Raw genomic sequence first — 47,498 nt, forward strand, 5'->3', positions numbered from 1 at the left:
TCTGGCCGACGCCGAAGCAGGAACCGGCGTCGAGGGCGAAGCCTCCGACGTGCCCGCGGGCGTGCTCGAAGCGGCGGACACTGCAGGCGATCGCGGGGCGGCAGGCGCGCCAGAAGCCCCACCCGCTGCCGGAGCGGCAGGAGAAGCTTGTCCGCCACCAGAAACTCTACCCGCTGCCGGAGCGGCAGGAGAAACGGGTACTGCTGCCGGGGCAGGGGCCGGATGTGCCCCCGCTTGAGGCGTGGGGGAATCGTCCGCCGCGGTGCGGGGCGCACCTGGGGCGGCGGGAGCACCGACGTCGTTCCCGGCGTAGTTCAGCCGGCGTTCCACACGGTCTATCCGTGCGGCCATGCCGCGCTCGTTCTGCTCAGAGCTGGGCAGCAGGATCCTGGCGCACAGCAGCTCGAGGTGCAGCCGCGGGGAGGTGGCACCGGTCATCTCGGTCAGTGCCGTGTTGGTGACGTCTGCGGCCCGCGACAGCTCGGCGGCACCCAGGTTGTGGGCCTGGTTCTTCAGCCGGGCAATCTGGTCCGCGGGCATGCCGCGAAGTATGGTCTGGGCGCTTTCCGGCATGGCCTGGACAATGATGAGGTCCCGGAAGCGTTCCAGCAGGTCCTCCACGAAGCGGCGGGGATCATGGCCGGTTTGGATGACCCGGTCCACGGCCCGGAAAACGGTGGCGGCATCGGATGCGGCCACGGCTTCAACCACGTCATCGAGCAGCGAAGCGTGGGTGTAGCCCAGGAGGGCGACGGCAAGTTCGTAGTCCAGGCCGTTCGGGCCTGCACCGGCCATCAGCTGGTCCAGGACAGAAAGCGAGTCTCGGACGGAACCGCCGCCGGCGCGGATTACCAATGACAGGACCCCCGGGGCCACAGGAACGTTCTCCTGGTTGCACAGCAGCTCAAGGTAGGCCATCAGCGGCTCCGGCGGCACCAGCCGGAAAGGGTAGTGGTGGGTGCGGGAGCGGATGGTCCCGATGACCTTGTCCGGTTCCGTGGTGGCAAAGATGAACTTGATGTGTTCCGGTGGTTCTTCAACGATCTTCAGCAGGGCGTTGAAGCCGGCTGACGTGACCATGTGGGCCTCGTCAATGATGAAGATCTTGTAGCGGTCACGCACCGGGGCGTAGGTAGCGCGCTCGCGGAGGTCCCGGGCATCGTCCACGCCGCCGTGGCTTGCGGCGTCGATCTCGATGACATCCAGGGAGCCTGAGCCGCCGCGGGCAAGCTCAACGCAGCTGGGGCACGTCCCGCAAGGGGTGTCAGTGGGGCCCTGGGCGCAGTTGAGGCAGCGCGCCAGGATCCGTGCGGAGGTGGTTTTGCCGCAGCCCCTTGGCCCCGAGAAAAGATAGGCGTGGTTGACCCGGTTTTTCCGCAAAGCGGTCATCAACGGCTCGGTGACATGTTCCTGCCCGATAACGTCTGCAAAGGAGTCTGGACGGTACCTGCGGTAGAGGGCGGTAGTAACTGTCACAGAGAAAACCCTACCAATCCGGGCCGACATCCTGCCGCCCTGTGGGGGAATAGTAAAGACCCCCCATGCACCCGCCAGAGCCCATTTACCCTTGCTACCTTCCGGTCCTGGGGGAGTTCAACAGGATGACGCCACATGAGGGGCCGTCAGACACTTTACCCGAACTTGCTGCCCGACTCGAATCGGCCGTCCGCCGTTCGCCAGCTTTCCACCGGCCAGCTCATGAAGGCAGGCTCCTCGTACGGATGCGTTGCCCGCACGGCGGCGATGACCCCTTCCAGCAGAGGCTCTTCAACCACGCATTCGATTCTGTCCTCGGCGGCTTCTTCCGGCTCGCCGACCCGTCCAAGGTACGGTTCTGCGCCGTCCAGGGGAGTAAAGCGGCCCGTCCCCGGCGTGACGAAGGAACAGTGCGAATACTTGCCGATCCTGCCCGCTCCGGCGCCGCCGATGGCTGTGAGGAGCGCCTCAGTGTGAGTATGCGGGACATAGATCACCAGTGCGTGCAGCTCGCTCATAGCTTCATCCTGCCGGAACCGGGTGGGCGTGGTGGACGAAAGTCGTTGCTTATCCTGCCGGTGCCCTTGATCATGGGTATATACACCGATTGGGGCAATCTCAAGGTTGTGAGCTGCGTGGCCTGGCTGAACGGGGCCGGACCCGGCAGCTCAACGGTGTCCGGGGAATGGACGCGTTGGGGGCGTCCATTTCGTGGTTAAAAGAGCATCCGCGCAGGCGTGAAGCCGCCCGGCCGGCAGCGCCTTCGGCTGTACTTCCGGCCGCGCACCCGGGGGCCAATTGGGCGATGCGGAAAAGATCAGGTAATCTAGTATCTGCTTTTGATTCAGAAGCAGTTGGAGAATTCGCCTAGCGGCCTATGGCGCACGCCTGGAACGCGTGTTGGGTTAACGCCCTCGGGGGTTCAAATCCCCCATTCTCCGCCGGTTAAGAACCCGGCTTCGGCATCCGCCGGGGCCGGGTTCTTTCGTTTCTCAGCTTGTGGCAGAGGCGAGTACGCCGTCACGCGTCAGCGCCCGGCACGCCCAGCCGGCGAAGGCGCTCCCTGGCGGCCAGTTCGCTGGGGCCCCTGCGCCCCAACGCCAGGCGTACGACGCCGAGAACCAGCTTGGTTGCGAGCCTCACCGGCAGCGTCACGGGTCCCAGCCGTGGTACAGCCAGTCCGAGCATCTGGCGGTACCTTGGCTCCAGGCTGTACACCGCACCGGCAAACAGGATCCGGTAGCCCGGCCGGAGCACCCGGTTCAAAGGCGGGTTGCGGATGAACTCCACCGTCTCCGCCACCCGGCTGTCGACGCGGAGCTCATCGCTCTGGTACCAGCGGTCCAGTTGCCTGTGCATCTCCGCCTCGCTCAGCGGCGGTTCCTCCACTCCCATCAGTCGGCCCGCCTGGGACCACTCGCGGACATAGGCGTCGGGGCCGCCGGGTATGGCGCCACCCCAGATTTTGTGGGCTGTCAGGAACGCGTCCGTGAAAGCAAGGTGGATCCAGCTGGCCAGTTCCGGGTCGTTGGCACTGTAGTCGCGCTGCGTTCCGAGGTTGTCGCTGTAACTGCCCTGGACTGCCTCGTGCAGGCGGCGCACCCGGCGTGAGGCGTTCTCCGCGGCTTCGGTGGAACCGTATGTCACCGTGAAGATCCAGCGGATAGTGTTTGCCAGCCTGCCCAGCGGATCCTCGCGGAAGTTTGAATGTTCGTGGACGCCGGCAAGAGCTCCGGGGTGGAGGGACTGCATCAGCAGTGTGCGGATCCCGGCGACGATGGGCGACATGGAACCATGCACCGCCCACACCGCGGAACCGGGCAGGTGGTAGCCAGGGTCGTCCCCCTTCGCCAGATCGAGCTGCCACTGCGGAACGCCCTCGGAGCCGTTGCTGAACGTGTGGACAAGGCGTTTCTTGATGGGACTCAGGATGTTCTTCATTACGCACGCCCTCCTGCGGCAAACCCCGCTCTTGGGCTAATCGTAAGCACAACCCGGGCTGTCCAGGTTCGTGAACGGACTACCCGGTGGCAGCAACCGGACAGCGGTCATCCACAAAAAAACCGCAGTGTCCCGCTGCAGGGTTCCCAGGGTCCCGGCCCGTATGTTCCCATGGGAGATACCGTCAAGACAGGGGCGGCCAGTCACGTCCTGGAGTCAGTCTCATGGGCAATCACGCGGTATCCGGGAAGGACGCCACAAGCCCCAAAGGGTTGTGCCTGCCCGTTGTGCGAGCTGTGGCGGCCAGCGGGGTGCTGGCCATGGCCGTCTGGGCCGTGAACCCTTCCGGCCCCGCACCTGAAGCGGGGACCGTTGCGGCCTCCGTTATCCGTCCCGGCGCAGGCATGGGTGCCGTGGGGATTCCGGCTGGCTCCAGTACCGGCACCAGTCCAGACCGGCACGGCAGCACGGAGACGGGCGCCCCGACGTTGGACGGCCTTGTTGCAGGCCCCCTGACCGCGGCCATCCTGAGCGACCCAGATGTTGACATCGCCTTCCCGCGTCCGCTGGTAAGTGGCCACGGAGATGAGACCCCGTCTTCCCTGGCCGTGGAGCTGACAGGGGTGGGCAGGCCGCCGGCGGGGTACCTGATGGCTCCCCTCAAGCAGTTGGCCCCCTCGTCGCCCTTCGGACTCCGGGTAAGTCCGCTGTCCGGAACAGCGGGCGATTTCCACCTTGGCCAGGACTATGCGGCTCCCTGCGGCACCCAGGTCTACGCGGCTGACTCGGGAAAGGTGCGCGCCGCGGGCTGGCATCCCTGGGGCGGCGGCAACCGGGTTGAGATTGACCACGGCAACGGGCTTATCACCACCTACAACCACCTGGAGTCCATCGCCGTCCGCAGCGGGGATTCCGTCAACGCCGGGGAAGCCATTGCGCGGGTGGGCTCCACCGGATGGTCGACGGGATGCCACCTGCACTTCGAAACAATCCTCGACGGGCACCACGTGAGCCCCCAGAAGTGGCGCCTGATCCCGGTCCGGGCTTTCGGCGGCGGACCGGCTGACCTGCGGTCATACCTGCCGGGCACCGACGCTCCGTCCACCGGGCCCATACGCTGGACCATCCCGGTGGGCCAGGGCAACGAGCCTCCTCCGGCTCCCCGCTGGGTCAAGGCCCCGACGACGGCGGCTGGGTCTCCTTCTGGGCCGGCATCCTGGCTGTCGACCCTGAGGCCCGCGGACTCCGGAACGCCGTCGCCGACTGCGTGGGCCGGGTATGGCACGCCGACGCCGTCCGCGACGGAGACCGGGACGGGCACGCCGACGCCGTCCCCGACGGAGACGGAGACGGGCACGCCGACGCCGTCCCCGACTGAGACGGAGACGGGTACGCCAACACCGTCGGAGACGGGCACGCCAACACCGACGCCGACGCCGACGCCGTCGCCGGCGCCGTCGGATCCGGAGACGGGCACACCGACCCCGACGGAGCCGGGCACTCCGACCCCGACGGATCCGGGAACGGTAACACCGACACCGGTTGAGCCACCGCCTGCACCGGTTGAGCCGGAGCCTGCGCCCGTGGTTCCTGCACCGGTTGAACCCCCGCCTGCGCCGATTGAGCCCGCACCCACACCGGTCCCGCCTGTGCCGATTGAGCCCGCACCCACACCGGTCCAGCCTGCGCCGGTTGAGCCCGCGCCTACACCGGTTCAGCCTGCGCCGGTTGAGCCCGCGCCCACACCGGTTGAGCCTGCGCCGATTGAGCCCGCACCGGCGCCCACTGCGACCTTTTCAGTCGAGCCGATTCCGGCACCGATTGAGACCACAGAGCCAGAGCCGCTGCCAACAGGCACGTACGCGACCCCGGAACCCTAAGATCCAGCCGGAAGTTCACCCAGGAAACTCCAAGCCCGGACCAGTACAGTGGTTCGCCGGTAACGAATTCCAGGCATGAACAACTTTCCGAGGACGCAACCTGTGACATCCCTGTACCCGATCCCATTGACCCTGAACGACGGCACCGCCACCGACTTCGGCATGTTCAAGGGAAAAGTGGTGATGGTGGTGAACGTAGCCTCCAACTGTGGGTTCACGCCCCAGTACGCCGGCCTGGAGACGCTCTACGAAAAGTTCAGGGACCGCGGGTTCGAGATCCTCGGCGTCCCGTGCAACCAGTTCGCCGGGCAGGAACCTGGCAGTGACAGCGAGATCGCCGAGTTCTGCCAGCGGAACTTCGGGGTGACATTCCCTCTGACCGTGAAGGCGGACGTCCGCGGCAGGGGCCAGCACCCGCTCTACACGGAGCTCACCAAGTTCAAGACAGGACTGTTGCCCGGATTGGTTAAGTGGAACTTCGAGAAGTTCCTTGTCAGCCGGGAAGGGGAAGTGATGGGACGCTTTGCGCCCACAGTGGAACCTGACTCGGCGGAGGTGATCGACGCCGTCGAGAACGCCCTCGGATAAAAATGCGCCGCTGCGCCGAACGCAGCCACGCAAAAGCGCAGTTCTTGCAACTTTTTCCACATCAGCCACGGCGATTTACCCAAAGTTTGCCAAATGTCTGATTGGATAAACCTTACTGAAGGGTACAAGGGAAGCGCCGTTTCCCACCGACCACAGAGGCAGCAATGGAGCACATCGAGGCCGAACATCCCCGGCCACGCCACTTCCTTCTCCACCTGAGCGATCCCCACTTGATGGGAGGTCCGGACCCCCTTTACGGCGTCGTTGACAGCGAAGCCCGGCTCATTCAGCTCTTCGAAGAGGTCAAGGCCTCCGGTGCGCGGCCCGAGGCCGTCATCTTCACGGGGGACCTTGCCGACAAGGGCGATCCCGAGGCCTACGTCAAGCTCCGGGCCATCGTTGATCCAGCCTGCGAGGAGCTCGGGGCCAAGGTCATTTGGGCGATGGGCAACCACGACAACCGTGCCAACTTCAGGACGGGCCTGCTGGATGAGCCCGCCGACGACGGGCCCGTGGACAAGAGCTACTTCATCAACGGGCTCCGCGTCATCACAATGGACACCACCGTGCCCGGATACCACCACGGTGAACTGAGCACCTCCCAGCTTGAGTGGCTCACACGGCAACTGGACACTCCGGCCCCCGACGGCACCATCCTGGCGCTGCACCACCCGCCCGTTCCGTCAGTCCTGGATCTTTCGGTCCTGGTGGAGCTGCGGGACCAGGCCTCGCTGGAGGCTGTGGTACGGAACTCGGATGTCCGCACCATCCTTGCCGGCCACCTGCATTACTCGACGACGGCGAGCTTTGCCGGTATCCCCGTTTCCGTGGCCTCAGCCAGCTGCTACACCCAGGACCTGAACGTCCCCATCGGAGGCACCAGGGGGCAGGACGGCGGCCAGTCCTTCAACCTGGTCCACGTCTACGAGCACACAATCGTGCACTCGGTGGTTCCCATGGGACGTTCGACGACGGTGGGCGAGTACGTCTCCCCGGAAGAGACAAAGCGGCGCCTGGACGCCGCCGGGGTCCGGATTCCGGAAAGCGCCAAGCAGCGGAGCAGCGCGAAGCTCGGGCTGCCCACCAGCCGCTAGGAGCATAAAGCAAAGGTCCGTGCCGCCAGCGGCACGGACCTTTGTTTTAAGCCCTATTTTTCCCAGGGCGCCTTGATGGGGAAGTACTTGTCCAGGAAATCGGTGACCAGTGCAGCGCGCTCGTCGGCCGGCACTTCCGGGAAACTGCCGTCGTTCAGGCAGAAGAAGTCCATGTTCCGCTTGGCCAGGAGCTTGGGCAGGTACTTCAGCCCCGATTTCATGGTGGTGTCGATGTAGCGGACCTTCGCCGCCGTCTGGGTTACCGCCCGGCCGGTGAGCAGTGCGTAGTAGTGGTAGAACGAGTTGGTGACGGAGATGTTGTCCGCCGCCCGGAAACGGCTGGCAGCCGTCTTCCGGAACTCTTCCGGGAACTCGCGCTCCATCTTTGACACCACGCTGCGGCGCAGCGGTGCCGCACAGTGCTCCAGGTGGCGGGTGGTGATCCGCCCGAACCGGTTCCACAGCAGCTTGCGGTTAACGCGGGCTGCGTTCTCGAACCCGCTCCGCTCAACGGCGTTCTCACCCAGGCCGATCCGGGTTTCCGCCTCGACGAACTTGGTGATGCCGCCGGGCGTGAAAAACAGGTCCGGGCTGACCGGCCGGCCGAAGAACATGTCGTCGTTCGAATACAGGAAGTGCTCCGAGAGTCCTTCGATGTTGTGGAGTTGGCACTCCACCGCCTGCGAATTATGCGTGGGAAGCACCGAGGGGTCCGAGAAGAACTCTTCACTGCGGACAATGGTCACCGAGGGATGGTCCGCCAGCCACTCAGGAGCCGGTGAGTCCGTGGCGATGAAGATGCGGCGGATCCACGGGGCGAACATGTACACGGACCGGAGTGCGTATTTGAGTTCGTTGATTTGCCGGAAACGGGCCTCGTGGTCGTCGCCTTCGCCCAGGACAACGTCCTTCTGCTGGGCACGCCGGGCGGCAATGTACTCGGGGGAGCTTCCGTCCACCCAGGAGAACACCAGGTCGATGTCGAAGCTGATGTCGCTGGCGTGGTCGGCGAACATGTTCTCGATGGTGGGCCAGGTGTGGCCGTACCGCTCCACGGTGCCGCGGACGGCATCCTGGCGGAGCAGGGTCCTGCGCGTGAGGGAGTTCTCGATCGGCAGGATGATCTCATTGGCCTTGAAGGACCAAAGCTCAATCTGCACACCCGCGGAAGAGCCGAACTCGAAGCCGCCGTTGGGTTCCACACGGGGCCGGTACAGGCGGAAGATGCGCGCCTGCCGGTTGGTGGAAAGCTCGCCGTCCGCAACCAGCAGCGAGGTCTTCTTCTTGGCATCCACCGTCATGGAGTAGAACGGCTCGTCCCGGCAGGCTTCCACCAGGGCCACCCGCAGCTTCTTCCGGTCTTTCCAGTCCAGGGCAATGACCGGCCGGTCGTTGTTGCCCCTGACCAGCAGGTACGCAAGGTCCGCATTGGCCAGCACGTTGCGCACGAACAGGAGGTCCTCCACCATGGCCTGGTAAGGGGTCCTGGTCTGGTTGATCAGCGCGATGCGGCCCTTATGCGTGATGACATCAGGGCGGGGGTTAAGCCGCTGCTCAGCTTCGGGGGAAGTGATCTCCGCGTGGAATTGTTCCTCTACGGATGCCTGGCCTCCGTAGTAGACCTCGTCTTGAACCGGTGCTTCTGTAATGGTCGTCTCCGTGCTCGTCAAAGTAAGCGTTCTTACCTGCATGATAGCCGGGCGGCTTAAACAGCAGGTTTCGGGCAGGTTCCCGGGGCCGGGGAACCGGCTTAGGCGCCCAGCGCCTCCCGCCAGCTGCGCAGGAAAGCCCCGCCGGCGTCGTCGTGGATAACGGACGCCTCAAGCCCCAGGTCCCCGGCCGTCAGGACCGGGTACGGTTTCTCCGGGATGCCGTCGGCCGGGCGGACGTCCACATGCTTAACCGCGTGATCGTTGTGGTGAAGCCAGTCGGCCATGGCGTAGTCGGTGCGCGAATCGCCCACTGTCCGCCAGGCCGCCGGGGTGATGCCCTGCGCGGCGAGCAGTTCCACTGCCCGGCTGGCGCCCAGGTCCTTCCCAAGCCGCACCGACTCGATGTCCGTGGAGATGATGGTGGGGTCCACCCGGTAGTCCACCTCGTCGTCGGAATTGGGGGCGTGGTGGTCCAGCCGGACCACGCCAAGCCCGTGCCGGGCCATCAGTTCCATGGCGTCGGCGTCGAAGAGTTTCTGCTCTGCGAGGTAATCGGCGCTGGGTACCTCGATGTGCTGCTCCACGGACACCATGGCGCGCTTGGTCTCATCAAAGAACATGTGCTCGGCATAGTCCTCCGCCACCATGCGCCGGATGTCGTCCCCGTAAGCCGCGGGCACGGCGAGCTCCCGGTCCACGTGGACGGGGCCGGGTCCGGCTGCGGTGTAGCTGAACCACACGGCGCCCTTTTCGCAGATGGCGTGGATGATGGTCCCTGCCGGGATGCCGGCGGCGATCATGGGCTCCATCACCTGTTCCCGGATGAAAGCGTCGGAACGCCCTGTGTTGAAAACAACGGGAATCCCCGCAGCCGCGAGGGCCACCAGGTCATCGATGATCTCCCGCTTCACGTCCCGGGTCACCGGGCTTGCCACAGGCCCGTCCACATCGAGCAGGAGTGCCAGCGGCGGCATGGCAGGCGCGTGGATTCCGGGTGCGGACACGGCAGGGGACTCGGAGGCTGTCATGCCTCCATTCTGTCAGCTGAACCTTCCACAGCGCCCACGGCGGCCGGTACCGGCGGTGGCTGCAGGCAGGCCATGGTTACTGTTTGGCCACAACCTGCGGAAGGAACCGCCGGGTACTTTCGCTGGGCCCGCAGGATGCCTAGTGTGGCAAGGTGATATTCAAAGCTGTGGGCGAGGGCCGCCCTTACCCCGACCATGGTTACACGACGCCCAAGGAGTGGGCGTCGCTCCCGCCGCGTCCTGTCCGGCTGGACGAGCTGGTGACCACCAAGCGCACCCTTGACCTGGAAGCGCTGCTGGCTGAAGATTCCACTTTTTTCGGTGACCTGTTCCCGCATGTGGTGCAGTACCAGGGAACCCTCTACCTGGAGGACGGGCTGCACCGTGCCGTCCGCACCGCCCTGCACCAGCGCACCGCAATCCACGCCCGTGTCCTGGTGATAGATGGCTAGGAAGAAGCAGCAGGACGTCAGCGTCCTCCACGGCCACCACGTCGTCACCGGCCCGGAACTGCGTGCCACTTTTGGGGCCGCCCGGGCCGACGAAACAGCTCGCGTGCGCCGGCGCGTGCTGCACGGGGTTGTCCTGGTCCTGCTTGTGGGCCTCATCGCAGCGGCCATCATCACGGCGTTGGCGATCATCAACGGGCAGCTGAAGATCCCCGCAGCGGCGCCCGCGGAACAATCCGTCTCCACCTGCCCGGCCGCAACGTTCGACTACACCCCGAACGACCAGATCAACCTGAACGTGTACAACTCCACCAGCCGGCCCGGGCTGGCACGTTCAGTGGCGGATGAGTTCCTGGCCAGGAAGTTCGTGGTGGGCGCCGTGTCCAACGTTGATGCGGGCTACCGTGGGGCTGCCGCCGTGATTTCGGGAGCGGCCGGGCAGTCTGCGGCGTTCAGCGTCCAGCGGAACCTGCCGGGCTCGGACTACTTCCAGGACAGCAGGACGGACGGGAGCGTGGACGTGATCCTTGCCCAGGACTACTCGGCGCTCACGCCGCCGGACCTCGTTGACCAGACGCCGGGAACCCTCAGCTGTCCGCGGGAAAGCCGCCGAGTTGCGGACGACGACAAGTGGCCAGTCTTCCCGTCGGCGGCGCCCACACCGTGAACTTCGGCGGGTACGTCAGCCGGCCACAGCCGGAAGGGGGCTTACCCTGATGGGGCGGCCGTCGTCGTCGAACCTGGCGCCGGCACCGAGCTGGATGAAGCGGACGGTCCGGGCCACGCGTGCTTCCAGTTCGGCGGGCTCGTCACTGCCCCTGGCTGCGCTGGAGGACAACGTGCCCAGGATGAGCTGTGCCTGCTGGTTGATGTCGGCCGCCGGCAGGTAGCCCTGCTCCATTCCGTCCCGCAGGATGCCCTGCAGCAGGACGCTGAGCTCGCCAACGTGGTCAGCGAGCTTGGCAAAGGACGACGGCGACAGCACGGCTCCCATGGCGGGTCCCGGCGGCAGGTGGCGGCGGCTGAGGTCGACCACCTGGGCGCGGACGTACAGGGCGAGCCGGTCCACGGGGTTGTCCAGCTGCCCCAGGGAGTCCCGCAGTTCGGAGAGGAACTTCTCGGTCTCATCGAGGGCGTAGGAGATCAGCAGCTCCTCGATGTCCGCGTAGTAGTTGTACACGGCGGTCCGGCCCACGCCCGCATGCCGGGCCACGTCCGTCATGGTCAGGCCGGGCAGGCCGTGGGAGAAGAGGAGTTCGCCGAAGGCGGTGAGGATGCGGCGCTGGGTGTCCGCTCGCTGCTCGGCGTTGCTGGCCGCTGAAATCCTGGGCATACAGACACTTTACCGCGATGTGTCAGTAAACGCCCTGACATTTCCTTGGCGCTCTTTAGGCGGGGCAGCCGTCCGGCCCGCAGGCTCCGCCCTCCGCGGAATTGACCAGCACCAGCGGGTTGGCGTCCTGCCATGCCTGGTCCAGGGCTGCCGAGAACGTCTCCGTAGGCTGGGCCCCGGAAAGGCCGAACTTCCGGTCGATGACAAAGAACGGGACACCGCTGATACCCAGGGACCGCCCCTCTTCGACGTCGAATCGGACGTCATCCGCATACTTGTCCGTGGTGAACAGCTCGTCCACCTCGGCCACGCCGATGCCCAGGCCCACCGCCAGCGACGTCAGGTACTCGCGGCTGCCGATGTCCTTGCCATGCTCGAAGTGGTCACTGAGCAGGCGCTCCTTGGCGGCGTCCTGCTTGCCGTGCGCGGCAGCGAGGTGGATCAGTCGGTGTGTCGTGAAGCTGTTGGCCACAACCACGGAATCGAAGCGGTAGTTCAGCCCTTCGCCCCTCGCTTCCTGGGCTACGTGGTCGAACATCTGTGAAACCTGCTGCGGCGGCATGCCCTTGCGGGTGCTCAGGTAGTCCAGCTCGGTTCCGTCGTAGTGTTCGGGAAGGGCGGGGTCGAGCTGGTAGCTCCGCCAGGTCACCTCCACCGCATCCCGGTGCGGAAACGCTGCCAGGGCGGCTTCAAAGCGGCGCTTGCCGATGTAGCACCACGGGCACGCGACGTCGGACCAGATTTCAATCTTCATGGTCCCAACAACCCCGCCGATGCTGCGGTCATTCCTTGGCCCCGTGTTAGATACCTCTCAGTAGGCCTTGTCCCCGTACAGTTCGTGGGCAATAGTCAGATTGTGGGTTATGCAGACGCCCTCGGGGTATCGCACTCCAACAGCGCCGCGGGCCTGGCCAGGTTCCGCGGAGGCGCCCGGCCCACTGGGGAGCCCGGCCTGTCATTTTTCCTGGAGGTCAGGGATGCGGATAGGACTCGTTGCTGGACCCTGGATACCGGTTCCACCATCTACTTACGGCGGAACTGAGCGGGTTGTGGACAGCCTGGCCAGGGGCTTTGCCGCTGCCGGGCACGAGGTGTTGCTGGCGGCGCCGTCGGACAGCTCCTGCCCGGTGCCCCTGGCTCCTGGCATGAGGACCTCGGTCCCGCACCAGCTGAACCGGACACTCTCCGAACTCAGCCAGGTAGCACGCGCCTATGCGGGAATGGGTGGCGTGGACATCATCCATGACCACACTCTGGCCGGGCCTTTGTATCTGCACAGGCCAGAGGGGATCCCCGTGGTGACGACGATCCACTGCAGGCTCGACGCCGGCGCGGCTGACATCTACGGTGCAATTGCCCGTAGGGCCGCGGTGATTGCGATTTCCCGTGACCAGGCTTCGCACGCTCCGGACGTGCCCGTGACCCGGGTGATCCATCATGGGATGGATATCGCCTCGGTGCCTGTAGGGTCCGGCCGCGGTGGGTACCTCTGCTTCGTAGGGAGGGCTTCCCGGGACAAGGGGCTGTTGGAAGCCGTGAGGATCGCCCGGGAGGCAGGAATACCGCTGAGGATCGCGGTCAAAGTGCGCGAGCAGGATGAGGTCACCTATTTCCGCGACGTCATCGAACCCATTCTGGGGCCGAACGAAGACTTTATGGGGGAAATGGATGACGCGGCGAAGTACCGGCTGATGGGGGAGGCAATCGCGTTCCTGAACCCGATTCAGTGGCCCGAACCATTCGGCCTGGTCATGATTGAGGCACTGGCCACCGGCACGCCGGTCATCGGCACCCCAGCAGGCTCAGCGCCCGAAATCATCGATCACGGGCGGACCGGATTCCTGGGGTCCACCGACCAGCTGGCCGGCCTTGTCCATAAGGCAGCGGGCCTGGACCGCGCGCTGTGCCGGCGGACGGTGGAGCAACGGTTCAGTGAAGAACGCATGGTGAACGATTACTTGCGGCTGTTCGGGGATCTCCTTGGGGGCAAGATGCCCGCAGGGGTTCCGCATGCCGCCGGCTTGCACCAGAATCTTTAAGGGGCGGGCAGTCTTCGGATCCCCGGCAGGAGCCCGCCCCTAACCGAAGGAGCCCCTTCATGACTGCATGGAACGCCGACACCGAAGCCGCTGCCTCAGAGTCAGGTTCGGTCACGGTGGTGGAGGGGTCCTCATTCTGCATTTCTTCCGGAACGGGGGACATCAGCGCTGACAGCGGTACCTACGGAGCCTTTTTCCAGGACACGCGCATTGTTTCCCACTGGATCCTGAGAATCAATGGCTCCCTCCGCGAGCCTCTGGGCGCGCAGCGGCCCAAACCCTTCGAAGCTGTGTTCGTTGGCAGGGCAAAAGGGTCCCGACGCCAGTTTGATGGCCCCCTGGTGGTGCGGCAGCACCGCCACGTCGGCCCTGGCCTGCAGGATGACATCACGCTGGAAAACTACTCGGCGGAGCCTGTGGAGTGCGAGGTTGAGCTTTTTGTGGACGCAGACCAGTCCGACCTTTTTGATGTCAAGGTCGGGCGGAGCTCCCGGCACCCGGACTCTGTCCGCACGGTCCGCGACGGCCAGCTTGTGATCGAAAGCGCCCGCAACGGGCAGCGGCGCGGCACCGCTGTCCGCGCCCGCGGTGCCGACGTAACTACAGACGGGCTCCGCTTCCACGTGACCGTCCCGCCCCGCGGCAAGTGGGCCACCAGCGTCATCGTGGTTCCCCTGATCAACGGCGAGGCTCCGGCCGGAGCCTTCTCCGAGGCCGGGCCCCCACACCACCGGGAAGGCGTCCGCCGGCACCGCAACTGGGAGCAGAAGGTCCCGGTGATCACCGTGGCGGACGCCAACCTGCAGAACGTCCTGAACCGCAGCCAGAGCGACCTGGGTTCACTCCGCATTTTTGATCCGCACCACCCCGAGCGTGCAGCTGTGGCGGCCGGCGCACCCTGGTTCATGGCTCTGTTCGGGCGTGACTCCATCCTGGCCTCCTACATGAGCCTCATGGTTGATCCCACGTTGGCGGCAGGGACGCTGCAGACTTTGGCCGGTCTCCAGGGGACGAAGGTGGACCAGGATTCAGAGGAGGAACCGGGGCGCATCCCGCACGAAGTCCGGCTGGGCGTCACCGCAGGCCTGGCATTGGGAGGTACAGCCTATTACGGAACCGCGGATGCAACCCCGCTGTTCGCGGCCCTCGTCGGGGAACTCAGCAGATGGGGCCTGTCACGGGACATCGTTGAACCATTGCTTCCCCATGTGGACCGTGCACTGGACTGGATCGAGCATTACGGCGACCGCGACGGTGACGGGTTCGTGGAGTACATCCGGCCCAATGACCACGGGCTCGTCAACCAGGGTTGGAAAGACTCCTGGGACGGCATCAACTTCGCTGATGGCACCATGGCAGAGGCGCCCATTGCCCTCTGCGAAGTCCAGGCCTACGTCTACGGCGCCTACGTGGGCCGGTCCCTGCTGGCCCGCTGGAGCGGCGACCGCGCCCTGGAACAGCACTGGGAGGCGCGCGCCGCCGAGTTGAAGGCTGCTTTCAACGAGAAGTTCTGGCTGCCGGACAAGGGCTATTTCGCCGTGGCATTGGATAAGGACAAGCGGCCCGTGGACGCCTGTACTTCAAACATGGGGCACTGCCTGTGGATGGGCATCGTGGATGAGGATAAGGCGGCATCCGTCGTTGAGCACCTGATGTCGCCGCAGATGTTTACCGGCTGGGGGATCCGCACCCTGGGTTCCGACATGGGCGCCTACAACCCCGTCAGTTACCACAACGGTTCAGTGTGGCCCCATGATTCCGCCCTGGTTGCCACCGGGCTGATGCGCTACGGGTTCGTAGAGGAGGCCCGGCAGCTGGCCACCGGTCTCTTCGACGCCGCCGAACACTTCGATGGCAGGCTGCCCGAACTCTTCTGCGGCTTTGACCGCGGCGAGTTCGAAGCTCCTGTGCCGTACCCAACCGCATGCTCGCCGCAGGCCTGGGCTGCTGCTGCGCCGGTGCAGCTGATCCGCGCGCTCCTCCGGTTCGACCCCGTGTTCACCCGCGGAGTGGTGCACCTCGCGCCCATCCTGCCGGAGGCCCTGGGCGACTTCCAGGCCGCGAACGTCCTGCTGGACACCTCCCGGATCACCATCAGGGCCCACGGAACGGGCGGCAGCATTGATGGGCTGCCGCCCGGCCTTAAACTCCTCGCCGAGCCACGTCCGCCCCTGGCCTACCCGCCCCAGGTCTATCCGGCCCAGGGCGCCTGACAGGAGCAGTGCGGACCAGTCAGGGAACCTCCCGCTCAAGCACGAAGTCGTGTTCAACCGCGCTGCCCAGCCGGAATGACTTGGTTCCCACCTTGCGGAACCCGGACTTCCCATAAAACCGGATGGCCCGGGCGTTCTGGCTGTTGACTCCCAGCCAGACGCCCCGGCCGCCGGCTTCCGCCGCCGCCTGGAGGCTGGCGTGCATCAGTTCGGCGGCGGCCCCGAGCCCGTGGTGTTCCGGGTGGACGTAGCACTTGCTCAGCTCCACTGACGGAACGATTCCCAGCGCCGCAACGACGTCCGGGTCTTCGGGCGGCCGGTTCACCAGCAGGCTGTAGCCACGCAGCCCCCCGCGGTCGATCACCAGGATGGTGGTGTCCGGATCGGCCAGGTAGTCCTGAAAGTGGCGTTCACTGAGCGTGTTCGCAAGGTGCGCTGCGATGTCATCAGGTGACGCCGACGGCGGGCACGCCAGCGGAAAGGTGACAGCCGCCAGCGCAGCCAGCGCGCCGGCGTCGTCCGCTGCCGCCTTTCGGATGGAAGAGGTCATGCAGGGATTTTACGTCCCTGCCGTCGGAGTTTTTGTCCAGATATGCAGGCTTCAAGGCCTCACAACCCTGCATATCTGGACAAAAACTCTTGGGGTTACTGTTTGAAAGCGGCGTCGAAGGAAGTGTTCGACGGCGGGAAGTCGAACTTCTTGAGGGCAGCGAGGGCTTCGGGGGCGCCGTGCAGGCGGTCCATGCCGGCGTCTTCCCATTCGACCGAGATGGGGCCGTCGTAGCCGATCGCGGACAGCGCGCGGAAGGACGCTTCCCAGGGGACGTCGCCGCGTCCGGCGGAGACGAAGTCCCAGCCGCGGCGGGGGTCGCCCCAGGGGAGGTGGGAACCCATGACGGTGTTCCGGCCTGTCTGGCGGACCTTGGTGTCCTTGCAGTCCACGTGGTAGATCCGGTCCTTGAAGTCCCAGATGAAGGAGACGGGATCGATGCCCTGCCACATCATGTGCGAGGGGTCCCAGTTCAGGCCGAACGCTTCGCGGTGGCCAATCGCTTCGAGGGTGCGGACGGTGGTCCAGTAGTCGTAGGCGATTTCGGAGGGGTGGACCTCGTGGGCGAACCGGACGCCGCATTCGTCGAAGACGTCCAGGATGGGGTTCCAGCGGTCGGCAAAATCCTGGTAGCCGGCGTCGATGACCTTTTCGGGGACGGGCGGGAACATGGCGACGTACTGCCAGATGGAAGAGCCTGTGAAGCCGACGACGGTGTCCACGCCGAGTGCCTTGGCGAGCCGGGCGGTGTGCTGCATTTCCTCGGCGGCACGCTGGCGGACGCCTTCGGGGTCGCCGTCGCCCCAGACCTTGGCCCCCACGATGGCCTGGTGGCGGAAGTCGATGGGGTCATCGCAGACAGCCTGGCCTTTGAGGTGGTTGGAGATGGCCCAGACTTTGAGGTTGTACTTCTCCAGCAGGGCGAGCTTGGACTCGACGTAGCCGGGCTCGTCCCAGCGCCAGGCGTCCAGGTGGTCTCCGGAGACGGCGATTTCCAGGCCGTCGTAGCCCCAGCCGGAGGCGAGCCTGGCGACTTCCTCGAGCGGCAGGTCGGCCCACTGGCCGGTGAACAGGGTAAACGGGCGGGGCATGTCAGGCTCCTTCGGTGGCGGGGGAGAGCTGGACCAGGGTGCTGTTGGAGGCGGCTGATTGCTCCACGGCGTCCAGGATGCGCTGGACTTCCAGTCCGTCCTCGAACGACGGCGACGGCGCGGTTCCGGAGCTGACGGCCAGCAGGAAGTCGCGGACCTCGTGCGTGAACGTGTGCTCCCAGCCGATGATGTGGCCCTGCGGCCACCACGCGTCAAGGTAGGGGTGCTCGGGTTCGCTGACCAGGATCCTGCGGAACCCCTGCTCCCGGGCGGGTGCGGTTGCGTCGAGGAACTGGAGTTCGTTGAGGTTTTCCAGGTCGAAGCGCAGGGCCCCCTTGTCGCCGAAAACCTCGAGCTGCAGGGAGTTCTTCCGGCCGGTGGCCACCCGGGATGCCTCCACTGAGGCGATGGCCCCGGAGGCGAGGGACAGCGTTGCCCAGGCGGCATCGTCGACCGTTACGTCCTCGAGCCCGCCCGCGGGACCGCCCGTGCCGGGGCGGCGGTTGACGAACGTGTGGGTCCGGCCCGAGACTTCCGTGACCTGGTCCCCGAGCAGGAACAGGACCTGGTCGATGGCGTGCGACGCGATGTCGCCGAGGGCCCCTGACCCGGCGGTTTCCTTGCGGAGGCGCCAGGTCATGGGTGCCTGGTCATCCGCGAGCCAATCCTGCAGGTAGGCGGCGCGGACGTGCCTGACCGTTCCTATCCTGCCCTCGCCGATGAGCTCCCTGGCCAGGGCGAGGGCCGGAACCCTGCGGTAGTTGAACCCCACCATCGACTGCACGCCCCGGGCCCTGGCGGCGCCGGCGGCAGCGGTCATGGCCTCAGCCTCCGCCATTGTGTTGGCCAGCGGCTTTTCCAGCAGTACGTGCTTGCCGGCAGCCAGGGCGGCGATGGCGATTTCGGCGTGCATCCAGCCGGGTGCGCAGACGTCGATGATGTGGATGTCGTCCCGGTCCAGGACAGTCCGCCAGTCCGTGGCGGTTTCTGCCCACCCGTATTTGGCGGCGGCCTCCGCAACGGCTTCGGCGTCCCGTCCCACCAGGACTTTCTGCTCGAACGCGGGGACGTCGAAGTAGCTGGCGACGTTCCGCCACGCGTTGGAGTGTGCCTTGCCCATAAAGGCGTAGCCGATCATGGCCACGCCCAGCGGCGCGGTGGTGCCTGCGCCCGGGCTCATGCGGAGTCTCCGAGGGTCAGGGTTTCCGGTGCCCAGTCTTCGGGGAGGGGTGCCGACGCCGGCGCGGAGCTTGCCACGTCCACGAACGTTCCCGAATCCATGGACTCCGAGATGGAGACCATCGCATCCAGCACGTGGTAGGCCAGGTCGCCGGTGGCACGGTGCGCGACACCGGCGCGGAGCGAGCGCGCCATGTCCAGGACGCCCATGCCGCGGCCGTTCGCGGGCCCCGTGGCCGGGACGGTGGTCCAGTCCTCGTCGCCTGCCCGCCAGAGCTTGACGTCGCCGTCGAAGTTGTTGGGATCCGGCAGGGAAAGGGTGGCCTCGGTTCCGGTGATCTCCACGAAGCCCATCCGGGTACGCGGGGACTCGAAGGAGAAGACGCTGTGGGAGGATGCTCCGCTCTCGAACTGGGCCATCGCTGAGACGTGGGTGGGGACTTCCACCGTGAATTCCTCGCCAGCCTTGGGGCCGGAACCGATCACGCGGACTTCTTTGGATTTAGAGCCGACGGCGGCCACCTTGCGGATGGAGCCGAAGGCCTGCACCAGGGTGGTGAGGTAGTACGGGCCCATGTCGAACAGCGGGCCCGCCCCGTACTGGAACAGGAAGGCCGGGTTGGGGTGCCAGGACTCCGGTCCGGGCGTCTGGAACGTGGTCATGGCCGTCAGCGGGGTGCCGATGTCGCCGCGCTGGATCAGGCGCAGCGCGGTCTGGAGGCCGGCGCCAAGGAAGGTGTCGGGAGCGCAGCCCAGGCGGATGCCTGCGGAGTCGGCCGTCTTGAGCAGGCCCAGCCCGGATTCCCGGTCCAGGGAGAACGGCTTTTCCGTCCAGACGTGCTTGCCGGCGTTGACGGCTGCGGTGGCCACCTCCACGTGGGCTGCCGGGATGGTCAGGTTGACGATGATTTCGACGTCGGGATGGTGCAGTGCCTTCTCCACCCCGCCCCACTCGGCGATTCCGTATTCCTTGGCCCGGGCCTCGGCGGCCTCCTCGAAGAGGTCCGCAATGACGTGGACCTTGAGGTCAGGGAACGTGGTGAGGTTGTCCAGGTACTGCTTGCTGATGTTGCCCGCGCCGATGACGCCGACGCCAACCGGGCCCTTGGCCATGGAGGGGATGCTCATGCCTGGGCTCCTTCGGTGTTGGCGGCGGCGTTCTTTGCGGTGCTCCCGGCGGCATTGAGGAACGCAAGGCTCTCCTCGATGCCCTCGAAGATGTCCCCGGCGTAGTCGTCGAATTCCACCACGCCCACCTCCAGGGAGGTGGCGGCGGCGATGACGTCCAGGACCGGAACCCGGCCCTTGCCTGCAGGCTGCTGCGCCTTGGTGTCCGTAGTGAGGGGCCCGTCCTTGATGTGGATCAGCTTCACCCGGTCGCCGAGCTTGGCGAGGATGTCCACGGGGTCCTGCCCGCCGACAGCCACCCAGTAGGTGTCCACTTCAAGGACCAGCTCCGGATCGAGCAGGCCGGCGAAGTATTCCAAAGCAGTCCGGCCCTCAATGGTGGACTCCAGCTCCCATTGGTGGTTGTGGTAGCCAACCCGGATGCCGTATTCGGCGCCCTTCTTGGCGGCTTCATTCAATGCCGCTGCCGTGGCCTGGATGTCCTCTGCCGTCTGCCAGCGGTCGGCGGGGATGAACGGGTCGATTACCGTGCTGATGCCCAGGTTTTTGGCCGCCGCGAAGATCTGGTCCTGGTCCTGGCTGAGCAGCGGTGCGTGGCCGGACGGTGCCGTCAGTCCGTTCTCTTTCAGGGCAGCGCCCAGTTCCTTTGCGGTGGCCACGAAGTTGTAGGGCTCCACCTGGGTAAAGCCGATGTCCGCGACCCTGCGGATGGTTCCTTCGAGGTCCTCCTGGATGGCGTCACGCAGGGTGTAGAGCTGAATTGAGTAGGACAAGGTGTCTCCCGGTTGCTTGGCCGCGATGGCAAGTGCTGTGATGCAGGTCTACCTGCAAAGCTAGGATCACTTTTGCCGAACGTCAAGCAAAAGTTGCTGCCGTGACATAAATAAGTAGATCTGCTATCCATGTCCTATGAACAAGACCACCGCCCGGCAGGCTCCCGCTGAGCCCCAGGCGTTGCCCGGCCGCGCCGGCGACATCTTCCAGCTGCTGCGGGACGGCAGGGCCCGCACCCGCGCCGAGCTGGCCGGCACCACAGGCCTGGCCAGGTCAACCGTTGCCGCCCGGATTGACGCCCTGATCTCTTCCGGACTCGTTGGCCCGGCCGGTGAGGCAATCTCCAGCGGCGGGAGGCCGCCGTCGCGTTTTGCCTTCAACCCGGCCGCCCGGGTGGTGCTGGCGGTGGACGTCGGAGCAACGCACGTGGCGCTCGCCGTGACGGACCTGGGCGGCTCTGTGCTTGCTGAACGGCGGGTGGACCAGCAGGTGGCGGACGGGCCGGAGAAAGTCCTGGGGCTGGTGGTCCGCGAGGCAGTGAAACTGCTGACGGCGGCCTCGCGGGGCGTGGCGGATCTTGCGGGTGTGGGGATCGGGCTGCCCGGACCCGTGGAGCATGACACGGGGCGCCCCGTAAAGCCGCCCATCATGCCCGGCTGGGACGGGTTCGATGTGGTCCGGTTTGTCCAGCGCTCGCTGCCGGTCCCCGTGCTGGTGGACAATGACGTCAACATCATGGCACTGGGTGAGCGAACCGCCCATTGGCCCGACCATGACAACTTCATCTTCGTGAAAGTGGCCACGGGCATCGGCGCGGGCATCATCAGCAGCGGCGAGCTGCAGCGCGGAGCCAACGGCACAGCCGGCGACCTGGGCCATGTCCGCGTCCCCCGCGGAGACGACGTCCTGTGCCGCTGCGGAAACCACGGCTGCCTTGAAGCCCTCGCCTCAGGACCGGCGATCGCCGCAGCCCTGCGCGGTGAAGGGCTGGAGGCGGCGAAGGGGGCGGACGTGGTCAGCCTGGTGGCCCAGGGAAACCAGCAGGCAATCCAGGCCCTGCGCCAGGCAGGCCGGGACGTGGGCGATGTGCTTGCCACCGTGGTGAACCTCCTGAACCCCTCCGTCATCGTGATCGGAGGAAGCATCGGAGACTCGGGTGAGCACCTCGTGGCCGGCGTCCGGGAGGTTGTCTACCGGCGCTCGCTGCCCCTTGCCACGTCGCAGCTCCGGATCGGGCTGTCCCATGCGGGCGACAAGGCCGCCATCCTCGGCGCCAGCCAGCTGGTGACCCAGCATGTCCTTTCCCCGGCGGTTATCGAGGCAACTCTGGCCGGAAACGCCATGGCCGGCTGAGACCCGGCTACGGTGTGATGGTCCGGACGGGCGCGCCGGCCAGCCAGGCGGTGATGTCCTCAAATGCCCCGCCGTAGAACTGGCGGTAGCTTTCCCGCGTGACGTAACCGAGGTGCGGCGAGAGCACCGTATTGGGCGCGGTGAGGAGCGGATGCCCTGCCTGCAGCGGTTCCTGGTCGAACACGTCCAGCGCCGCCCCCCGGATCCAGCCCTCGCTGAGGGCCTTCAGCAGTGCGTCCTGGCTGACCAGCGGGCCCCGGGCGGTGTTGACCAGGATGCCTTCGGGTCCCAGCAGGCGCAGCTCCGGTTCGCCCACGATGTTTTCCGAGCGTGCGGAGAGCCTCAGGTGGAGTGTGGCGACGTCGGACTGGCGGAACAGCTCTTCCTTGGACACCAGCCGCGCACCGGCCTCCTCCGCCGCCCCGGCCGTCAGGTTCTGGCTCCACGCCAGCACCTCCATCCCGAAGGCCTGCCCGTAGGCTGCAATGCGGCGCCCGATCTTGCCAAGCCCCACAACGCCGAGCGTTTTTCCTGCCAGCTCGAACCCCACCGAGGTCTGCCAGTTACCCGCCCGCAGGGAGTTTTCCTCGGCCGTCAGGTTCCGGGCGATGGCCAGCAGGAGTGCCCACGTCAGCTCGGGAGCGGCGGTGGGAGAACCCGGAGTGCCGCAGACAGTGATGCCCTGCTCGGCAGCGGCGGCAACATCAATGGAGGCATTCGCCATCCCGGTGGTCACCAGGAGCTGGAGGCCGGGAAGTTTTTCGAGCACTTCGCGCGGAAAAGCGGTCCGCTCGCGCATGGCCACCACCATGGTGGCATCCGCCAGCGCTGCCACCAAGGACTCGGGTGAGGCGAAAGGTTCGCGGTAGGTAACAACACTTACCCCTTCCGCTTCCAGGGCTGCCCAGTCGGCAAAACCATGGGCCACATTCTGGTAGTCATCAAGGATGGCGAGGCGGTGCTGCATGGCGTTGTCCTTCGTCCCGGATCTCTCTGGCGTGAAGTTCATCGTAAGCCCGCGGGTCCTGCGGGGACGCCTGGAACCGCTGAACCGCCGGCCGTGATAGCAATGGGAGTGATGAAACCACCCCCAGACCGGTCCCTGGCCCTGTGAGCGGCCGGATCCTCGCCCGGATTCCCTACAGCTGGATCCTGCTGGCCTGCATAGGCCTGTTGGCACTTAACCTTCGGGGCCCGTTCATAGCCGTTGCCCCGGTGGTGGACCTGATGCAGGCCGAGCTCAACTTCTCGCCGGTGATGTTGGGGCTGCTGACCAGCATCCCGGTCCTCTGCTTCTCCCTGGCCGCGCCCCTGGCATCCTTGGCAGCCAGGAAGTTCGGCGCCGAGTTCGCAGTGACGCTGACCATCCTTGGGGTGCTGGCCGGCGTCCTGGTCCGTTCCTCGGGAGGTCCGGTCCTGGTGATGGCCGGCACGGTTGTGATCGGCCTGGCCATTACAGTGGGCAACATCGCGGTGCCCCTGATTATCCGCCGCGACTTTGCGCCGGCCCGGCAGGGGACCGCGATGGGCATCTACACGGCAGCCCTCAACATCGGCTCGTTCCTGACGTCGGTGATCACGGCGCCACTGGCCAGCGTGGCGGGGTGGAGGTTCGCACTGGGATCCGTGGCGGTCCTGGCGGTGGTAGCGGTGGCGTTCTGGATCCTGGCGGTGGGTCCGCGAAGCGCATTCCTGGTCTCGCCCGAAAGCACAGCGAACAGCAGCCTGGCGCCGGTCCGGGGCTCGCGCTGGATCACTGCGGGGCTGACAGCGGGCTTCGCCGGGCAGGCGTTCTCCTACTACGGGGTGACAGCCTGGCTGCCAAGTTACCTCAACGACGAGCTGGGAATGTCCGCAACCGAGGCCGGCGCTGCTTCCTCCATCTTCCAGATCCTCGCCATCGTGGGCGGTCTTGGAGTGCCGTTTGCCGCCAAATACATGAGCATGGCGTCCCTGGCGGTCACCTTGGGTGTCCTGTGGATTACCGTGCCCGCCGGGCTGCTGCTGGCTCCCGGGGCCTGGTGGCTGTGGTCCACCGCCGGCGGTATCGCCCAGGGCGGCGGCATCACCGTCATCTTCATCGCCATCATCCGGCTGGCCAGGGACCAGGCGTCGGCTGGACGCATGTCCGCCGTGGTGCAGGGCGCCGGCTACGCAATCGGAGCTTCCGCCCCGCCGCTGGTGGGCTACATCCACGACGTCTCGGGCTCCTGGACCCCGGCACTGCTGGTGATCCTGGCGTCCGTGCTGACGTTTTTTGCCAGCACTGCCCTCTCCGTGCGGCAGGTGCCAAAGGGCCGCTGAGCCAGGCGCCGCCGTCGTATGTCCTTCCCTACCTGGGGACGCTCTCTCACTTAACGCAGCCTAACGAGAAACGCTCTCTCACTTTCCGGGGGAAAGTGAGAGAGCGATCGGAAATTCCCTGCGTTAAGTGAGAGAGCGTCCGGGGTGGGGATGCTCCGTCGCCGGGCCGGCCCTCCGGATTTCGGAGGTGCCTGTTGCGAAGGGCGTGCCGGCCCGGCGAACGGAATTCTGGTTATGCGGCGGCGAGTTCCTCGACCGTGGCCTTCTCGCGGGCTTCGGTCAGGTACCGCGCATAGGCGGGGAGGGTGAGGAAGGACGGGAAGTCCTGGGCCATGGTGACCTCCTCGAAGATGTCGCGGGCGTCTTCGAAACGGTCACCGTCGAAGCGTTCCAGCCGCGCGAATTCCTCGTCCAGGAGTTCCTCGATCCAGTGGTGGGTGACGATTTCTCCACGATCCGTGATGGCGCTGGAGAACATCCACTGCCAGAGCTGCGAGCGGGAGATTTCCGCGGTGGCGGCGTCCTCCATGAGGTTGTGGATGGCCACCGCGCCGTTGCCGCGGAGCCAGGATTCGATGTAGCGGATGCCCACTTCGATGTTGTTGCGGATGCCCTGCTCGGTGATGGTGCCGGTGGTGGCAGCAACGTTGATGAGGGCGCGGTCGTCCGGGACCACGTCCTCGCGGGTGCGGTCCAGCTGGTTGGGCTTGCTGCCCAGGATGCTGTCGAACACCTCGCGGCAGACCGGCACCAGGTCCGGGTGGGCCACCCACGAGCCGTCGAAGCCGTCGTTGGCCTCGCGGGTCTTGTCCGCACGGACCTTCTCCAGGGCGTTGGCGTTGGCGGCCTCGTCCTTGCGGTTGGGGACAGCTGCGGCCATGCCGCCAATGGCCATGGCGCCGCGCTTGTGGCAGGCACGGACCAGCTGTTCGGTGTAGGCACGCATGAAGGGCTGCGTCATGGTCACCTGGCTGCGGTCCGGCAGGACGAAACGGGGGCCGCGGGTGCGGAAGTTCTTGATCAGCGAGAAGATGTAGTCCCAGCGGCCGGCGTTAAGTCCGGCGGCGTGGTCCCGCAGTTCGTAGAGGATCTCCTCCATTTCGAAGGCCGCGGTGATGGTTTCGATCAGCACGGTGGCGCGGATAGTGCCCTGCGGGATGCCGAGCAGGTCCTGGGCCAGGATGAAGATGTTGTTCCACAGGCGGGCTTCGAGGTGGTTCTCAATTTTCGGCAGGTAGAAGTACGGGCCCTTGCCCTGGGCCAGGAGGCGGCGGGCGTTGTGGAAGAAGAACAGGCCGAAGTCCACGATGCCGCCGGCGATGGGTTCGCCGTCGATCAGCATGTGCTTTTCGGGCAGGTGCCAGCCGCGGGGGCGGACCACGATGGTGGGCAGGTCACCGGCGGGGCGGAGCTTGTACTCCTTGCCCTCGGGGGAGGTGAAGTCGATGCGCCGCTCCAGGGCGTCGGTGAGGTTCAACTGGCCCTTGATGACATTCCGCCAGGTAGGGGTGGAGGAGTCCTCCATGTCAGCGAGCCACACTTTGGCCCCGGAGTTTAGGGCATTGATGGTCATCTTCTTGTCCACCGGTCCGGTGATTTCCACGCGGCGGTCCTCCAGCCCCGGGGCCGGGGGAGCGACGCGCCAGGACGGGTCGTTGCGGATTTCCTCGGTTTCGCGGAGGAACCGCGGGTCCTGCCCGGCAGCGATCTCAGCTCGCCGCGTCCGGCGTGCCTGCAGCAGTTCCTGCCGCCGGGCCGCCGTCGACCGGTGCAGCTTTGCTATGAAAGCCAAGGCATCCGGGGTGAGCACCTCGTCCTGCCGGCAAATCGGCTGCGCGGTCATGGTGATTCCATTGATGGTGAAACTGTCAGTGAAGCTGTTCATTTCGGTCTCCTGGTGCAGGGCCCAACTGGGTAGCAGTAAGTGCCGTTTTGAGCCTTCAAAACGACACTTACTGCTACTTGCTTGGGAAAGATTTAGTGGAACTGGCCCTCTTCGGTCGATCCGACCAGTGCGAGGGTGGATGCGTTCGGGTTGAGCGCAGTGGCGATGTCGTCGAAGTAGCCGGTGCCGACTTCGCGCTGGTGCTTGGTTGCGGTGTAGCCGCGGGATTCGGAGGCGAATTCCTTCTCCTGCAGTTCGACGTAGGCGCTCATGCCTTCCCGGGCGTAGCCGTGGGCGAGATCGAACATCGAGTAGTTCAGGGCGTGGAAGCCGGCCAGGGTGATGAACTGGAACGTGAAGCCCATGGCGCCAAGTTCACGCTGGAACTTCGCGATGGTGGCGTCGTCCAGGTGCTTGCGCCAGTTGAACGACGGCGAGCAGTTGTAGGAGAGCATCTGGTCCGGGAACTCGGCCTTTACCGCTTCGGCGAACTTGCGGGCCAGCTCGAGGTCCGGGGTGCCCGTTTCCATCCAGATGAGGTCGGAGTACGGGGCGTAGGCCTTGGCGCGGGCGATGCAGGGTTCGATGCCGTTGCGGACCTTGTAGAAGCCTTCTGCGGTGCGCTCGCCAGTGATGAACTCCTGGTCCCGCTCGTCGACGTCGGAGGTGATCAGGGTGGCTGCCTCTGCGTCGGTACGGGCGATGACCACGGACGGGGTGCCGGCGACGTCGGCGGCCAGGCGGGCGGCGTTCAGAGTGCGGACGTGCTGTTGGGTTGGGATGAGCACCTTGCCGCCGAGGTGGCCGCACTTCTTCTCCGAGGCGAGCTGGTCCTCCCAGTGAACGCCTGAGGCGCCGGCCTGGATCATGGACTTCATCAGTTCGTACGCGTTGAGCGGTCCGCCGAAGCCTGCCTCGGCATCGGCGATGATCGGGACCATCCAGTCCTCGACCGTCTGGACGCCTTCGGAGAACTCGATCTGGTCTGCCCGGAGGAGGGCGTTGTTGATGCGGCGGACCACCGTCGGGACCGAGTTGGCCGGGTAGAGCGACTGGTCCGGGTACGTGTGGCCGGAGTTGTTGGCATCCGCGGCGACCTGCCAGCCGGAAAGGTAGATGGCACGGAGTCCGGCTTTGACCTGCTGCACGGCCTGGTTGCCGGTCAGGGCGCCCAGGGCGTTGGTGTAACCGCCGGTCTTGTGCTCTTCGGTCAGCTGCTTCCACAGCTTCTCCGCACCACGGCGGGCCAGGGTGTGTTCTTCGGAGACGCGGCCGCGGAGGCGGACGACGTCGGAAGCCTTGTAGTCCCGGGTCACACCTTCCCAGCGCGGGTTGGCGGCCCACTCGAGCTCCAGGGCGGCGGCCTGCTCTGCGGGCGTCTGCTGGGTGGGCTCAAATGCTGCAGTCATCGTTGATCTCCTTGATTGAGCTCCGGAATCGGTAGGCGGGAACTGCGCCTTTGCAGTTCCCGCCGGCTTCCCGGTGCGGTGTTTCTTTCCGTGATCACTACTTTTCAGCACTTTCAAGCACCTTTCTAGAGAAAAAGTATGGAAAGAAATGCATTTCTTCACGTATCCTTCAGAAATGACGCCTGGAAGCTGGAACAGAGAAGTCTCGCCGCAAACACCCTCCGCCGCGCCCGCTGGCCTGGACGTCATCAGCCTGGGCCGGCGGGTCAGGCATCTGCGCAAGCAGGCTGGACTGACCCTCGATGACCTCAGCGCCGCCGTCGGTACGGCGCCCAGCCAGCTGAGCCTGATCGAGAACGGAAAGCGGGAACCCAAGCTGGGGCTGCTCCAGCACCTGGCCTCCGCGCTCAACGTCAGCATGGACCAACTTCTTGGTGCTGAACCGCCCAGCCGACGCGCCGCCCTGGAGATCGAGCTGGAACGCTACCAGCGCAGCCCGCTGTACGAGACGCTGAACCTGCCGAAAATCCGCATCAGTTCGCGGCTTCCGCTGGATGTGCTGGAGGCCCAGGTGGGCCTGCTGCATGAGCTGGAACGCAAGATGAACGATCAGGTGGCCACCCCTGAGGAAGCCCGCCGGGCGAATGGTGAACTGCGGGCCATGATGCGCGAGCGCGGCAACTATTTCCCGGAGTACGAGGCCGAGGCGCAGAAGGTCCTCAAGGCCGTGGGCTACACCACCGGTCCGCTCAGCCAGCACGTCATCGCGGACATCGCCGAGAACCTTGGATTCACGCTCCACCACGTGGGTGACCTGCCGCATTCAACGCGGTCCGTAACCGACCTGAAGAACCGCAGAATTTACCTCACCCAGAACCAGCGGACGGACCATGACCCCCGGTCGGTGCTGCTGCAGGCGCTGGGCCACTACGTCCTGGGCCATGAAACCCCCAAGAATTACGGCGACTTCCTGGCCCAGCGCGTGGCAACGAACTATTTTGCCGCCGCGCTCCTGCTCCCCGAGCAGGCCACCATGGAATTCCTGCACAAGGCCAAGGCCGCCAAGGAGATCGCGGTGGAGGACATCCGCGATGCTTTTGCCGTGTCCTACGAAACGGCCGCCCACCGGTTTACCAACCTCGCCACCCAGCACCTGGGCATCACCACGCACTTCCAGAAGACCCACCAGAGCGGGATCATCTACAAGGCCTACGAGAACGACGGCGTGGCGTTCCCCCAGGACCACACCGGCGCCATCGAGGGCCAGCCGTCGTGCAAGGCGTGGACGTCCCGTGCAGTGTTCGACGTGCCGGACAAATTCAGTGCTTACAGCCAGTACACCGACACGCCCTCGGGGACTTACTGGTGCACCGCCCGCACCGAACGCTCCGCCACCGGGGAGTTTTCGCTGAGCATCGGGGTTCCGTACCAGCACGTGAAATGGTTCCGGGGGCGGGAGACGACGGCAAGGGCCAAGTCCACCTGCCCGGATCCAAACTGCTGCAAGCGACCGCCGGCCGAACTTGCGTCGCACTGGGCCGGCAATGCGTGGCCTTCCGCGCGGGCCCACTCGCACCTGCTGGCTGCAATGCCGCCCGGGGCCTTCCCCGGCGTGGACGAGACCGAGGTGTACAGCTTCCTTGAGGCGCACTCGGGGAGTTAGCCAGCGGGGGCAGCCGTGACGACGTTAGCCGTCTCCGCGCCGCCGGGTGCCGAGCGCATGTCCAGGCAGATGATGTCCGTCAGGATGCCGTTTACTGCCCGGTACGATTCCGGCTTGCCGGACCACCGGCCGGAATCGTGGAGAAAGCGCAGGAACGTCGTCAGCGAATAGGTGGCCACGATGCCTTCATAGACGGTATGGATGATGAGGGACGCCAATCTTGCTGCGACCTCGGCCGGGTCGAGGGCAGTGATGGAACGCTTTTCACCAAACTCAGGGTAGAAGCGGAAGAAGAGCTTCAGGCTCGCCAGCACCTCTTCCACGTCTGTGCTGAAGGGGCGCTGGACGTACCAGCAGATGAAGGCCGGGGCCAGGGTTTCCAACTCCCGGACGTTGCCCGATGAAGGGGTGGCCACTTGCGGTGCGGAGGCTTTGAAAGGGTCTCCTGGTTGGTTCCGCACATGGTTCGTTCGTCCCGCCCGTCGGCGCTGGTTCCTGCCCACAGTGATCCTCGCTTCCTTCCTGCTCTCCTGGTCCTCCAAACAGTAGGGAGGAAACCCTCAGCCCTGCGACAGCCTGAAGCGCGTATGTGGATAAGAAGCCGAAACCTGACCCAATGCCTGCCCGCTTGTGGTGGGCATGGGGCGTTGGCGGATACGCGGCGGGAAGTGATGGGGCTTGGGTCAGCCCTGCAGCGCCCGGTACGCGTCCGCTGCCGCCGGGTGCAGGGGGACTCCGACGGTATTCATGAGGCTTTCCGCGCTGAGGAACTGCGCGCCCGAACCTGCGGCAGGACAGTTGACGTACGACGGCGGGTGCCCACCCGCCGTCGTCCGCCCACCACGCCAGGACGCTCTATCAGTTCCTGCAGGAAATACCTGAACGCTCTATCACTCTCTTCAGGAAAGTGAAAGAGCGCCGCAGGTTTTCTTGCGCTAAGTGGGAGAGCGTGCCGGGGTGAGACCAAATCGAGCGCAAAGCGTGACCCTGCCGGCATCGTCCCGCGCCGTCGTCGCTGTTTCACTGGGAGGAGGCGGATTCCCGCCCGCGGCATGCCGGGGAGGCAACAGAGATGTTTCGTTTTCAGCGGATGATCGCGTGGGGTGCCTTGATGGGACTGGCAGGGTGCGCGGCGCCGGGCCCGTCCCCGGCCCCGGAGCTCCTCACGGCTGACGGCGTCGAGCGGGTCTATGTGGACCGGGAGGAGTACGCCGCTGAATTGCGCTCCTTCCGGGCTTCGGCGCTCTTCCTCGGCGAAGCATTGCTGGCCGACGGCGGCGACGGCGCAAACGGGAACGTGGTGTCCTCGCCCGGGAGCCTCCTAATTGCCCTCGCCATGCTCCGTGCAGGTGCCACCGGTAAGACCGCGGCCGAGATGGACAGCATCCTGCAATTTCCTCCCGAGACGCGCGATGAGGCCATGAACGCGGTCCTCCGCTCGCTCGAAAGGTTCGACGGTGACCCCGGTGCGGTGGATGAGGAGAACCCGCCGCAGAAGCCGGTCATGCACACGGCCAACGGGCTGTTTGTAGATACGGACGTGCCTACCGGGCAGCCCTTCCTGGATACCCTGGCCCGGCACTATGGGACAGGCGTTTATCCCGTGGATTTCAGTGATGAGGGTGCAACGAAGCCCGCCATTGATGCCTGGGTGAACAGGAACACCGGCGGCAGGATCAAGGAAGCCCCGGCGGAGTACGACCCCAACAACACTTTCAGCCTGCTCAACTCGTTGTACTTCGCCTCTGCCTGGAGCACACCGTTCGATCCGAACGCCACCTCTGACCTGCCCTTCACAACAGCGGTGGGCGAGGAAATCGACGTGCCAGCCATGCACAACGAACTCACGATGAAATATGCGGAAGGTGCCGGCTGGCAGGGTGTGGATCTTCCCTATGCCGACGGTTTCGTCATGCGGCTGGTCCTGCCCGCAGGGAAAACCGCTCCCGACGGCACGGCCGCCCCTGTGGCGTTCGACGCGGAGAAACTTGCGGAAGTCGCGGACACGTTTGATACCGCCCGGCCCGCGTCAGTCCAGATCCAGCTGCCCCGCTGGGACCACAAGTCCAGTTTTGATCTCCGCAAGGTCTTCGATGCGCTGGGCCTGGAGAACATGCTCGGTACCACGGAGGACTTCAACAACATCCAGCCGCAGATGATGATTACCCAAGCCGCCCAGGCTGCCAACATCACGGTGGCCGAAAAGGGCACCATTGCCGCCGCTGTAACCCAGATCAACGGAGAGGCCACCAGCGCTCCACCGGAGCCCGAGCGGACCATCGCGTTCGACCGGCCGTTCCACTACCAGATCGTTCATGGCGAAACCGGGCTGCCGCTGTTCATGGGAACTGTAACCGACCCCAGGTGAACGAACGTCTAGGGCTGCCCCGCGCCGTCGTCCCTCCCAGACGACGCTCCATCAGCTAATGCAGGAAAATACGGAACCCTCTCGCGCACAGTGCAAGAGGGTTTCGGGAAAACGCGCATCTAGTGAGAGAGCGTCCGGGGCTGGGTGGCGGGTTAGCGGGCGCCGCCCTGCCACAGCGCATCAAAGGGAGCACCGGACGCGACGCGATTGCGGATCCCCGCGGTGACAAAGTCCTTGGCTGTGCGGGCTGCGTCGAGCGGCGATGCCCCCTTGGCGAGTTCGGCAGTCACGGCGGCAGCCAGCGAGCAGCCGGCGCCGGAGACAGCCACCTCGCCCACCTTGGGTGCGCTCAGGACTTCCAGGGTTTCGCCGTCGTAGAACACGTCGACGGCGTCCGGGCCTTCCAGCCGCACCCCGCCCTTGGCGAGTACGGCCGCGCCGCTGATTTCGTGGATGCGGATGGCGGCGGCCTTGAGGGACTCGACATCGGTGATTTCCAGGCCAGATAGCGATTCGGCCTCAAAATGGTTGGGTGTGACAAACGTGGCCAGCGGCAGGATCTGCGCCTTGAGGGCCTGGTCCGTGTCCAGCGCGTGCCCCGGCTCCTGGCCCTTGCAGATCAGGACCGGATCCAGGACCACGTTGCCAAAACTGTTGGCTTCCAGTGCACCAGCCACGGTGGCGATGGTGGCGGGGCTGCCCAGCATCCCGATCTTGACGGTGTCCAGCACCGGCCGGCCGGGCAGTGGTTGACCATCTGATGCCAGCCCGTAAGCGGCCGTGGTCGCCTCCAGCTGGTCCGCGATGACCTGCTGGTCCACCGGGACAAACCGGTGGTTCCAATTGTCGTTCGGGTCGAACGAGACGATGCACGTCAGGTTGGCGATGCCAAAGACCCCCAGCTCCTGGAACGTCTTCAGGTCGGCCTGGGCACCGGCGCCGCCGGTGGCCTCTGAACCGGCGATCGTCAGGACAACGGCCGGAGCGGCAGCGGGGGACTGGACATCAGCGGAAACGGAAGTCATGGCACCATCCTGCCATCCGGCGTCGAACGCCCGCTTTGTGGGGCCGTACAGCATCTGGACGTGCGGCTGGTCAGGGTTCCAAGACCGCCGCTGCTGGCGACGGCCCAGCGTCGTGGCCCTGTTCCGCTTCATCGTGCGCCTTGACGATTGGTACCACGGCCGAGCGGCCCAGCGCGGCGCAAAATCCGGCCCATAGCGCTAAGCCCCACATCGAATACCACCGGGTGCCAACGAGGAAGAGAAGTGTCACCATGCCGGTGACGATGCCGGCCCCGCCTATAGCGAGGATATGAATCCACTGGTTGCGGACAGACCGCAGAAGCATCCCCACCAGAAGAGCCAGCGGCATGCCGAATAGCAGGGCCGCTCCAATTGAGAATACGTACCCCGGGGGACCGAATGGCAGGCCAAAGACAAAGACAGTAAGGGCGGCGCCGAGGAGGAAGGCGGCGGGGCCGAAAGTCACCCTGCGCGGCCGGCTCACCTGGCTTTGGCGATCTGCTGGAGCGCGCGGCCCAGTTCTGGCTGGCTGTAGACGAAGCCCGCGTCCAGCAGCTTCTCCGGCTGGACCCAGCGGCTCTTCAGGACCAGTTCCGTCTCTGTCCGGATCAGTACGGCACCGAGCCGCAGCAGCCAGGCAGGAGTGGGGATGCCGAACCGGGCCCCGTAGGCCCGGCGGACCATGCGCATCAGTTCGCGGTTTGTCACCACATCCGGCGAAGCCACGTTCACCGGCCCGGTGATGTCCTTCCGCGCATGCAGGAAACGGACGCACCGGTACAGATCCTCCACATGGATCCAGCTGAATTTCTGCGTGCCTGGTCCCATTCGGCCGCCCAGGCCCAGCCGGGCCAGGTTGGCGAACGGCCGCAGCGCGCCGCCGCCGCGGCCCAGGACGATGGCGATCCGCAGCGGAATCTTGCGTGTCCCCGGCGTCACGGCGGCGTCGAGTTCCGCTTCCCAGGCGCGGGCAACGTCCACGGAGAATCCCGTTCCGGGTTCGCCGTCACGTTCCGACTGCGGGCGGTCGACGGCGTTGCGGTAGATGGTGCCGGTGCTCGCATTGAGCCAGGTCGACGGCGGCTGCCGGCAAAGTGCGATGGCGCGGCCAAGTGCCGCCGTGGTCGCAACGCGGGACTGCAGTATGGCTGCCTTGTTCCGGTCGTTGTAGCGGCAGGAGACGGAGCGTCCGGCGAGGTTCACGAGAAACTCCGCACCGTCCAGCACCTGGGCCAGGCGGCCGTCGTCGTCATCCCACGTGGCCGCTGGCGAACCCTTGGCGCCTTCACGGCCAATGGTGCGCACGGTCCAGCCATCCTTCTCGAAGCGGGCCCGGATATATCTGCCGATGAATCCGGAAGCTCCAGCCAGTACCACCGTTCTGGTGCCGCTCATTTTCCCCCCAATGTGTTGTTTCGGTCTTCAGCCGCGGATGCTGCGGCTCAGGCTCAGGAAATCGTCCAGGATCCTGCCGACACCGGGAACCCTGGCCAATGAGAGTCCCCTAGTGATCAGCGGGACGGCGCCGTCCACCAGGCGCCTGGTCCGCTGCTGCCCGTCGGAGGTGTCGTAGACCCAGAAGAGGGTGACGGCCATGTAGAAAAGCCACAGCAGTTCCGGGAGATCGGACCTGAGCTTTTTCGGTGCCGGCGGTTTCGCGGCCTCAACCGCCGTGCGGAAGATGTCCAGCGACGCTTCGCGCGCCGCCGTTGACCCTGCGGCGAAGGGATTGACCGGGGACGTCGGGCGGATGGCGGTGGCTATGAAGTCGCCGCCGAACCGGTGGTAGGGGGCCATGGCGTCCAGGCCCGTGTGAAGGGTGGCCCTAAGCCGGCTGGTGAGGTCGGCAGCGTCCTTGAGCGCTTCGGCCGCCCTGACCGCGTGCTCCGCCTGGACCTGCAGATACAGCTCCTGGACCAGATCGTCCTTGGACGCGAAGTAGTAATAGGCGTTGCCCACCGAGACGCCCGCCTCCGCTGCGATGGCGCGCATGGTGGTTTTGGCGAAGCCGATCTCCCGGAACATCCGCAGGGCGACGCCGGCCACCAGCTGGCGCGTCTGCTCGCTCTTTGCGGTCATGGGCTTCCCTTAGATTTGAACGTGTTCAAGAAAGATACCACAGATTTGAACGCGTTCAGATTGGGGTCATCACGCTGCCGCACGGCAGCCTCCCGTGCAGTGGGAGAATTGGGGGACAGTGCTAATACAGCCGGTGTTCCCGCTCCCCGGGCACCGAGCGAACCACTACGAACGGACCTCCGCCATGACCCCTGTTTCAGGCCACCACGCCCTTCCCCAAAACACCCCAGTTCCGGACCGTCCACGGTTCGCCTCGATCGGCTCCCCGTACTTCGGCATCATGCTGGCGATCATGGCGGTAGTGCTGATCCTGTCCAACATCGGGGCGTCCAAGGGAGTGGCCATCGGGCCGATCATCACCGACGGCGGCTTCTTCCTTTTCCCGCTGGCGTACATCCTGGGCGACGTCATCAGCGAGGTCTACGGCTTCAAGGTGGCACGCAAAGCCATCCTCACCACCTTCGGGCTGTCCGTCTTCGCATCGCTCTGCTACTGGGCAATCATCGCCCTGCCCGGATTCGACGACGAGTTCGGAACGTCCAAGCAGGCAGCCCTGGAAGGCGCCCTCGGTCCCGTTCCGCAGATCGTGCTGGCGTCGCTGCTGGCGTTCCTGGCCGGGCAGACCATCAACTCCTGGATCATGGTGCGGATGAAGGCACGCTCCGGCGAGAAGTCCCTGTGGGCCCGCATCATGGGCTCCTCGGTGGCCGGCGAGTTCGTGGACACGCTGATCTTCTGCAGCATCGCCGCCTCGGTCATCGGAATAACGGATGCCGCGACCTTTGTGAACTACGTGGTGGTGGGCTTCGTGTACAAGACCCTGGTGGAGTTCATCCTGGTGCCGGTGACGTCGCTGGTGATCCGGTGGGTGAAGAAGCGGGAACCCAGCTACGGGGTCCCGGCGGCAGCGGTGACGAACGCAGCGTAGCCGCCGCCCGGCGTCGTACCTTCCACCTGCAGCGGGATCGCCGGAAAGCTGCAGGCCCGCCGGAACGCACCGGCGAACTCGCCCTGTTCCGGCGATTTCGGCGACGGCGGCCCGGCGCCTGCGTGCGCCGGGCAGGCTACGAGTAGTACTGCCCCAGCGTCTCCGCCTTGAAGTCGAAGAAGGTCCCATCCTCGATGGCCAGGCGGGCGTCGTCCACCATCTTTACCACGAACCGTTCGTTGTGGATGGAGATCAGCGTGGCGGAGAGCATCTCCTTCGCCTTGAAGAGGTGGTGGATGTAGGCCCGCGAGTAGTTGGTGCAGGCATAGCAGTCGCAGCCGTCCTGGAGCGGGCCGAAATCGCGCTTGTACTTGGCGCCGGAGAGGTTGAAGCGTCCCTGCGGCGTGTAGAAGGCGGAGTTTCGGGCCACCCGCGTGGGGGAGACGCAGTCGAAGGTGTCCGCGCCGTTCTCGATGGCCGTGAAGATGTCATCCGGCTCGGAGATGCCCAGCAGGTGGCGGGGCTTGTCCTCAGGCAGTTCCTCGTTGCACCAGCGGACAATTGTGCCGAGGTTCTCCTTTTCAAGTGCCCCGCCGATGCCAAACCCGTCGAACGGCATGGCGCCGAGGTCCCGGCACGCCTTGCGGCGCAGGTCCTCGTACTGCGCGCCCTGGATCACGCCGAACAGGGCCTGGTACGGCTTGCCCGCCCGGGACGAGGTCAGCCGGAAGTGCTCCTGGAGGCACCTCAGCGCCCACAGGCGGGTCCGCTCGAGCGATTCCTCCTGGTACCTGCGGGAGTTCTGAAGGGTGGTCAGCTCATCGAAGGCGAACATGATGTCCGCGCCGATCTGGTGCTGCACCTGCATGGAAATTTCGGGGGAGAACCGGTGCCGGTCACCGTTGAGGTGGCTCTTGAACCACACGCCGTCGTCGTCAATGTGGGCCAGGCGTTCCTTTCCGGGGGCGACGGCGTCATCCGGGCCGGGCGCGCCCGCGGCAGTAACGGTGTTCATGTCGATGACCTTCTTGAAACCCGAGCCCAGGCTCATCACCTGGAATCCGCCGGAGTCCGTGAAGGTGGGTCCGGACCAGTTCATAAAGGCGCCAAGGCCGCCTGCCTCGTCCAGGATGTCCGCGCCCGGCTGCAGGTACAGGTGGTAGGCGTTGGCCAGCACAGCCTGCGCGCCGAGGTCTGCCACGGCCTCAGGCAGCACTGCCTTGACGGTGGCTTTGGTTCCGACGGCGATGAACGCGGGGGTCTGGATCTCACCGTGGGGCGTGGAGATGGTGCCGGTCCGTCCCAGGAACTGGCCGCCGTTGGAGGCAACCTGGGCAGCGGATGGCGGGCAGTTATCACCGAGGCGGGTGCCCACCCGGAAGGAGAATTCCGACTGCCGGTCCGCCGCGGCGCCGGCCGCAGTCCACGGGGCCGTTCCAGTAAGGGCCGTTTCAGCCGTGGCGGCGGCAGGGAAAGGAGCTGGGGCAGGGTTGGCTGGCACCGTACCAGTGTGCCAGCTTTCCGTCCCGTCCCGGCAACCGCACCGGCTACCGCCCGGCTGCCGCCCGGCAACCGGGCTGTCAGCTCACCCGGTCAGCTGACCGGTTCGGATGCCGGGTAGTTCTCAGCCCGCCAGGAATCCCAGGAGGAGCGTACCGATTCGAGCCTGGCGGCGCCCAGGTCGTAGGTGGAGGCGATGACCAGCGAGCCTTCGCCGTCCTGGCGTACGTCCTTGATCGCGGGATGGTCGGCCACCACCAGGAGTCCCTCACCATGCTCGGCATAGTCGTGGACGGTGAGCCCCACCTGGTGGCTGGTCCGGTACCAGACCTTGCCGCTGATCTCCTCACCGGTCCCCAGCTGCACCTGGTAGTTTTCGCCCGGCGCCGGGAGATCGGAAAGCCCAAGCTTTTCGATCGCGGAGCCCTGTCCTTCCGTGAGGTGCAGGAACAGTGTGTGGCGCTTGCCGTGAGGATGGCGTTCCAAGGCAAAACGGAGCTGCTGCAGGAACGTGAGCCAGCCCTGGGTGATGTCCTCGTCCCAGGCAGCCCATTCGGAATCGTGGTCCAGCGCCCCGCGGGTCACGCTGACCTGCGTTCCGTGGGGCACGGGTTTCAGCTCAAAGACGTCCCCGCCATGGACAGTCAGGCTGGTGTGGTCCGGTGACTCCTCAACATCGCCGGAGAAGTAGATCTCCTTGATCTCGGAGTCCAGGTCCTCTGCCTGCCAGCCATGCCATTGGGCTACTTTGGACGGTTCACGCAGCATGGTCCAGACCTGCGGCGCGTCGGCGTTGATCACTACGCTGAGATTGTTCGTCATAGCCCCGAATGTACAACTCCGGCCGGGCGCCGGGTAGGGGCAAATTACCCAACCGGGCGCCGTGCACAAAAGTCAGGCACCCTCAGGCGCGGACGGCCTCAAGCTCATTGCTGATACGCCGCTCCAATTCGACCATCCCGATGGTTTCGGAGCCGCCGTGGGCACGCAGGAACAGCAGGGACTCGAGCCGCAGCAGTCTCCATTCGCGTTCGGCGTCATGGTTCGAGTTGTCGATGGAGCGGAAAATTTCCTTGTCGTACAGGTTGGGCTCATTCAGCGATCGCTGCCGTACTTTGGCGGCCATCCTGGCCTTGAACGGGTCCGTCTCCTGGTTTTCCGGGGTCCGGATCAGCTTCTCGTACACCTCGGCCCGTTCCGACTGGCCGTTCTGGCGGCAGATGTAGCTGGAGAGCGCCAGGGATGCTTCCACGGATGACCACCGGCCGGGGTTCCCGTCGAAGGGGAGGACGTTGAGGAGGTCGGCCACCGCCAGCGAGCCATCGGCGTCCTTGAGCGTGATGAACAGCTCGTGGGCAAGGTCGCTCAGGTCCTTCAGGCAGCTGCCGGACTTGAAGTTGACGCCCTTCGCCAGTCGGTCGGACAGTAACAGGACACCCATCGCATCGGGATGCGCCTCCGCCGCAGCCTCCACAACGGACTCCGGGGTACCCTGCGGTGCTGGAATCAGTGCCAGGTCCTCTTCGCTGGGTCCGCTGAGTGCCGGCGGGACTGGAGGAAGGGGAGGCACGACGACGGCGGGAGCCGCCGCAGCCGCAGCCGTCGCCGCCTCTTCGCGGAGCTGCCTGGGCTGCTCCTGCCCTGCGTCCTGCGCTGCCTTCTGCCCTGAGTCCTGCCCAGGGCGGGCTGCCCGTGGAAGCTGGGTGACGGCGTCGGCGTTTCCGTCCACCACCGTCACAGTGGTGCCCACTGCGATGCGCAGGGTTCCGCCGCCGGTAAGGCTGGCGAGCACGAGTGCGGGGGCTCCGAAGTCGTCCCGCTCCAGCTCGACCTGGTGGACTTCCGCCGTCCGCCCGCCGTCGGGCAGGACAATGTGGGTGCCGGTGGTCAGAGATCCAGCCTGCTGTTCAAGATGGTGCCTGGCGGCTGGTGTTTCGGTCATGGGAGTCCTTAAGTTCTCTTGCGGTCCGCCCTACAGTCTACAAAGGCGGGCACCTAAAATCGGGGACCCCCAGGTTCCGGCGTATGTGTCAGAAGCCAACGCCGGCGAAGGCCAGCGCCTGGCGGATAAGGCTGCCGCGGCCGCCGACGAACTCCATCTGGACGCCGGGGCTGAGGACTTCCTCGGGGGTCATCCAGGTCAGTTCCAGGGCGTCCTGGCGGGGCTCGCATTCGCCCGTCACCGGGATGACGTAGGCCAGGGCCACGGCGTGTTGCCGCTCGTCCGTGAATCCGGTCTGGGACGGCGCAGGAAAGTATTCCGCCACAGTGAAGGGCACCGGGCTGATGGGAAGCTGCGGGAACGCCAGCGGTCCCAGGTCCTTTTCCATATGCCGCAGCAGGGCAGCGCGGATGGTCTCGCGGTAGATGACGCGGCCCGAGACCAGGGACCGGACCATGGTCCCGTCCTCGTCGGCCTGGAGCAGGGTCCCCACCTCATTGACGAAGCCCAGCGGGTCCAGCCTGACCGGCACAGCCTCCACATAGACCATGGGCAGCCGCCCGCGTGCCTCAAAGAGGTCTTCTTCGGAGAGCCAGCCGGGATTCGGGTCAGGGGTGCGCACGTTCATGGTTAAGTTCTACCCCATGGGACGCTGCGTGACGGGTGGAACTCAGCTGCCGGCGGAATGCGTCGGTTCATCCGACCGCTCTGTGTCCGACCTGTCATTCGTGACGCTGGGAGATCCAGAGAGTCGCCGGCACGTGCCCGGCTGCCCCGGCCCCGGCATCGGGGCTGGCAACGTGGAGGGTGCGCGCGAAGGCTTCCTCCGTGATGCTGGCCTCGATGCCTGCTGAGGCGAGGCGTTCCCGCAAAGGCTCCAGCCCGCCGTCGTACTCAAAACCCAGGCCGGAACGCGGCGCTCCCGAGGCCGGACGGACCATCAGGACCCCGCCGTTCTTTGCGGTGAAGTCGGCGGTGTCGTCCTGGTCCGGGACCGGGCGGGGCCGCGCGCCCACCTGCTGCAGGGTGCGGGAGGCAGATGCGGGGTCCTCCGTGAACCAGACCCCGACGACGGCCAGGGCAGGATCGGCGTCGGCACACTGGGCGCCGTGGGCGGCTTTGTCCGCAAGGAAGCTGAAACCGTCGGGCGCCGTGATCCGGCAGGCGTCGCCATGGTCCGCGGCGACGAGCTCTGCGGGTATGGTTCCGTCTTCCTCGGCAGCCAGGTTGGTGCGCCGGGCGAACTCTGCGAGGTCTCCCACCTCCACTGCCAGCGCGGTGCGGCCGTCCTCCGCGGCCCCCTCGGGGACGGCGTGGAGGGCCAGGCGTCCCAGCCCGGCGTCGAAAACCTGCCAGCCGGCGTCGTTCTCGGTTCGGACCATGCCCAGGGCGGTGAGGAGCCTGCCCCAGGAATCCAGCCTGGACGTGAAATGAAGGGGGCGCACACGGAGCATCTTGGATTCCTTTTTCCTCGGTAGCCAGGGACCTTAGGCCCATGATGCCACGGCACCGGCGCTTGTGGAGAGGGGCTGCCGTGGCGCCGTGATGCGGGGGCAGAATAGGGGCATGGCCGTTGAACTTGAGGAGCTGCTGCTGCCGGACGCGGCGGCGTGGCGCAGTTGGCTGGAGGAAAACCACAGCACCAGCCCGGGGGTGTGGCTGGTGCTGCATAAGAAGGGCGGAAACGTCACGGAACTGGATTACGCCGCGGCGCTGGATGAGGCCCTGTGCTTCGGCTGGATCGACGGCCAGGCGCGCCGCCGGGATAAACACACGTCCTTCCAGCGGATGACGCCCCGCCGGCCCAGGAGCCCGTGGTCTGCCAGGAACGTCGGCCATGTGGCCCGGCTGGACGCGGCCGGCCGGATGACTGATGCCGGATGGGCGGCCGTGAATGCGGCGAAAGCCGACGGCCGCTGGGACAACGCGTACGGCGGCCAGGCGGTGGCTGTGGTTCCACCTGATTTGGCGGCGGCCATCGCCGCGGTTCCCGCCGCCCAGGCGATGTTCGATGTCCTCACCGGGACAAACCGGTTCGCGATGATTTACCGGGTCAACTCCGCCGTGCGGCCTGCCACCCGCGAGAAGAGGATCGCTGAGTTTGTGGAGATGCTGGCGCGCGGGGAATCGCTCTATCCGCAGAAGAAGCGCCCGGGCGGCGTGAACTGACCGCGCGGGCAATGACTCCGGGAATCCGTGCCCGGTTGGGTTCCTGCCGGACATGCCTGTAAAATTGACGGTTCACTTGCGCTGGTGCCGTTCCCCTGCTGGGGAGCGGCACTTGTGCGTTCAGCGACGGATCGAAAACCATGCCCCGAAAAATCCTCGGACCTGTACTCCCTGCCCTTAAACGCCGGCCCCTGATCTGGGTGGTTGCCGCCGTGGCCGCTGCCCTGGTCCTGGTGGTTTCCCTGGTGCTTGCCGGAAACGTCCGGACGGGGCCGGCCGCCGTTGCCGGCCGTGTTTTGGACGGTGTTGCGTCGGCGCAGGCAACGGCCAGGGATGCCACGGGCAGCTACGCGACGCTGTGGCTGGAGGGCGGCGACTCCACGCTTGTGGACCGTGGGCGTGCGCTCGATGCTGAGGGTGCGGAGGATGTGCGAAGCATTGAATGCGGTGCTGGCTGGCTGGCCGGAGCGCGCGTGGACGGCAAGATTTTCCTGCGAAGCAGCGCGGCCCCGGACACGGTTGAGGATGCTGCTGCGGCGCGCCTTCCTGACTGCATCAGCGCCGAGGCGCGCGATGCCCTGCTGGCTGACCTCGGAGTGGAGAGGACGTGGCCCGAGCCGGCAGTAGACCGTTTTGAGCCGCCCGCGGGGGAGTACCGCCCGGCCTACCACCTCACCCCGGACCAGCGCTGGATGAACGATCCCCAGAAGCCCTTCTTCCTGGACGGCCAGTGGCATTACTACTACCTGTACAACGCCGACTATCCGGAAGGAAACGGCACCGAGTGGTTCCACGCCACCAGCACCGACCTGGTCAACTGGAAAAACGAGGGCGTGGCCATTGAGAAGTTCCGCAACGGGCTTGGCGATATCGAGACCGGCACAGCGGTGGTGGATACGGAGGGCACCGCCGGATTCGGCAAGGGAGCCGTGATCGCAGTGCTCACCCAGCAGGACGATGGCGTCCAGCGGCAGTCATTGTTCTACTCCACGGACAACGGCTTCAGCTTCCAGAACTACGGGCAGAATCCGGTGATGGACAACCCGGGCGAAGAGCACTGGCGTGATCCCCGCATTGTCCGCGATGACGCCAACAACCAGTGGCTGATGCTGCTGGCCGAAGGCCACAAAATCGGCTTCTACACGTCCCCGGACCTCAAGGACTGGACCTACGTTTCCGCTTTTAAGCGCGACGGGCTGGGCATCCTTGAGTGCCCGGACTTCTTCCAGCTGGACATCGACGGCGACCCCTCCAAGCGGACGTGGGTGCTGGCCGCCAGTGCCAACGGCTCCGGGGAAGGCCGCACCACCGGCCTGGCGTACTGGACGGGAAGCTGGGACGGAAAGACGTTCGCGCCTGACGCAGGAGAGCACCAGTGGCTCGACGGCGGAACGGACTTCTACGCCGCCGTCACCTGGGATGACCCGCGCCTGACGGACGGCCAGCGGAAGGCGTCCCGGCACGCCATCGGCTGGATGAACAACTGGGCGTATGCCCGGGAACTGCCCACCGGGGAATGGTTCGGGGCGGCTTCCGTGGTGCGTGACATCCGGCTGGTGTCCGACGGCGGGCGTCCGGCTTTGGTCTCAGCTCCCACCCCTGCGCTGGAGGCCTTGGAGGGCAATCCGGAACAGATCCCCGCGGGCACCCTCCGGGAAGGAGCGGGGGAGGAGTTGCCGGTTCCGGACAGCGGCGCGTACAAAATGGACCTGGAGCTGGAAAAGCCCGCATCAGGCAGAGGTGAAGCGCGCGTGCTCCTGCAAAGCGGCGGCAAGGCTTACGCCACGGTGGGCTACGACTTTGGGACCGGGCAGGCCTTTGTGGTCCGGGATGGGGATTCGGTGGCGCAGGCTGCCGGAGGCCCGGCGGAGGGATACCGGACGGTGAGCTCGGTTAAGGGCAACACCGGCAGGGAGACGGTTCAGCTGACCGCCTATATTGACCGGTCCTCCGTGGAAGTCTTCGTGGACGGCGGCCGTGAGACGCTGACCTCGCTGGTCTTCCCGCCGGCGGGGGCCAAGGACGTCCGGCTTGCGGCGTCGGGTGGTGCCGTCGGCATCAAGAGCGGCACCATCACGCCGCTTGCTGCCATCCGCTGAACTGAAACTTGCCGTGCTGCCCTGCTGTCCAGGAACCTGGCCAGGTCAGGAATCGAGCGGGAACGCCACGCCTTCGCCCACCACACGCAGGCACAGCTCCATGCCCGGGCGGGCGATGGAGGCGTTCCAGTGCCGGATGGTGATGATCTCGCCGCCGCCGGGGTAGCGGTGGTCCGGGCTGGAGGCCAGCTGCGGCGGGACCGAGAGCTTCAGCCGGACAGTGGTTTCCGGGCCAAAGTAGTCCGTGTCCACCACCACCCCGCGGATGGCTGCGTCCTCGGCGATCCGGATCTGCTCCGGCCTCAGCATCAGCTGCACGCGGCCCTGCGCCGGCGGCCTGCGGACGGGGATGGCACCCAGGGAACAGGTGGCCAGCGAGCCCTCAAGCCAGGCATCGAGGATGACGGCGTCTCCGAGGAACTCCGCCGTGGCACGGTCTGCGGGGCGGGTGTACACCACGAACGGGTTGCCGATCTGGGCGAGCTTGCCGCCGCGCATTACGGCCACCTGGTCCGCGAAGGACAGTGCCTCGGCTTGGTCGTGGGTGACCAGGATGGTGGTGACCCCCGCCTCGTTCAGGACCTTGGCCACGGCACGGCGGGTGGCCACCCTGAGTCCGGCATCGAGTGCTGAGAAAGGCTCGTCCAGGAGCATCAATTCCGGTTCACGCGCCAGGGCCCGTGCCAGGGCAACCCGCTGCTGCTGGCCGCCGGACAGCTGGTGCGGGCGGCGTTTGGCCATGGCCGGGTCCAGGGACACCATCTCCAGCAACTCGCTGATCCGTCCGGCCACCGCCCGCCGGCCGCCCGGCAGGCGGTCCTGGTCCAGCCCGAACGCGATGTTTTTCCCCACGCTCAGGTGCGGGAACAGGGCGCCGTCCTGTGCCACGTACCCAATGTGCCGTTTGTGCGCCGGCACCCACACGCCGTCGCCCGCCACCTTGGCGCCGTTGAGCGCGATGCTGCCCGTGTCCGGGTGCTCAAACCCGGCAATCAGCCGCAGCAGGGTGGTCTTGCCCGATCCGGAGGGTCCCACAATGGCTGTGGTTCCGCCCCTGGCCACGGAAAGGTTGACGCCCTTCAGGACGGCCTGGTTGCCGAAGTTCTTGGTGACGTCGGTGATCTCCAGGTGGCTGTTCGTGGTGGGCGCCACGGACGGGGCCACCCGCGGCTCCGGCAACCTGGAAGGGGCTTGTTCTGTCACTGTCCGGCTACTTTCTTGGACTGCTGGAAGAGAAGGTACGTCATAGGTGCGGAGAGCAGGATCATCAACAGCGCATACGGCGCGGCGCCGGCGTAGTCGATTTCGCTGCTCTTGCTCCAGAATTCGGTGGCAAGGGTGCGCGTTCCGTTGGGGGACAGCAGCAGGGTGGCGGTGAGTTCGTTGGCGATGGCCAGGAACACCAGCGCCGCACCGCCTGCGGCCGCCGGCGCCGTAAGCCGCAGGGTGACCCTGATGAAGGACACCAGCGGCGGCTTGCCCAGCGCCTGCGCCGCCTCGTCCAGTTCCTTGGGCGCCTGTGCCAGGCCGGCCCGCAGGTTGACCAGGGCGCGAGGCAGGAACAGCAGCACGTACGCCGCCACCAGCACCCCTGCGGTCTGGTAGATCCCGGGGACCACCCGGATGCTCACCGTGACGAAAGCCAGGCCCACCACGATTCCGGGCAGTGAGCTGGTGATGTAGTTGGAGAGCTCCAGCGACTTGCTGAACCAGCCGGGATGGCGGACAGCAAGATAGGCCATGGGGAACGCCACCACAATGGTGGCAAGGGCGCCTACCAGGCCGTAGCCGAGCGTTGTGAGCAGCGCCGGAAGGAACTCGTCCGCAGCCCAGGCTGCCGTTCCGCCGGAAGCCACCCAGCGCAGCACAAAGAACAGGGGCAGGCCGAAAGCCAGTGCCGTGAGCGCCAGCAGGAACGCCTGGGCTGGAAGCTGGTACACGTGCAGCGGCAGGCGCAGCGCCTTGGCCTGCGCTCCGGGGCCGATGCGTGCATACCGTGCAGTACCGCGGCTCCGGACCTCGGCCAGCAGCAGCAGGAGGCAGAAAAACACCAGCACGCTGGCCAGCATGTTCCCTGCCGCCCCATTGAAGGTCGACTGGTACTGGACCATGATCGCCGTGGTGAACGTATCGAAACGGATCATGGCGAACGCCCCGTACTCGGCCAGCAGGTGCAGGGCCACCAGGAGCGCGCCGCCGGTCATGGCGATGCGGAGCTGGGGGAGGACCACCCGGAAGAACGTGCGCCAGGCTCCGAGGCCCAGCGCGGCCGCGGACTGCTCAATGGCCGGGTCCAGCCGGCTGAGGGCAGCGGCGGCCGGGATGTAGACCAGCGGGAAGTAGGACAGGGTGGCAATCAGGACTCCGGAGCCCAGGCCGCCAAGGGAAGGAATGGCCGAAACCCAGGCGTAACTGTTGACGAACGCCGGGATGGCCAGCGGCGCAGCCAGCAGCACGGCCCACACCCGCGCGCCCCGCAGGGTTGTGCGTTCCACGAGCCAGGCGCCTGCAACCCCCAGGACCAGGCACAGCGGGACGGTGAAGACCATCAGCAGGACGGTGTTCAGCAGCAGTTCGGCCACGCGCGGCCGGAAGATAAGTTCGACGGCGGTGTCCCAGCCCGTTGCCACGGTCATGTAGACCACGTAGCCCAGCGGGACGACCGAAAACAGGGCAATCAGCACCGCCAGGGCGGACACCGCAGAAACGCCGAAAGGCGGGCGGGGGCTGTTGCCCCGGCCCGCCGTCGTCGTGCTCCCCCGTGGGGGAGCCGATAGATCAGGAGTCACGAAATCAGAGGAGTCCTGCCGAGGTCATCAGTTCGGTGACCTTCTCCGAGTTCAGCTTGGCAGGATCCACGGTGGGAGCTTGCAGCTCTGCGATGGGAACGAGCTTCTCGTTCGCGGGAACGTCGGAGGCGATGGCGTACTCGAAGGAGGTGCCGTCCTTCAGGATTTCCTGGCCCTTCTTCCCGGTGACGTACTTCAGGAACTCCTGGGCAGCTTCCTGGTTCTTGGAGGTCTTCAGCACACCGCCGCCGGAAACGGACACGAACGCGCCCGGATCCTGGTTCTTGAAGTAGTACGGGGTGACGTTATTGGAGTTCTCGCCGGTCTTGGCCTGGTCGCCGTAGTAGTAGTAGTGGTAGATCAGCGCGGCATCAACCTCGCCGGCGTTGACGGCCTTCATGGCTGTGCTGTTGCCCTTGTAGGCAGTGAAGTTTTCCTTCATGCCCTTGAGCCATTCCTCCGTGGCGGCCTCGCCCTTGAGTTCCAGGAGTGCCGAGACGATGGCCTGGAAGTCGGCGCCGGACGGGGAGGCAGCCCACTTGCCCTTCCACTCCGGGTTGGCCAGGTCCAGCATGGACGTGGGCAACTGGTCTTCGTTCAGCTTGTTCTTGTCGTACACCAGGACGGTGGAGCGGGCAGCGATGCCGGTCCACTTGCCGGTGGACGGGCGGAACTCTTCAGGCACCTGCGCGATGGTGGCTTCGTCCACGTCCGCAAACAGGTCGGCGTTCTCCACCTGGGTCATGGCCGGGGAGTTCTCCGTCAGGAACACGTCAGCCGGGGATGCTGCGCCTTCCTGGATGATCTGGTTGGAGAGCTCGGTGTCCGAGCCCTGGCGCATGGTCACCTTGATGCCGGTCTCGGCGGTGAAGCCATCGATCCATTCCTTGGTCAGGCTCTCGTGCTGTGCGTTGTACACGGTGATTTCGCCGTTGCCCGCACCAGCGGAGGCGTCGGACGAGCCAGTGGCTGCGGGGGTGGTGCTGCCGCCGCAGGCGGTCAGTCCAAGTGCTGCGGTGGCGGCGAGTGCGATGCCGGCCAGGGCGCTGTTGCGGATCTTCATGGGGGGACTGCTTTCTGGGGAAACGTCGGGCGGACGGGGTCCTGTTGGGCGTCGGGGAAGGATGCCCACGCTTGGAACTGTAGGGTAGGCAAACCTAAGCAACAAACCAGAAACCGCTTTAAGTGACGAGGGTCACAACAATTACAAAACTATTGCGTGCCCTAATTCCCGGCGTTGCCGGCGTTGCCGGGCAGGGTTGCCGCGGCCTCCAGGACCATCCACGCCTGCAGCTGGGTGGACAGTTCGACGGCGGCCCCCGGCGGGTACGTTTCGCCCGCCGGTTGCGCGGCGTGCTGGGAGAAAACGACGGCGCCGTGGCCCCTGTCCGCAGCCTCACCTGCCTGCACGGTGCGCTTTCCGGACCACAAGGCCTCAGCCGTTCCCGCCACCAGCCGGGCGGCGGTGGTGCGGGTCTGCGCGGGAAGCCGGCCGTCGGCAACGCCGGGAATTAGGGCACGCAATAGTTTTGTAATTGTTGTGACCCTCGTCACTTAAAGCGGTTTCTGG

At 65.9% G+C, this 47,498-nt stretch carries 42 protein-coding genes, 1 tRNA gene and 1 other RNA gene; 15 read left to right on the forward strand and 29 right to left on the reverse strand.

All coding sequences use genetic code 11. The features are described from left to right. The 3 genes from ACKAE7_RS09715 to ACKAE7_RS09725 all read right to left on the reverse strand — a co-directional run. On the reverse strand, positions 1 to 1,476 hold a 1,476-nt coding region (locus tag ACKAE7_RS09715), incomplete at its 3' end, for a DNA polymerase III subunit gamma and tau (RefSeq protein WP_408979039.1). Between the two features lie 51 nt (positions 1,477 to 1,527). After that, an RNA gene (gene ffs / locus ACKAE7_RS09720) (signal recognition particle sRNA small type) lies at positions 1,528 to 1,624 on the reverse strand. A gap of 7 nt (positions 1,625 to 1,631) precedes the next feature. Then, positions 1,632 to 1,994: a hypothetical protein gene (locus tag ACKAE7_RS09725; protein WP_408979040.1), complete on the reverse strand. Its 363-nt coding sequence runs from the start codon at positions 1,992 to 1,994 to the stop codon at positions 1,632 to 1,634. A 338-nt stretch (positions 1,995 to 2,332) separates the two neighbouring features. Here ACKAE7_RS09725 and ACKAE7_RS09730 point away from each other — a divergent pair. Beyond that, positions 2,333 to 2,417 (forward strand) — tRNA-Ser (locus ACKAE7_RS09730). A 79-nt stretch (positions 2,418 to 2,496) separates the two neighbouring features. Here ACKAE7_RS09730 and ACKAE7_RS09735 read toward each other — a convergent pair. Further along, positions 2,497 to 3,417: an oxygenase MpaB family protein gene (locus ACKAE7_RS09735; protein ID WP_408979041.1), complete on the reverse strand. Its 921-nt coding sequence runs from the start codon at positions 3,415 to 3,417 to the stop codon at positions 2,497 to 2,499. Between the two features lie 650 nt (positions 3,418 to 4,067). Here ACKAE7_RS09735 and ACKAE7_RS09740 point away from each other — a divergent pair. The 3 genes from ACKAE7_RS09740 to ACKAE7_RS09750 all read left to right on the forward strand — a co-directional run bounded on the left by ACKAE7_RS09740 (position 4,068) and on the right by ACKAE7_RS09750 (position 6,979). After that, positions 4,068 to 5,297, forward strand: a complete 1,230-nt coding sequence (locus tag ACKAE7_RS09740; RefSeq protein WP_408979062.1) for a M23 family metallopeptidase — start codon at positions 4,068 to 4,070, stop codon at positions 5,295 to 5,297. A gap of 102 nt (positions 5,298 to 5,399) precedes the next feature. Then, complete coding sequence (locus ACKAE7_RS09745; protein ID WP_321201472.1) at positions 5,400 to 5,885, forward strand: glutathione peroxidase; 486 nt, start codon at positions 5,400 to 5,402, stop codon at positions 5,883 to 5,885. 164 nt (positions 5,886 to 6,049) lie between these two features. Beyond that, a complete protein-coding gene (locus ACKAE7_RS09750; protein ID WP_188811433.1) occupies positions 6,050 to 6,979 on the forward strand; it encodes a phosphodiesterase in 930 nt (309 codons plus the stop codon). Positions 6,980 to 7,032: 53 nt separating this feature from the next. On the opposite strand, the gene ACKAE7_RS09755 is transcribed toward ACKAE7_RS09750, so the two are convergent. Beyond that, positions 7,033 to 8,670 carry a stealth family protein gene (locus tag ACKAE7_RS09755; RefSeq protein ID WP_188811434.1) on the reverse strand — a complete coding sequence of 546 codons (1,638 nt, stop codon included), beginning with the start codon at positions 8,668 to 8,670 and terminating at the stop codon, positions 7,033 to 7,035. A 59-nt stretch (positions 8,671 to 8,729) separates the two neighbouring features. Next, positions 8,730 to 9,659, reverse strand: a complete 930-nt coding sequence (locus ACKAE7_RS09760) for a hypothetical protein (RefSeq protein ID WP_408979042.1) — start codon at positions 9,657 to 9,659, stop codon at positions 8,730 to 8,732. A gap of 152 nt (positions 9,660 to 9,811) precedes the next feature. Between ACKAE7_RS09760 and ACKAE7_RS09765 the strand changes: the two genes are divergently transcribed. Together ACKAE7_RS09765 and ACKAE7_RS09770 are read left to right on the forward strand one after the other, a co-directional pair. After that, a complete protein-coding gene (locus tag ACKAE7_RS09765) occupies positions 9,812 to 10,111 on the forward strand; it encodes a type II toxin-antitoxin system VapB family antitoxin (protein ID WP_102976783.1) in 300 nt (99 codons plus the stop codon). Beyond that, complete coding sequence (locus tag ACKAE7_RS09770) at positions 10,104 to 10,775, forward strand: LytR C-terminal domain-containing protein (RefSeq protein ID WP_408979043.1); 672 nt, start codon at positions 10,104 to 10,106, stop codon at positions 10,773 to 10,775. Before ACKAE7_RS09765 ends, ACKAE7_RS09770 begins: the two co-directional genes overlap by 8 nt. Positions 10,776 to 10,790: 15 nt before the next feature. Here the strand turns inward: ACKAE7_RS09770 and ACKAE7_RS09775 are convergent, their stop codons facing one another. Together ACKAE7_RS09775 and ACKAE7_RS09780 are read right to left on the reverse strand one after the other, a co-directional pair. Beyond that, positions 10,791 to 11,441 carry a TetR/AcrR family transcriptional regulator gene (locus ACKAE7_RS09775; protein ID WP_188731871.1) on the reverse strand — a complete coding sequence of 217 codons (651 nt, stop codon included), beginning with the start codon at positions 11,439 to 11,441 and terminating at the stop codon, positions 10,791 to 10,793. A 55-nt stretch (positions 11,442 to 11,496) separates the two neighbouring features. After that, positions 11,497 to 12,195, reverse strand: coding sequence for a DsbA family oxidoreductase (locus ACKAE7_RS09780; RefSeq protein ID WP_408979044.1), 699 nt, complete (start codon positions 12,193 to 12,195; stop codon positions 11,497 to 11,499). 223 nt (positions 12,196 to 12,418) lie between these two features. Between ACKAE7_RS09780 and ACKAE7_RS09785 the strand changes: the two genes are divergently transcribed. Together ACKAE7_RS09785 and ACKAE7_RS09790 are read left to right on the forward strand one after the other, a co-directional pair. Beyond that, positions 12,419 to 13,480, forward strand: a complete 1,062-nt coding sequence (locus ACKAE7_RS09785) for a glycosyltransferase family 4 protein (protein ID WP_188811442.1) — start codon at positions 12,419 to 12,421, stop codon at positions 13,478 to 13,480. A gap of 59 nt (positions 13,481 to 13,539) precedes the next feature. Beyond that, positions 13,540 to 15,693: an amylo-alpha-1,6-glucosidase gene (locus ACKAE7_RS09790; protein WP_188811444.1), complete on the forward strand. Its 2,154-nt coding sequence runs from the start codon at positions 13,540 to 13,542 to the stop codon at positions 15,691 to 15,693. A 19-nt stretch (positions 15,694 to 15,712) separates the two neighbouring features. Here ACKAE7_RS09790 and ACKAE7_RS09795 read toward each other — a convergent pair whose 3' ends face one another. From ACKAE7_RS09795 to ACKAE7_RS09815, 5 genes are all read right to left on the reverse strand, one after another. Beyond that, a complete protein-coding gene (locus ACKAE7_RS09795) occupies positions 15,713 to 16,243 on the reverse strand; it encodes a GNAT family N-acetyltransferase (protein WP_408979045.1) in 531 nt (176 codons plus the stop codon). Positions 16,244 to 16,338: 95 nt separating this feature from the next. Then, positions 16,339 to 17,334 (reverse strand): sugar phosphate isomerase/epimerase, encoded by a 996-nt coding sequence (locus tag ACKAE7_RS09800; protein ID WP_188811448.1) that lies wholly within the window; start codon positions 17,332 to 17,334, stop codon positions 16,339 to 16,341. Between the two features lies 1 nt (position 17,335). Further along, positions 17,336 to 18,514 carry a Gfo/Idh/MocA family protein gene (locus ACKAE7_RS09805; protein WP_188811450.1) on the reverse strand — a complete coding sequence of 393 codons (1,179 nt, stop codon included), beginning with the start codon at positions 18,512 to 18,514 and terminating at the stop codon, positions 17,336 to 17,338. Next, positions 18,511 to 19,641, reverse strand: a complete 1,131-nt coding sequence (locus ACKAE7_RS09810) for a Gfo/Idh/MocA family protein (RefSeq protein WP_188811452.1) — start codon at positions 19,639 to 19,641, stop codon at positions 18,511 to 18,513. The genes ACKAE7_RS09805 and ACKAE7_RS09810 overlap by 4 nt, the downstream gene beginning before the upstream one ends. Continuing rightward, on the reverse strand, positions 19,638 to 20,414 hold the full coding sequence (locus tag ACKAE7_RS09815; RefSeq protein ID WP_191035319.1) for a sugar phosphate isomerase/epimerase: 777 nt from the start codon (positions 20,412 to 20,414) through the stop codon (positions 19,638 to 19,640). The genes ACKAE7_RS09810 and ACKAE7_RS09815 overlap by 4 nt, the downstream gene beginning before the upstream one ends. 136 nt (positions 20,415 to 20,550) lie before the next feature. Between ACKAE7_RS09815 and ACKAE7_RS09820 the strand changes: the two genes are divergently transcribed. Further along, a complete protein-coding gene (locus ACKAE7_RS09820; protein ID WP_408979046.1) occupies positions 20,551 to 21,768 on the forward strand; it encodes an ROK family transcriptional regulator in 1,218 nt (405 codons plus the stop codon). 7 nt (positions 21,769 to 21,775) lie between these two features. Here ACKAE7_RS09820 and ACKAE7_RS09825 read toward each other — a convergent pair whose 3' ends face one another. Next, positions 21,776 to 22,735, reverse strand: coding sequence for a D-2-hydroxyacid dehydrogenase family protein (locus ACKAE7_RS09825; RefSeq protein WP_408979047.1), 960 nt, complete (start codon positions 22,733 to 22,735; stop codon positions 21,776 to 21,778). A gap of 143 nt (positions 22,736 to 22,878) precedes the next feature. Here ACKAE7_RS09825 and ACKAE7_RS09830 point away from each other — a divergent pair, with 143 nt between their 5' ends. Beyond that, positions 22,879 to 24,072, forward strand: coding sequence for a CynX/NimT family MFS transporter (locus tag ACKAE7_RS09830; protein WP_408979048.1), 1,194 nt, complete (start codon positions 22,879 to 22,881; stop codon positions 24,070 to 24,072). A 232-nt stretch (positions 24,073 to 24,304) separates the two neighbouring features. Here the strand turns inward: ACKAE7_RS09830 and aceB are convergent, their stop codons facing one another. After that, on the reverse strand, positions 24,305 to 25,957 hold the full coding sequence (gene aceB / locus ACKAE7_RS09835; protein WP_408979049.1) for a malate synthase A: 1,653 nt from the start codon (positions 25,955 to 25,957) through the stop codon (positions 24,305 to 24,307). Between the two features lie 92 nt (positions 25,958 to 26,049). Beyond that, positions 26,050 to 27,366: an isocitrate lyase gene (aceA, locus tag ACKAE7_RS09840; RefSeq protein WP_188811465.1), complete on the reverse strand. Its 1,317-nt coding sequence runs from the start codon at positions 27,364 to 27,366 to the stop codon at positions 26,050 to 26,052. Between the two features lie 148 nt (positions 27,367 to 27,514). Between aceA and ACKAE7_RS09845 the strand changes: the two genes are divergently transcribed. Continuing rightward, complete coding sequence (locus tag ACKAE7_RS09845; protein ID WP_408979050.1) at positions 27,515 to 29,029, forward strand: helix-turn-helix domain-containing protein; 1,515 nt, start codon at positions 27,515 to 27,517, stop codon at positions 29,027 to 29,029. On the opposite strand, the gene ACKAE7_RS09850 is transcribed toward ACKAE7_RS09845, so the two are convergent. After that, complete coding sequence (locus ACKAE7_RS09850; protein ID WP_191035314.1) at positions 29,026 to 29,445, reverse strand: hypothetical protein; 420 nt, start codon at positions 29,443 to 29,445, stop codon at positions 29,026 to 29,028. The genes ACKAE7_RS09845 and ACKAE7_RS09850 overlap by 4 nt on opposite strands. Positions 29,446 to 30,101: 656 nt before the next feature. Between ACKAE7_RS09850 and ACKAE7_RS09855 the strand changes: the two genes are divergently transcribed. After that, positions 30,102 to 31,397, forward strand: coding sequence for a serpin family protein (locus ACKAE7_RS09855; protein WP_408979051.1), 1,296 nt, complete (start codon positions 30,102 to 30,104; stop codon positions 31,395 to 31,397). Positions 31,398 to 31,549: 152 nt separating this feature from the next. Here ACKAE7_RS09855 and ACKAE7_RS09860 read toward each other — a convergent pair whose 3' ends face one another. The 3 genes from ACKAE7_RS09860 to ACKAE7_RS09870 form a co-directional block, all read right to left on the reverse strand. Then, positions 31,550 to 32,422 (reverse strand): hydroxymethylpyrimidine/phosphomethylpyrimidine kinase, encoded by an 873-nt coding sequence (locus ACKAE7_RS09860; protein ID WP_363958464.1) that lies wholly within the window; start codon positions 32,420 to 32,422, stop codon positions 31,550 to 31,552. A gap of 480 nt (positions 32,423 to 32,902) precedes the next feature. Continuing rightward, positions 32,903 to 33,817 carry a TIGR01777 family oxidoreductase gene (locus ACKAE7_RS09865; protein WP_408979052.1) on the reverse strand — a complete coding sequence of 305 codons (915 nt, stop codon included), beginning with the start codon at positions 33,815 to 33,817 and terminating at the stop codon, positions 32,903 to 32,905. Between the two features lie 27 nt (positions 33,818 to 33,844). Further along, positions 33,845 to 34,501: a TetR/AcrR family transcriptional regulator gene (locus tag ACKAE7_RS09870; RefSeq protein WP_408979053.1), complete on the reverse strand. Its 657-nt coding sequence runs from the start codon at positions 34,499 to 34,501 to the stop codon at positions 33,845 to 33,847. A 184-nt stretch (positions 34,502 to 34,685) separates the two neighbouring features. On the opposite strand from ACKAE7_RS09870, the gene ACKAE7_RS09875 reads away from it, so the two are divergent. Then, positions 34,686 to 35,429 carry a queuosine precursor transporter gene (locus tag ACKAE7_RS09875; RefSeq protein WP_408979054.1) on the forward strand — a complete coding sequence of 248 codons (744 nt, stop codon included), beginning with the start codon at positions 34,686 to 34,688 and terminating at the stop codon, positions 35,427 to 35,429. Positions 35,430 to 35,565: 136 nt separating this feature from the next. Here ACKAE7_RS09875 and tgt read toward each other — a convergent pair whose 3' ends face one another. The 5 genes from tgt to ACKAE7_RS09900 all read right to left on the reverse strand — a co-directional run bounded on the left by tgt (position 35,566) and on the right by ACKAE7_RS09900 (position 40,325). Next, the gene (tgt, locus tag ACKAE7_RS09880; RefSeq protein WP_408979055.1) at positions 35,566 to 36,930 is read right to left on the reverse strand and encodes a tRNA guanosine(34) transglycosylase Tgt; all 1,365 of its coding nucleotides are present in this window, start codon (positions 36,928 to 36,930) and stop codon (positions 35,566 to 35,568) included. Positions 36,931 to 37,022: 92 nt separating this feature from the next. After that, on the reverse strand, positions 37,023 to 37,751 hold the full coding sequence (locus ACKAE7_RS09885) for an SRPBCC family protein (protein WP_408979056.1): 729 nt from the start codon (positions 37,749 to 37,751) through the stop codon (positions 37,023 to 37,025). An 82-nt stretch (positions 37,752 to 37,833) separates the two neighbouring features. Continuing rightward, the gene (locus tag ACKAE7_RS09890; RefSeq protein ID WP_363958479.1) at positions 37,834 to 38,871 is read right to left on the reverse strand and encodes a DUF6707 family protein; all 1,038 of its coding nucleotides are present in this window, start codon (positions 38,869 to 38,871) and stop codon (positions 37,834 to 37,836) included. Between the two features lie 88 nt (positions 38,872 to 38,959). Beyond that, a complete protein-coding gene (locus ACKAE7_RS09895; protein ID WP_066273708.1) occupies positions 38,960 to 39,499 on the reverse strand; it encodes an NUDIX hydrolase family protein in 540 nt (179 codons plus the stop codon). A gap of 94 nt (positions 39,500 to 39,593) precedes the next feature. After that, complete coding sequence (locus ACKAE7_RS09900; protein ID WP_408979057.1) at positions 39,594 to 40,325, reverse strand: VOC family protein; 732 nt, start codon at positions 40,323 to 40,325, stop codon at positions 39,594 to 39,596. A gap of 112 nt (positions 40,326 to 40,437) precedes the next feature. Between ACKAE7_RS09900 and ACKAE7_RS09905 the strand changes: the two genes are divergently transcribed. Then, positions 40,438 to 41,040: a YdeI/OmpD-associated family protein gene (locus ACKAE7_RS09905; protein ID WP_408979058.1), complete on the forward strand. Its 603-nt coding sequence runs from the start codon at positions 40,438 to 40,440 to the stop codon at positions 41,038 to 41,040. 140 nt (positions 41,041 to 41,180) lie between these two features. Beyond that, positions 41,181 to 43,139 carry a glycoside hydrolase family 32 protein gene (locus ACKAE7_RS09910; RefSeq protein ID WP_408979059.1) on the forward strand — a complete coding sequence of 653 codons (1,959 nt, stop codon included), beginning with the start codon at positions 41,181 to 41,183 and terminating at the stop codon, positions 43,137 to 43,139. A gap of 45 nt (positions 43,140 to 43,184) precedes the next feature. Here ACKAE7_RS09910 and ACKAE7_RS09915 read toward each other — a convergent pair whose 3' ends face one another. The 4 genes from ACKAE7_RS09915 to ACKAE7_RS09930 form a co-directional block, all read right to left on the reverse strand. Next, positions 43,185 to 44,342: an ABC transporter ATP-binding protein gene (locus ACKAE7_RS09915; RefSeq protein WP_188811486.1), complete on the reverse strand. Its 1,158-nt coding sequence runs from the start codon at positions 44,340 to 44,342 to the stop codon at positions 43,185 to 43,187. Further along, the gene (locus tag ACKAE7_RS09920; protein ID WP_188811489.1) at positions 44,339 to 45,928 is read right to left on the reverse strand and encodes an iron ABC transporter permease; all 1,590 of its coding nucleotides are present in this window, start codon (positions 45,926 to 45,928) and stop codon (positions 44,339 to 44,341) included. Before ACKAE7_RS09920 ends, ACKAE7_RS09915 begins: the two co-directional genes overlap by 4 nt. A gap of 4 nt (positions 45,929 to 45,932) precedes the next feature. Continuing rightward, the gene (locus tag ACKAE7_RS09925) at positions 45,933 to 46,991 is read right to left on the reverse strand and encodes an iron ABC transporter substrate-binding protein (RefSeq protein ID WP_408979060.1); all 1,059 of its coding nucleotides are present in this window, start codon (positions 46,989 to 46,991) and stop codon (positions 45,933 to 45,935) included. Between the two features lie 161 nt (positions 46,992 to 47,152). Further along, positions 47,153 to 47,452, reverse strand: a complete 300-nt coding sequence (locus tag ACKAE7_RS09930) for a hypothetical protein (protein ID WP_408979061.1) — start codon at positions 47,450 to 47,452, stop codon at positions 47,153 to 47,155. Positions 47,453 to 47,498: the final 46 nt, after the last annotated feature.

Origin of the sequence: Pseudarthrobacter sp. NKDBFgelt (genome assembly GCF_046097905.1) — a bacterium.
GTDB lineage: Bacteria > Actinomycetota > Actinomycetes > Actinomycetales > Micrococcaceae > Arthrobacter > Arthrobacter polychromogenes.

Coding starts and splice junctions, on each gene's coding strand:
- ACKAE7_RS09860 (WP_363958464.1), bottom strand. CDS start 32,422: ATGACTTCCGTTTCCGCTGATGTCCAGTCCCCCGCTGCCGCTCCGGCC.
- aceB (WP_408979049.1), bottom strand. CDS start 25,957: ATGAACAGCTTCACTGACAGTTTCACCATCAATGGAATCACCATGACC.
- ACKAE7_RS09810 (WP_188811452.1), bottom strand. CDS start 19,641: ATGAGCATCCCCTCCATGGCCAAGGGCCCGGTTGGCGTCGGCGTCATC.
- ACKAE7_RS09795 (WP_408979045.1), bottom strand. CDS start 16,243: ATGACCTCTTCCATCCGAAAGGCGGCAGCGGACGACGCCGGCGCGCTG.
- ACKAE7_RS09780 (WP_408979044.1), bottom strand. CDS start 12,195: ATGAAGATTGAAATCTGGTCCGACGTCGCGTGCCCGTGGTGCTACATC.
- ACKAE7_RS09740 (WP_408979062.1), top strand. CDS start 4,068: ATGGCTCCCCTCAAGCAGTTGGCCCCCTCGTCGCCCTTCGGACTCCGG.
- ACKAE7_RS09800 (WP_188811448.1), bottom strand. CDS start 17,334: ATGCCCCGCCCGTTTACCCTGTTCACCGGCCAGTGGGCCGACCTGCCG.
- ACKAE7_RS09900 (WP_408979057.1), bottom strand. CDS start 40,325: ATGCTCCGTGTGCGCCCCCTTCATTTCACGTCCAGGCTGGATTCCTGG.
- aceA (WP_188811465.1), bottom strand. CDS start 27,366: ATGACTGCAGCATTTGAGCCCACCCAGCAGACGCCCGCAGAGCAGGCC.
- ACKAE7_RS09775 (WP_188731871.1), bottom strand. CDS start 11,441: ATGCCCAGGATTTCAGCGGCCAGCAACGCCGAGCAGCGAGCGGACACC.
- ACKAE7_RS09910 (WP_408979059.1), top strand. CDS start 41,181: ATGCCCCGAAAAATCCTCGGACCTGTACTCCCTGCCCTTAAACGCCGG.
- ACKAE7_RS09905 (WP_408979058.1), top strand. CDS start 40,438: ATGGCCGTTGAACTTGAGGAGCTGCTGCTGCCGGACGCGGCGGCGTGG.
- ACKAE7_RS09750 (WP_188811433.1), top strand. CDS start 6,050: ATGGAGCACATCGAGGCCGAACATCCCCGGCCACGCCACTTCCTTCTC.
- ACKAE7_RS09855 (WP_408979051.1), top strand. CDS start 30,102: ATGTTTCGTTTTCAGCGGATGATCGCGTGGGGTGCCTTGATGGGACTG.
- ACKAE7_RS09735 (WP_408979041.1), bottom strand. CDS start 3,417: ATGAAGAACATCCTGAGTCCCATCAAGAAACGCCTTGTCCACACGTTC.
- ACKAE7_RS09875 (WP_408979054.1), top strand. CDS start 34,686: ATGACCCCTGTTTCAGGCCACCACGCCCTTCCCCAAAACACCCCAGTT.
- ACKAE7_RS09785 (WP_188811442.1), top strand. CDS start 12,419: ATGCGGATAGGACTCGTTGCTGGACCCTGGATACCGGTTCCACCATCT.
- ACKAE7_RS09770 (WP_408979043.1), top strand. CDS start 10,104: ATGGCTAGGAAGAAGCAGCAGGACGTCAGCGTCCTCCACGGCCACCAC.
- ACKAE7_RS09895 (WP_066273708.1), bottom strand. CDS start 39,499: ATGAACGTGCGCACCCCTGACCCGAATCCCGGCTGGCTCTCCGAAGAA.
- ACKAE7_RS09845 (WP_408979050.1), top strand. CDS start 27,515: ATGCATTTCTTCACGTATCCTTCAGAAATGACGCCTGGAAGCTGGAAC.
- ACKAE7_RS09925 (WP_408979060.1), bottom strand. CDS start 46,991: ATGAAGATCCGCAACAGCGCCCTGGCCGGCATCGCACTCGCCGCCACC.
- ACKAE7_RS09865 (WP_408979052.1), bottom strand. CDS start 33,817: ATGAGCGGCACCAGAACGGTGGTACTGGCTGGAGCTTCCGGATTCATC.
- ACKAE7_RS09890 (WP_363958479.1), bottom strand. CDS start 38,871: ATGACCGAAACACCAGCCGCCAGGCACCATCTTGAACAGCAGGCTGGA.
- ACKAE7_RS09870 (WP_408979053.1), bottom strand. CDS start 34,501: ATGACCGCAAAGAGCGAGCAGACGCGCCAGCTGGTGGCCGGCGTCGCC.
- ACKAE7_RS09725 (WP_408979040.1), bottom strand. CDS start 1,994: ATGAGCGAGCTGCACGCACTGGTGATCTATGTCCCGCATACTCACACT.
- ACKAE7_RS09760 (WP_408979042.1), bottom strand. CDS start 9,659: ATGACAGCCTCCGAGTCCCCTGCCGTGTCCGCACCCGGAATCCACGCG.
- ACKAE7_RS09820 (WP_408979046.1), top strand. CDS start 20,551: ATGAACAAGACCACCGCCCGGCAGGCTCCCGCTGAGCCCCAGGCGTTG.
- ACKAE7_RS09790 (WP_188811444.1), top strand. CDS start 13,540: ATGACTGCATGGAACGCCGACACCGAAGCCGCTGCCTCAGAGTCAGGT.
- ACKAE7_RS09825 (WP_408979047.1), bottom strand. CDS start 22,735: ATGCAGCACCGCCTCGCCATCCTTGATGACTACCAGAATGTGGCCCAT.
- ACKAE7_RS09755 (WP_188811434.1), bottom strand. CDS start 8,670: ATGCAGGTAAGAACGCTTACTTTGACGAGCACGGAGACGACCATTACA.
- ACKAE7_RS09805 (WP_188811450.1), bottom strand. CDS start 18,514: ATGAGCCCGGGCGCAGGCACCACCGCGCCGCTGGGCGTGGCCATGATC.
- ACKAE7_RS09885 (WP_408979056.1), bottom strand. CDS start 37,751: ATGACGAACAATCTCAGCGTAGTGATCAACGCCGACGCGCCGCAGGTC.